Annotated in this window: 57 protein-coding genes and 1 riboswitch (2 of these 58 cut by a window edge); of the genes, 30 read left to right on the top strand and 27 right to left on the bottom strand. The window is 71.6% G+C overall.

Translation table 11 applies throughout. From position 1 onward, the window contains the following. The 6 genes from cobN to IOD14_RS32225 form a co-directional block, all read right to left on the bottom strand. Positions 1–2,991: the 5' portion of a cobaltochelatase subunit CobN gene (gene cobN / locus IOD14_RS32250; protein WP_212672191.1), read on the bottom strand. The gene continues 666 nt to the left of window position 1, outside the view; the window shows 2,991 of its 3,657 coding nt (coding positions 1–2,991); its start codon is at positions 2,989–2,991; its stop codon lies beyond the left edge, outside the window. Next, positions 2,988–4,499, bottom strand: coding sequence for a cobyric acid synthase (locus IOD14_RS32245; protein WP_123988328.1), 1,512 nt, complete (start codon positions 4,497–4,499; stop codon positions 2,988–2,990). Before IOD14_RS32245 ends, cobN begins: the two co-directional genes overlap by 4 nt. Next, positions 4,496–5,437: a cobalamin biosynthesis protein gene (locus IOD14_RS32240; protein WP_212672190.1), complete on the bottom strand. Its 942-nt coding sequence runs from the start codon at positions 5,435–5,437 to the stop codon at positions 4,496–4,498. Before IOD14_RS32240 ends, IOD14_RS32245 begins: the two co-directional genes overlap by 4 nt. 97 nt (positions 5,438–5,534) lie before the next feature. Next, positions 5,535–5,678: riboswitch (cobalamin riboswitch) on the bottom strand. Positions 5,679–5,808: 130 nt separating this feature from the next. Continuing rightward, positions 5,809–6,030 carry a hypothetical protein gene (locus tag IOD14_RS32235; protein ID WP_123988326.1) on the bottom strand — a complete coding sequence of 74 codons (222 nt, stop codon included), beginning with the start codon at positions 6,028–6,030 and terminating at the stop codon, positions 5,809–5,811. Positions 6,031–6,055: 25 nt separating this feature from the next. Continuing rightward, entirely contained in the window at positions 6,056–7,297 is a 1,242-nt protein-coding gene (locus IOD14_RS32230; protein WP_212672189.1) for an inorganic phosphate transporter, read from the bottom strand. Between the two features lie 153 nt (positions 7,298–7,450). Beyond that, complete coding sequence (locus IOD14_RS32225) at positions 7,451–8,200, bottom strand: lysozyme (RefSeq protein WP_212672188.1); 750 nt, start codon at positions 8,198–8,200, stop codon at positions 7,451–7,453. A gap of 184 nt (positions 8,201–8,384) precedes the next feature. Between IOD14_RS32225 and IOD14_RS32220 the strand changes: the two genes are divergently transcribed. The 3 genes from IOD14_RS32220 to IOD14_RS32210 all read left to right on the top strand — a co-directional run bounded on the left by IOD14_RS32220 (position 8,385) and on the right by IOD14_RS32210 (position 12,253). After that, positions 8,385–9,107, top strand: coding sequence for a class II aldolase/adducin family protein (locus IOD14_RS32220; protein ID WP_123988323.1), 723 nt, complete (start codon positions 8,385–8,387; stop codon positions 9,105–9,107). Positions 9,108–9,510: 403 nt separating this feature from the next. Then, positions 9,511–10,686 (top strand): alpha/beta hydrolase, encoded by a 1,176-nt coding sequence (locus tag IOD14_RS32215; RefSeq protein ID WP_212672187.1) that lies wholly within the window; start codon positions 9,511–9,513, stop codon positions 10,684–10,686. 157 nt (positions 10,687–10,843) lie between these two features. After that, the gene (locus IOD14_RS32210) at positions 10,844–12,253 is read left to right on the top strand and encodes a hypothetical protein (RefSeq protein WP_212672186.1); all 1,410 of its coding nucleotides are present in this window, start codon (positions 10,844–10,846) and stop codon (positions 12,251–12,253) included. A gap of 5 nt (positions 12,254–12,258) precedes the next feature. Here the strand turns inward: IOD14_RS32210 and IOD14_RS32205 are convergent, their stop codons facing one another. Together IOD14_RS32205 and IOD14_RS32200 are read right to left on the bottom strand one after the other, a co-directional pair. Beyond that, on the bottom strand, positions 12,259–12,672 hold the full coding sequence (locus tag IOD14_RS32205; protein WP_123988320.1) for a VOC family protein: 414 nt from the start codon (positions 12,670–12,672) through the stop codon (positions 12,259–12,261). 97 nt (positions 12,673–12,769) lie between these two features. After that, entirely contained in the window at positions 12,770–13,660 is an 891-nt protein-coding gene (locus tag IOD14_RS32200) for a neutral zinc metallopeptidase (RefSeq protein WP_123988319.1), read from the bottom strand. A 266-nt stretch (positions 13,661–13,926) separates the two neighbouring features. On the opposite strand from IOD14_RS32200, the gene IOD14_RS32195 reads away from it, so the two are divergent. The 3 genes from IOD14_RS32195 to IOD14_RS32185 all read left to right on the top strand — a co-directional run bounded on the left by IOD14_RS32195 (position 13,927) and on the right by IOD14_RS32185 (position 17,042). After that, a complete protein-coding gene (locus IOD14_RS32195; RefSeq protein ID WP_212672185.1) occupies positions 13,927–15,525 on the top strand; it encodes an ABC-F family ATP-binding cassette domain-containing protein in 1,599 nt (532 codons plus the stop codon). Positions 15,526–15,877: 352 nt separating this feature from the next. Further along, a complete protein-coding gene (locus IOD14_RS32190; RefSeq protein WP_004002281.1) occupies positions 15,878–16,099 on the top strand; it encodes a helix-turn-helix domain-containing protein in 222 nt (73 codons plus the stop codon). Positions 16,100–16,229: 130 nt separating this feature from the next. Beyond that, entirely contained in the window at positions 16,230–17,042 is an 813-nt protein-coding gene (locus tag IOD14_RS32185) for an enoyl-CoA hydratase/isomerase family protein (RefSeq protein WP_123988317.1), read from the top strand. A 40-nt stretch (positions 17,043–17,082) separates the two neighbouring features. Here the strand turns inward: IOD14_RS32185 and IOD14_RS32180 are convergent, their stop codons facing one another. Further along, entirely contained in the window at positions 17,083–17,853 is a 771-nt protein-coding gene (locus IOD14_RS32180) for a nucleopolyhedrovirus P10 family protein (RefSeq protein WP_212672184.1), read from the bottom strand. 86 nt (positions 17,854–17,939) lie between these two features. Here IOD14_RS32180 and IOD14_RS32175 point away from each other — a divergent pair, with 86 nt between their 5' ends. The 5 genes from IOD14_RS32175 to amaP are packed head-to-tail and all read left to right on the top strand — an operon-like array spanning position 17,940 to position 20,298. Beyond that, positions 17,940–18,404, top strand: a complete 465-nt coding sequence (locus IOD14_RS32175; RefSeq protein ID WP_123988315.1) for an Asp23/Gls24 family envelope stress response protein — start codon at positions 17,940–17,942, stop codon at positions 18,402–18,404. Positions 18,405–18,441: 37 nt separating this feature from the next. Beyond that, positions 18,442–18,636: a hypothetical protein gene (locus IOD14_RS32170; RefSeq protein ID WP_123988314.1), complete on the top strand. Its 195-nt coding sequence runs from the start codon at positions 18,442–18,444 to the stop codon at positions 18,634–18,636. After that, positions 18,633–19,031: an Asp23/Gls24 family envelope stress response protein gene (locus tag IOD14_RS32165; protein WP_174269089.1), complete on the top strand. Its 399-nt coding sequence runs from the start codon at positions 18,633–18,635 to the stop codon at positions 19,029–19,031. The genes IOD14_RS32170 and IOD14_RS32165 overlap by 4 nt, the downstream gene beginning before the upstream one ends. After that, positions 19,028–19,714, top strand: coding sequence for a DUF6286 domain-containing protein (locus IOD14_RS32160; RefSeq protein ID WP_212672183.1), 687 nt, complete (start codon positions 19,028–19,030; stop codon positions 19,712–19,714). The genes IOD14_RS32165 and IOD14_RS32160 overlap by 4 nt, the downstream gene beginning before the upstream one ends. Before the next feature lie 5 nt (positions 19,715–19,719). After that, on the top strand, positions 19,720–20,298 hold the full coding sequence (gene amaP, locus IOD14_RS32155) for an alkaline shock response membrane anchor protein AmaP (protein WP_123988311.1): 579 nt from the start codon (positions 19,720–19,722) through the stop codon (positions 20,296–20,298). A gap of 51 nt (positions 20,299–20,349) precedes the next feature. Here the strand turns inward: amaP and IOD14_RS32150 are convergent, their stop codons facing one another. The 5 genes from IOD14_RS32150 to IOD14_RS32130 are packed head-to-tail and all read right to left on the bottom strand — an operon-like array spanning position 20,350 to position 25,296. Next, positions 20,350–21,105, bottom strand: coding sequence for an SDR family oxidoreductase (locus IOD14_RS32150; RefSeq protein ID WP_123988310.1), 756 nt, complete (start codon positions 21,103–21,105; stop codon positions 20,350–20,352). Positions 21,106–21,110: 5 nt separating this feature from the next. Further along, positions 21,111–22,895 carry a glycoside hydrolase family 15 protein gene (locus IOD14_RS32145; RefSeq protein WP_212672182.1) on the bottom strand — a complete coding sequence of 595 codons (1,785 nt, stop codon included), beginning with the start codon at positions 22,893–22,895 and terminating at the stop codon, positions 21,111–21,113. 33 nt (positions 22,896–22,928) lie between these two features. Continuing rightward, positions 22,929–23,210 (bottom strand): hypothetical protein, encoded by a 282-nt coding sequence (locus tag IOD14_RS32140; protein WP_123988308.1) that lies wholly within the window; start codon positions 23,208–23,210, stop codon positions 22,929–22,931. Continuing rightward, positions 23,207–23,767 carry a sigma-70 family RNA polymerase sigma factor gene (locus IOD14_RS32135; RefSeq protein WP_123988307.1) on the bottom strand — a complete coding sequence of 187 codons (561 nt, stop codon included), beginning with the start codon at positions 23,765–23,767 and terminating at the stop codon, positions 23,207–23,209. The genes IOD14_RS32140 and IOD14_RS32135 overlap by 4 nt, the downstream gene beginning before the upstream one ends. Continuing rightward, the gene (locus IOD14_RS32130; protein WP_123988306.1) at positions 23,764–25,296 is read right to left on the bottom strand and encodes a sodium:solute symporter; all 1,533 of its coding nucleotides are present in this window, start codon (positions 25,294–25,296) and stop codon (positions 23,764–23,766) included. Before IOD14_RS32130 ends, IOD14_RS32135 begins: the two co-directional genes overlap by 4 nt. A 189-nt stretch (positions 25,297–25,485) precedes the next feature. Here IOD14_RS32130 and IOD14_RS32125 point away from each other — a divergent pair, with 189 nt between their 5' ends. From IOD14_RS32125 to IOD14_RS32110, 4 genes are all read left to right on the top strand, one after another. Beyond that, positions 25,486–25,707 carry a DUF3311 domain-containing protein gene (locus IOD14_RS32125; protein ID WP_212672181.1) on the top strand — a complete coding sequence of 74 codons (222 nt, stop codon included), beginning with the start codon at positions 25,486–25,488 and terminating at the stop codon, positions 25,705–25,707. Positions 25,708–25,749: 42 nt separating this feature from the next. Next, positions 25,750–27,900 (top strand): carbon starvation CstA family protein, encoded by a 2,151-nt coding sequence (locus tag IOD14_RS32120; RefSeq protein WP_123988304.1) that lies wholly within the window; start codon positions 25,750–25,752, stop codon positions 27,898–27,900. Between the two features lie 14 nt (positions 27,901–27,914). Then, positions 27,915–28,103, top strand: a complete 189-nt coding sequence (locus IOD14_RS32115) for a YbdD/YjiX family protein (RefSeq protein WP_123992571.1) — start codon at positions 27,915–27,917, stop codon at positions 28,101–28,103. A gap of 71 nt (positions 28,104–28,174) precedes the next feature. Next, positions 28,175–29,200 (top strand): hypothetical protein, encoded by a 1,026-nt coding sequence (locus IOD14_RS32110; protein ID WP_212672180.1) that lies wholly within the window; start codon positions 28,175–28,177, stop codon positions 29,198–29,200. 31 nt (positions 29,201–29,231) lie between these two features. Here IOD14_RS32110 and IOD14_RS32105 read toward each other — a convergent pair whose 3' ends face one another. The 3 genes from IOD14_RS32105 to IOD14_RS32095 form a co-directional block, all read right to left on the bottom strand. Continuing rightward, positions 29,232–30,029, bottom strand: a complete 798-nt coding sequence (locus tag IOD14_RS32105) for an SURF1 family protein (RefSeq protein ID WP_212672179.1) — start codon at positions 30,027–30,029, stop codon at positions 29,232–29,234. A gap of 48 nt (positions 30,030–30,077) precedes the next feature. Next, positions 30,078–30,311 carry a hypothetical protein gene (locus IOD14_RS32100; protein ID WP_123988301.1) on the bottom strand — a complete coding sequence of 78 codons (234 nt, stop codon included), beginning with the start codon at positions 30,309–30,311 and terminating at the stop codon, positions 30,078–30,080. 97 nt (positions 30,312–30,408) lie between these two features. Further along, complete coding sequence (locus IOD14_RS32095) at positions 30,409–31,392, bottom strand: DEDDh family exonuclease (RefSeq protein ID WP_123988300.1); 984 nt, start codon at positions 31,390–31,392, stop codon at positions 30,409–30,411. 88 nt (positions 31,393–31,480) lie between these two features. Between IOD14_RS32095 and IOD14_RS32090 the strand changes: the two genes are divergently transcribed. The 4 genes from IOD14_RS32090 (at position 31,481) to IOD14_RS32075 (ending at position 34,961) form a co-directional block, all read left to right on the top strand. Continuing rightward, on the top strand, positions 31,481–32,209 hold the full coding sequence (locus IOD14_RS32090) for a VIT family protein (RefSeq protein WP_212672178.1): 729 nt from the start codon (positions 31,481–31,483) through the stop codon (positions 32,207–32,209). A gap of 102 nt (positions 32,210–32,311) precedes the next feature. Beyond that, positions 32,312–33,178, top strand: a complete 867-nt coding sequence (locus tag IOD14_RS32085) for a sterol desaturase family protein (protein ID WP_123988299.1) — start codon at positions 32,312–32,314, stop codon at positions 33,176–33,178. After that, positions 33,175–33,882, top strand: a complete 708-nt coding sequence (locus IOD14_RS32080) for a lysoplasmalogenase (protein WP_249126115.1) — start codon at positions 33,175–33,177, stop codon at positions 33,880–33,882. Before IOD14_RS32085 ends, IOD14_RS32080 begins: the two co-directional genes overlap by 4 nt. A 35-nt stretch (positions 33,883–33,917) precedes the next feature. Next, positions 33,918–34,961 carry a zinc-dependent alcohol dehydrogenase family protein gene (locus tag IOD14_RS32075; RefSeq protein ID WP_123988298.1) on the top strand — a complete coding sequence of 348 codons (1,044 nt, stop codon included), beginning with the start codon at positions 33,918–33,920 and terminating at the stop codon, positions 34,959–34,961. 237 nt (positions 34,962–35,198) lie between these two features. Here IOD14_RS32075 and IOD14_RS32070 read toward each other — a convergent pair whose 3' ends face one another. The 4 genes from IOD14_RS32070 to IOD14_RS32055 all read right to left on the bottom strand — a co-directional run bounded on the left by IOD14_RS32070 (position 35,199) and on the right by IOD14_RS32055 (position 40,894). Beyond that, the gene (locus IOD14_RS32070; protein WP_212672177.1) at positions 35,199–36,203 is read right to left on the bottom strand and encodes a CopD family protein; all 1,005 of its coding nucleotides are present in this window, start codon (positions 36,201–36,203) and stop codon (positions 35,199–35,201) included. A gap of 102 nt (positions 36,204–36,305) precedes the next feature. Then, entirely contained in the window at positions 36,306–37,646 is a 1,341-nt protein-coding gene (locus IOD14_RS32065; protein ID WP_212672176.1) for a CoA transferase, read from the bottom strand. Between the two features lie 61 nt (positions 37,647–37,707). Next, complete coding sequence (locus tag IOD14_RS32060) at positions 37,708–39,273, bottom strand: S8 family serine peptidase (RefSeq protein ID WP_123988295.1); 1,566 nt, start codon at positions 39,271–39,273, stop codon at positions 37,708–37,710. Between the two features lie 82 nt (positions 39,274–39,355). Beyond that, on the bottom strand, positions 39,356–40,894 hold the full coding sequence (locus tag IOD14_RS32055) for a S8 family serine peptidase (protein ID WP_123988294.1): 1,539 nt from the start codon (positions 40,892–40,894) through the stop codon (positions 39,356–39,358). 253 nt (positions 40,895–41,147) lie between these two features. Between IOD14_RS32055 and IOD14_RS32050 the strand changes: the two genes are divergently transcribed. The 3 genes from IOD14_RS32050 (at position 41,148) to moaA (ending at position 44,265) form a co-directional block, all read left to right on the top strand. Then, on the top strand, positions 41,148–41,504 hold the full coding sequence (locus tag IOD14_RS32050) for a DUF485 domain-containing protein (RefSeq protein WP_212672175.1): 357 nt from the start codon (positions 41,148–41,150) through the stop codon (positions 41,502–41,504). After that, a complete protein-coding gene (locus tag IOD14_RS32045) occupies positions 41,501–43,120 on the top strand; it encodes a cation acetate symporter (protein ID WP_123988292.1) in 1,620 nt (539 codons plus the stop codon). The genes IOD14_RS32050 and IOD14_RS32045 overlap by 4 nt, the downstream gene beginning before the upstream one ends. Positions 43,121–43,275: 155 nt before the next feature. After that, positions 43,276–44,265, top strand: a complete 990-nt coding sequence (gene moaA, locus IOD14_RS32040) for a GTP 3',8-cyclase MoaA (protein ID WP_212672174.1) — start codon at positions 43,276–43,278, stop codon at positions 44,263–44,265. On the opposite strand, the gene IOD14_RS32035 is transcribed toward moaA, so the two are convergent. Together IOD14_RS32035 and IOD14_RS32030 are read right to left on the bottom strand one after the other, a co-directional pair. Next, the gene (locus IOD14_RS32035; protein WP_123988290.1) at positions 44,262–44,480 is read right to left on the bottom strand and encodes a hypothetical protein; all 219 of its coding nucleotides are present in this window, start codon (positions 44,478–44,480) and stop codon (positions 44,262–44,264) included. The two genes, moaA and IOD14_RS32035, sit on opposite strands and share 4 nt — an antisense overlap. 191 nt (positions 44,481–44,671) lie before the next feature. Further along, positions 44,672–45,070, bottom strand: coding sequence for a DUF3099 domain-containing protein (locus tag IOD14_RS32030; RefSeq protein ID WP_123988289.1), 399 nt, complete (start codon positions 45,068–45,070; stop codon positions 44,672–44,674). A 245-nt stretch (positions 45,071–45,315) separates the two neighbouring features. On the opposite strand from IOD14_RS32030, the gene IOD14_RS32025 reads away from it, so the two are divergent. Further along, positions 45,316–45,594, top strand: a complete 279-nt coding sequence (locus IOD14_RS32025; protein ID WP_123988288.1) for a GlsB/YeaQ/YmgE family stress response membrane protein — start codon at positions 45,316–45,318, stop codon at positions 45,592–45,594. Between the two features lie 59 nt (positions 45,595–45,653). Here the strand turns inward: IOD14_RS32025 and tyrS are convergent, their stop codons facing one another. Genes tyrS through IOD14_RS32010 form a run of 3 tightly spaced genes read right to left on the bottom strand, consistent with a single transcriptional unit; the run spans position 45,654 to position 49,894 of the window. Then, on the bottom strand, positions 45,654–46,922 hold the full coding sequence (tyrS, locus tag IOD14_RS32020; protein ID WP_123988287.1) for a tyrosine--tRNA ligase: 1,269 nt from the start codon (positions 46,920–46,922) through the stop codon (positions 45,654–45,656). Positions 46,923–46,979: 57 nt separating this feature from the next. Next, positions 46,980–48,374 carry a metallopeptidase TldD-related protein gene (locus IOD14_RS32015; protein WP_212672173.1) on the bottom strand — a complete coding sequence of 465 codons (1,395 nt, stop codon included), beginning with the start codon at positions 48,372–48,374 and terminating at the stop codon, positions 46,980–46,982. After that, positions 48,371–49,894, bottom strand: a complete 1,524-nt coding sequence (locus IOD14_RS32010) for a TldD/PmbA family protein (protein WP_123988285.1) — start codon at positions 49,892–49,894, stop codon at positions 48,371–48,373. The genes IOD14_RS32015 and IOD14_RS32010 overlap by 4 nt, the downstream gene beginning before the upstream one ends. Positions 49,895–50,162: 268 nt before the next feature. On the opposite strand from IOD14_RS32010, the gene fabG reads away from it, so the two are divergent. The 3 genes from fabG to IOD14_RS31995 all read left to right on the top strand — a co-directional run bounded on the left by fabG (position 50,163) and on the right by IOD14_RS31995 (position 52,147). After that, the gene (fabG, locus tag IOD14_RS32005; RefSeq protein ID WP_057618188.1) at positions 50,163–50,867 is read left to right on the top strand and encodes a 3-oxoacyl-[acyl-carrier-protein] reductase; all 705 of its coding nucleotides are present in this window, start codon (positions 50,163–50,165) and stop codon (positions 50,865–50,867) included. A gap of 5 nt (positions 50,868–50,872) precedes the next feature. Then, positions 50,873–51,640 (top strand): enoyl-ACP reductase FabI, encoded by a 768-nt coding sequence (fabI, locus tag IOD14_RS32000; protein WP_123988284.1) that lies wholly within the window; start codon positions 50,873–50,875, stop codon positions 51,638–51,640. A gap of 153 nt (positions 51,641–51,793) precedes the next feature. Further along, positions 51,794–52,147 (top strand): hypothetical protein, encoded by a 354-nt coding sequence (locus tag IOD14_RS31995; protein ID WP_212672172.1) that lies wholly within the window; start codon positions 51,794–51,796, stop codon positions 52,145–52,147. Here IOD14_RS31995 and IOD14_RS31990 read toward each other — a convergent pair. Beyond that, entirely contained in the window at positions 52,122–52,817 is a 696-nt protein-coding gene (locus IOD14_RS31990; RefSeq protein WP_123988282.1) for a FadR/GntR family transcriptional regulator, read from the bottom strand. The two genes, IOD14_RS31995 and IOD14_RS31990, sit on opposite strands and share 26 nt — an antisense overlap. Positions 52,818–52,887: 70 nt before the next feature. Here IOD14_RS31990 and IOD14_RS31985 point away from each other — a divergent pair, with 70 nt between their 5' ends. The 4 genes from IOD14_RS31985 to IOD14_RS31975 form a co-directional block, all read left to right on the top strand. Beyond that, the gene (locus IOD14_RS31985; RefSeq protein ID WP_123988281.1) at positions 52,888–54,234 is read left to right on the top strand and encodes a CynX/NimT family MFS transporter; all 1,347 of its coding nucleotides are present in this window, start codon (positions 52,888–52,890) and stop codon (positions 54,232–54,234) included. Between the two features lie 48 nt (positions 54,235–54,282). Further along, positions 54,283–54,399, top strand: a complete 117-nt coding sequence (locus IOD14_RS44805) for an SGM_5486 family transporter-associated protein (RefSeq protein ID WP_123988280.1) — start codon at positions 54,283–54,285, stop codon at positions 54,397–54,399. A gap of 176 nt (positions 54,400–54,575) precedes the next feature. After that, on the top strand, positions 54,576–54,782 hold the full coding sequence (locus tag IOD14_RS31980) for a hypothetical protein (RefSeq protein WP_123988279.1): 207 nt from the start codon (positions 54,576–54,578) through the stop codon (positions 54,780–54,782). A gap of 65 nt (positions 54,783–54,847) precedes the next feature. After that, positions 54,848–55,154 carry the 5' portion of a histidine phosphatase family protein gene (locus tag IOD14_RS31975; RefSeq protein WP_123988278.1) on the top strand. It continues 212 nt past the right edge of the window, so only the first 307 of its 519 coding nucleotides appear in the window; it begins with the start codon at positions 54,848–54,850; its stop codon lies off the right edge, out of view.

Raw genomic sequence — 55,154 nt, 5'->3', positions numbered from 1 at the left:
GTCGATCAGGGGCAGCAGCCCGGCACCGTACGCTCCCGGCTTGGACCCGAAGATCCGGGCCGTGGCGCGCCGCCGGTCACCGTGCTCGGCGGTGTCCTCGTCGGCGTGGGCGCGCACGTAGTTGGAGTCGGCGGGCTCGTCCAGCTCCGCCACCTTGCGGACGGCGTCGTCGATCAGCCCGACCACGTGCGGGAACGCGTCCCGGAAGAAGCCGGAGATGCGGACGGTGACGTCGATGCGGGGCCGCCCGAGCTCCTCCAGGCCGATCACCTCGAAGCCGGTGACCCGCCGCGAGGCGTCGTCCCACACCGGCCGGCAGCCCAGCAGCGCCAGGATCTCGGCGATGTCGTCGCCCTGGGTACGCATGGCGGACGTGCCCCAGACCGTCAGCCCCACGGACTTCGGGTACTCACCCGTGTCCTGGAGGTACCGCTGCACGAGCGAGTCGGCGAGCGACTGCCCGACCTCCCAACTCAGCCTGGACGGAATGGCCTTGGGGTCGACGGAGTAGAAGTTCCGGCCGGTCGGCAGGACGTTGACCAGCCCGCGGGTCGGGGATCCCGAGGGCCCCGCCGGGATGTAACCGCCGTCCAGGGCCTTGAGGATGTGATCGATCTCGTCGGTGGTCCTCGCCAGCCGCGGCACCACCTCGGCGCACGCGAACTCCAGCACGGCGACGGCGTCCGGGAGTTCGACACCGAGCACCTCACGGACGAGCGAGCGGCTCTCGGCGACCGCCCAGCCGCGCTCCTCCATCCCCTCCGCGATCCGCCGGCACAGCTGCTCCAGCAGGTCGATCGCGTCGGCGGCCGTACGGGAGGGCCCCGCCACGAGATCCGACAACTCGACCGGCACCTTCAGCGGGGCGCCCGGCTCGGCGAGCAACTCCTTCTCGACGAGCCCGAAATGAGCCGCCAGCGCGGCCCTCAGCCCCGGCAGGGCGTTGGCCTGCCCGCCCCACACCTGCGAGGCGCGCAGCACGGCGAGCACCAGGTTGACCCGGGCCTCGTCCACCGGGCCGCCACCGAGGATGTGCAGCCCGTCGCGGATCTGCACGTCCTTGATCTCGCACAGGTAGCCGTCGATGTGCATGACGAACTCGTCGAACGTCTCGTCGTCCGGCTGCTCGTCGACATGCAGGTCGTGGTGGAGCTCGGCGGCCTTGACCAGCGTCCAGATCTGCGCCCGGACGGCCGGGGCCTTGGTCGGGTCGAGGTCGGAGACGAGCGCGTACTCGTCGAGCAGCTGCTCCAGCTTGGCCAGGTCGCCGTACGTGTCGGCCCGGGCCATCGGCGGCACCAGGTGGTCGACGACGGTGGCGTGCCCGCGCCGCTTGGCCTGGGTGCCCTCACCGGGGTCGTTGACGATGAAGGGGTAGATCAGCGGCAGCTCACCGAGCACCGCGTCCGGCGCGCAACTCCCGCTGAGACCCAGCCCCTTGCCCGGCAGCCACTCCATCGTGCCGTGCTTGCCCATGTGGACGATCGCGTCGGCGCCGAAGGAGTTGTCCAGCCACCGGTACGCGGCCATGTAGTGATGCGAGGGGGGCATGTCCGGGTCGTGGTAGATCGCGATCGGGTTCTCCCCGAAACCGCGCGGCGGCTGGATCATCACCACGACGTTCCCGAACTGGAGGGAGGCGAGCACGATGTCGTCCCCGTCGACGTACAGCGAGCCGGGCGGCTCACCCCACGCCTCCAGCATCGCGTCCCGCAACGACGGGTCCAGCTTGTCGAACCACGCCCGGTAGTCGGCGAGCGGCACCCGCGCGGGAGCCGACGCCAGCTGGTCCTCGGTGAGCCACTCGACGTCGTGCCCGCCGGCCTCGATGAGCCGGTGGATCAACTCGTCGCCGCCGGAGGGGTATTTGGTGAGGGAGTAGCCCGCCTCGGAGAGCGCGTCCAGCACCCGCACCGCCGAGGCGGGGGTGTCGAGGCCCACCGCGTTGCCGACCCGCGAGTGCTTCGTCGGGTACGCGGTGAACACGAGCGCCAGCTTCTTCTCGGCGTTCGGCTTGTGCCGCAACCTCGCGTGCCGTACGGCGATCCCGGCGACCCGCGCGGCCCGCTCGGGGTCGGCCACGTACACCGGAACGTCGTCGGGCCCCTGCTCCTTGAAGGAGAACGGCACGGTGATCAGCCGTCCGTCGAACTCCGGGATCGCGACCTGCATGGCCGCGTCCATGGGGGACAGGGCCGCGTCGGACTCGTCCCAGGCCGCTCTGGACGAGGTGAGGCAGAGTCCCTGCAGCACGGGCACGTCGAGGTCGGCCAGCGCCCCGATGTCCCAGGCCTCCTCGTCGCCGCCGGCCGAGGCCTGCGAGGCGTGCGTGCCGCCGGCGGCGAGGACGGTGGCGACCAGGGCGTCGGCCCCGGCGAGGATCTCGTAGAGCCCGGGGTCGGCTCCGCGCAGCGAACCGCAGTACACGGGAAGGGCGTTGGCGCCCCGCGCCTCGATCGCGTCGCACAGGGTGTCCACGAAGGCGGTGTTGCCGCTCAGTTCGTGGGCCCGGTAGAAGAGCACACCGACGGTCGGACGGCCCTCCGCCCGGGCACGGTCGCCGTGGACGCCGTACTCCGGCATCTTCCGCGGCTCGACGAAGCCCTCACCGGTCAGGAGCACGGTGTCGGACAGGAACCGGGCGAGTTCCTCCAGGTTGGCGGGCCCGCCCTCGACGAGGTACTTGAGTGCCTCGGCCACCACACCGGCCGGCACGGACGACTCGGCCATCAACTCGGCGTCGGGCACGGCCTCTCCGCCCAGCAGCACGGTCGGGATGCCCGACGCCCTCAGCGCGGCCAGCCCGTCCTCCCAGGCCCGCTTGCCGCCCAGCAGTCGTACGACGGCGATGTCGGCGCCGTCGAGGAGAGCGGGCAGCTCGTCCGTGACGTCGACGCGCGTCGGGTTGCCGATCCGGTAGTCGGCACCGGAAGCGGCCCGGGCCGCCAGCAGGTCCGTGTCGGCGGTCGACAACAACAACACTGTGCTCATGCGGGCGCTCCCGGTGGAATGAAAGGCAGTCCTTGCGGCGCGCCGGACTCGATGAGCCGCCACAGCGCGTCCGTGTCCGCGTGCTGTTCGATCAGGTCGCCGAGCCGGTCGAGCTGCTCCTCGCGCAGCGCGGCGAACGAGGTGTCGGGGGCCGGCACGAACCGGCGGCCCGCGGCGGCCGCCACCTCCCGCAGGAAGGCCCGCCGGAAGCCGTCCGACTCCAGCGAGCCGTGCCAGTGCGTCCCCCAGGTCTGGCCGACCCGGCAGCCGTCCAGGAAGGCTTCCCCGCCGCCGACCTGAGCGACCCCGTGATGGATCTCGTACCCCTCGACCCGCTCCCCGAGGGCCTCGCCGACGGGTCGGGTGAGGGTCTTCTCCCGCGCGAAGCGCACCCGGACGGGGAGGACGCCGAGCCCCTCGACGTGCCCCTGCCGGCTCTCGACCTCGTCCTCGATGTGCTCGCCGAGGATCTGGAACCCGCCGCAGACGCCGAGGACCGGCCGCCCCTCCGCGGCCCTTCTGACCAGCGCGTCCGCGAGCCCCCGCTCGCGCAGCCACTCGAGGGCCCTGACCGTCCCCCGGGTCCCGGGAACGACGACGAGGTCGGCGTCGGCCAGCTCCTCCGGCCGGTCCACGAACCGCACCACGACACCCGGTTCGGCGGCCAGGGCGTCCACGTCGGTGAAGTTGGACATCAGCGGGACGGCGCACACGGCCACCCGCAGCACGTCCTCCCCGACCGGCGGGGCGACGGCGGACTCCCGGACGGTGCCCCGCAGGGAGACCCGCAGCCCGTCCTCCTCGTCGATCCCGAGCCCGTGCCGGAAGGGCAGCACGCCGTACGTGGACCGCCCGGTGAGCCCGTGGAGCATGTCGAGCCCGGGTTCGAGCAGCGAGACATCCCCCCGGAACTTGTTGACGAGGAACCCCGCGACGAGCGCCTGGTCCTCGGGGCCGAGCAGCGCGACGGTCCCGAAGAACGAGGCGAACACCCCGCCCCGGTCGATGTCCCCGACGACCAGCACCGGAATGCGGGCGTTGCGGGCGATGCCCATGTTGACGATGTCGGTCCGCCGCAGGTTGATCTCGGCCGGGCTCCCGGCCCCTTCACAGATCACCGCGTCATACGTGCCCCGCAGTTCGGCGAGACAGTCGAGCACGGTCCCCAGCAGCTTCTGCTGCCGCCCCCCGTGGTACCCGCGCGCACTCAGCTCACCGACGGGCTTCCCGAGCAGCACGACCTGACTGCTCTGCTCGCCACCGGGCTTGAGCAGCACGGGATTCATCAGCGCGGTCGGCTCGATGCGGCAGGCCTGCGCCTGCATGGCCTGCGCCCGCCCGATCTCGGCACCCTCGTGGGTCACGAACGAATTGAGGGACATGTTCTGCGCCTTGAACGGCGCGACCTTGACCCCCTGCCGCACCAGCCACCGGCAGATCCCGGCGGTGACGACGCTCTTGCCGGCGTCGGAGGTGGTACCGGCGACGAGAAGACCCCCGCCCCTCATGCCGTACGCCCCTTCACAAAGGCCCGCGCGGCGACACCGACGCCGAGCGCGAGCAGCCCGACGCGCCGTGACAGCCGTACGGCGCGCTCGATGTCGTACGTGGCGACGGCACGCCCTCGCGGGTTGAGCACCGGCCGGTGCTCGACGCGCCCCGCGTACGAGAGGGTCCCCCCGAGCCGCACCCCGAGCGCTCCCGCGAACGAGGCTTCCACGGGACCGGCGTTGGGACTGGGATGCTTGGGCGCATCCTCCCGCCAGGACCGCACGGCACCCCGGGGACTGTCACCGGCCAGAGCGGCGAGCACGGCGGTGAGCCGCGCCCCCGGCCAGCCGGCGAGGTCGTCGAGCCGGGCGGAGGCCCACCCGAAACGCCGGTGGCGGGGCGACTTGTGCCCCACCATGGCGTCGAGCGTGTTGACGGCCCGGAACCCGAGCAGCCCCGGCACCCCGGCGACGGCACCCCACACGAGGGCCCCGACGACGGCGTCCGAGGTGTTCTCGGCGACCGACTCCACGACGGCGCGGGCGATCCCGTCGGCGTCGAGGGCGTGCGGATCCCGTCCGCACAGATGGGGCAGCCGCTCCCGGGCCGCGTCGATGTCCCCGGCCTCCAGCGCCCGTTCGATGACCCGGGCCTCCCGCACGAGCGAGGTCCCGCCCACGACGGCCCAGGTGGCGGCCGCGGTCAGCGCTACGGAGGCGGTTCGGGAGGGACGTACGACATGCTCCGCCGCCGCCCCGAGCCCCACCGCACCGCCCACGCACACCGCGGTGTGCAGCGCGCCCCACCCACGGTGGTCCCGCCACGACACCCGTTCCAGGGCGCCCGCGGCCCGTCCGAACGCGGCGACCGGGTGCCCACGACGTGGGTCACCGAGGAGAAGGTCACCGATCAGACCGGCGGCGGCGCCGTACGCGTGGACGCGATCGGCACGCACCGGCTCAGCCGATCGCGGGGTCGTTCAAGTGCCCGGTGGCGCAGGTGGATCGGCAGGCGAGCATCGCGTCATGTCCTCACTCAGGGTGTCCACGCCCTGGTTCGACGAGTCCGGCGGCGAGAGTTCCTGGCTCCCGGGGGTGTCTACCCCGGTGACAGTGGCGGGACCGCGCCGGATTCGCACCGGCTTCCTCTCCTGCCGCCGTATATGGCTCCGGCAGTCCACCACGGCCCTTCGAGAGCCGTCAACTCGCTGTTGACCTGCGGCGGGGGAGTGTGCAGAAGCCCACACCGCGGGTCGCACAAGGACGGCCGGGCGGCCGCGGAACTGTGCGTTCCGCGGCCGCCCGGCCGTCGGGTGACGGACTGTCGTCAGGCCACGATCAGATAGATCCCGTACGCCACCGCCGCCGCGCAGGCCGCGAAGCAGGCGTAGGCGCCGGTGACCGCGAGGGCGGCCGAGCCGCCCTGGGCCGTGGCCCGCTCCTGGCGGGACAGACCCATGATGCCGAGGGTGAACAGGGCCACGAGGCCCACGGTGACGACGAGGCTGACGCCGAAGACGGAGCCGAGGGCTTGCCAGTCGATCTGCATGGTGAGGCTTCCTTGGTACGGGGGCTCAGACGGCGGCGGCCGGCGGGGCAGCCGGTTCCGTGGTGGCGGGCGGGGCCGGGATCGTGGCGGTGAGGCCCTCGGTCACGTTGCCCGCGGGCGGCGGGGTCACGGCGGCGATCGCCTGCGTCACCACACCGGCCGGCTCGTCGGTCTCGTTGACGTTGGAGGCGTCCACGACCTCACGCCGCGAGATCTTCCAGATCGCCGCGCTGGAGGCGACGAGGAAGACCGCCACGACCGCCGTGCCCCAGTTGCCGAGATCGGTGACCGACTCGGCCAGGGCGCCCACCAGGGCCGCCGCCGGGAGGGTGAGGCCCCAGGCGACGAACATCCGGGTGGCCGTGGACCAGCGGACCACGCCGCCCTTGCGGCCGAGGCCCGCGCCCATCACCGAACCGGAGACGGAGTGCGTGGTGGAGAGGGAGAAGCCGAGGTGGGAGGAGGCCAGGATGACGGTGGCCGCGCTGGTCTGGGCGGCGAAGCCCTGCTGCGGCTGGAGGTCGGTCAGGCCCTTGCCCATGGTGCGGATGATGCGCCAGCCGCCGAGGTAGGTGCCGAGCGCGATGGCGAGACCCGCGGAGAGGATGACCCAGGTGGGCGGGTCGGAGTCGGGGGCGACGGCGCCGCCGGCGACCAGGGCGAGGGTGATGATGCCCATCGTCTTCTGCGCGTCGTTGGTGCCGTGGGCCAGCGAGACCAGACCGGCCGAGGCGATCTGACCGGTGCGGTAGCCCTTCGCGGCGGCCTTGCCGTCGGCCTTCTTGCCGAGCGAGTAGGAGAGCCGAGTGGCCAGCATGGCGGCGACGCCCGCGACGATCGGTGCCGCGACCGCCGGGATCAGGACCTTGGTGACGAGCGCGTCGCCGTGGACCGCCCCGAAGCCCGCCGAGGCGATGGTGGCGCCGATCAGACCGCCCATGAGGGCGTGCGAGGAACTGGAGGGCAGTCCCACCAGCCAGGTCAGCAGGTTCCAGAGGATCGCGCCGACCAGGGCGGCGAAGATGACCTCGGGACGGATGCCGGTCTCGTCGACGAGACCCTTGGAGATCGTGTTGGCGACCTCCACGGAGAGGAAGGCGCCCACAAGGTTCAGCACGGCGGACATGGCCACCGCGACCTTGGGCTTGAGTGCACCGGTCGAGATGGTGGTGGCCATCGCGTTGGCGGTGTCGTGAAAACCGTTCGTGAAATCGAACGCGAGTGCGGTAACAACCACAATCGCGAGGATCAGCGAGAAGTTTTCCATTTACCCAGGCAATCGTTCGAGGTCATTGGCTTGTTGAACGTAAGTAACCTGGATGAACGGAAGGTGAACTGAGGCGGGCCGCACGGTGACCGTAATCTACGGCTATTGCCGTGCCGAAGCCCGCAGCCACCGCGCGTCCCGTGTGTCACACGGCTACGCCCCGCCGGCGAACCTCTTCAGCTGCCTCGCCGACCCGTTGAAGAGATTCTGGTCACCCGGCAGGCTGCCGCTGTTGTCGTACTGCCAGAGCGTCCAGTACGACCATCCGGCGGGCAGCGCTCCCGCGTCCGCGGAGTTGTAGCGGGCCACCCACAGCGCGTGATCGGCGGCGAAGGCGCCGCTGCCGCCCGTGCAGGCGTTCCACCAGTGGGCGGTCGTGTAGATCACCGGACGCCGCCCGGTCAGCCGCCGCACCTCGTCGCTGAACGACCTGATCCAGTCGACCAGCTTCGCCTTGGACATGCTGTAGCACTTGTGCTTCTTGTCGTACGGGTTGTATTCGATGTCGAGCGCGGGCGGCAGCGTCCAGCCGTCCGCGGACCAGGCGCCGCCGTTGCGCACGAAGTACGCGGCCTGCGCCTTGCCCGACGACTTGTCGGGCAGCGCGAAGTGGTACGCCCCGCGGATGATGCCCGCCTCGCGCGCCCCGTTGTACTGCTGCCCGAAGTGCGGATTGCGGTAGGCGGTCGACTCGGTCGCCTTGACGTAGACGAAGCTGGCGCCCTTGGCCCTGGCCTTCCGCCAGTCGACGTTCTTCTGGTGCGAAGAGACGTCGTGCCCCTTGGGCAGACTCGCCGCCGAGGCGGGCGCCCCGGCGAGCGCCACACCTCCCACGGTGAGCGCGGCCACGGACACGGCCAGGGCGCGGGTTCGGTGACGGGCAGGCTTGCGATCACGGGCCATGTGTCCCCCCGGAATGGCGTCGCGCAGAACAAAGCCCAGAGATTACTGGAAGATCATCGAATTGCGGGCGATCTCCGGCCAAACCGCATGAGAGGGGCGCGTATACGCAAATGCGCCCTTGCGGAACCCCCGCTCGCGCCCCTGAAGCGTCCCGCCCGGGCGCTCCGGCTGGCAGGATCGCAGCATGGCTGAGGAACCGCGGGACGTACGGGCTGCCGGGGACGGCGCACAGGACGCGTTCGAGGCGTGGGGGAGAGGTGTACGCGCCGAAGAGGCTGACGCCTGGGGCGAGTTGGTCGACACGGCCCGCCGCACGGTCACCGAACGACTGGTCGTCGGCACGTCCGGCAATGTCTCGGTGCGCGTCGGGGACACGGTCCTGGTCACCCCGTCCGGCGTCCCCTACGACCGCCTCACCCCGGACGACGTGACAGGCGTCGACCTGGACGGCCGCCAGGTCCTCGGCACGCTGCTCCCCACCAGCGAACTCCCCATGCACCTGGCGGTCTACCGCAGCACCGACGCCCTCGCCGTCGTCCACACCCACGCCGTGCACGCCACCGCCGTCTCCACGCTGGTGCCCGAACTCCCGGCGATCCACTACATGACGGCCGCACTCGGCGGCCCCGTCCGGGTCGCCCCCTACGCCACCTACGGCACCGACGAGTTGGCCGAGAACATGCTCCACGCCCTCGCCGACCGCTCCGCCTGCCTCCTCCAGAACCACGGCACGATCGCCTACGGCAACACCCTCGCCCAGGCCTACGACCGCACAGCCCAACTCGAATGGATGTGCCACCTCTGGCTGACCGCCCGATCCCTGCCCGACCTGACCCCCCACCTCCTGACCGAGGAACAGCTCGCGGCGGCGGGGGCGCAGCTGCGGGGGTATGGCCAGCGCGGCTGAGGGGTGCCGGGTCAGGTGGTCGGGCGGCTGTCGGAAGGTGGGGGCTGGTCGCGCAGTTCCCCGCGCCCCTGGGAGTTGCAGTGACCCGGCGCCACGACGGGCCGTTCGCCGGATCGTGCGGCACGACGGGCCGCAAGCCGCCGACGGCGCGAAGGGGACGGGGTGGGGGGTGTCCGCCCGCAGCGGCCGGCGTCCGTTACCGAGCCCTGCTCGATCGGCAGCAACCGCCGGACCGAGGACGGATACCCCCCACTCCGGCCCCGACCCCCAACGCACCCGCACGCGCTACACAAGCCCCCACCGAACCGAAACAGGCCGCCGCAGGCATCGCAGGACCGCGGAGAACCCACAGAAGGCCCCCGCCCACTGGCAGTCCCCCGCCTCCCCCAGGACACTGAACATCGTGCGCACTGTCACCGCGACGGCCGCTGCCGTCACCGCAGCCCTGGCGGCCGGCGCAGCCGGAATCGTCGCCGGAAGGATCGCCAGCGACGCCGGACTGAAGCCGCCCCCGGGCCGCCCGCTGCCCGGCGAACCCCGGCTCACCGTCCACTCCACCGCCGCCGGCCGCATCACCCTCACCCGCGACCTCGCCACCCTCCGCCCCGGCACCTACGGCCTCGTCGGCCACGCCTCCCACGCCGTCGTCGGCGCCGTCCTCACCGCCGAACCGCACTCCGCCGACACCGTCGTCCGCCGCCTCGAACGCGTCACCCGGGGCACCCTCGCCCAGGGCGACAAGGTCCAGCTCACCCCGGCCCTCCACGTCGGCGACCCGAAGTCCGCCCTCGGCCTCGACCACACCGACGTCGACATCCCCGGAGAACTCGGCACCCTCCCCGCGTGGTTCGTCCCCGGCACACGGGACACCTGGGTCATCGCGGTCCACGGCCTCGGCACGACCCGCGAACACGCCCTGAACCTCATGGAGTTCCTGCACCGCCACCGCTTCCCGGTCCTCGCCCCCGCCCACCGCGGCGACGCCGGCGCCCCCCGCCCGGCGGACGGCCTGAACCACTTCGGCGAGACCGAGTGGCGCGACCTGGACGCGGCGATGCGCCACGCCGTCGACCACGGCGCCCGCCAACTCGTCCTGCTCGGCTGGTCCACCGGCGCCACGATGGCCCTGCGCGCCGCCGCCCGTTCGGAACTGCGCGACCGCGTCAAGGGGCTCGTCCTGGACTCCCCGGTGCTCAGCTGGGAGCTGACCCTGCGCGCCCTCGCCGCGGCCCGCCGCACCCCCGGCGTCCTCCTCCCGCTCGCGGTGCGCGCGGCACAGGGCCGCACCGGCCTGCCCAGCGACCACTCCGGCCTGTACGCCGACCGCACCGTCCCGTACGACGACCACGAGGACCGCACCGACGACATGGGCCCCGACCGGCCCCCGCCGCCGACCCTGGTCCTCCACGGTCCGGACGACACGATCGCCCCCTGGGAGCTCTCCCGCCGTCTCGCCGCCGGCCACCCCGACCGGATCACCCTCCACACGGTCCGTCAGGCCCCCCACGCGGCGATGTGGAACGCCGACCCGAGCGCCTACGAAGAGGCACTGCGCCGTTTCCTCACCCCCCTGATGTGACCTGCGGGCGCCCCGGTCCCACAGGTTCCGTTTAAGCCCGTACTACTGGCCTGATCTCGGTGTATGCCGCCCGGCGCGGCCCCGGCGCCGACCCCCGCCGACGGCCGCGGCGGCATTCCGTTTGGGTTTTCGGACCGTCAACCGGAAGACTGCACCCGTGACGTCCCGTATCCCGCGCGACTCCAGGCTTCGACTCGTCCGCCCGCGACCCCTGGCCGCCGCACCCTCAGCCGTGAACCAACGGCGCCCGCGCCGCCCCGCGCCCCGCCCGCCGGAGGGCACACCGGCCCCCGCGGAACTGGCCAGAATGGCGCGCTCCGGTCTGGCCGACGCGGCCCGCGTCGCGCACTGGGCCGACAGCGCCCTGGGCCCCGGCAGGGACAGCGCGGGTTCCGACACGAACGGCACCCTCTCCGACGAGACAGCCGGGCGCGCGGCCGAGGATCTCGGCCTGACCGTGGCTCAGGTCCGCGGCGACTGGGACACCGCCCGTCTCGCCGGCCTCGTCGAGGTGCACGGCGACAGCGCCCGCCCGGGCTGGCGGCTGCGCGCCTGGGACCGCGACGACAGTGCCGTACTGCGCGGCTGGGTCGCCCTGTTCGACGCCTGGTCGCTCGCCGTCCCGGAGCCCGACGGCCGCGAGCCCGCCGCCGTCGCCGAGGTCGTCTCGGCCATGCCGCAGGTGCTCTCCTTCCTCCAGCTGTCGGCCGGGCCCGTCCCCGTCGAGCAGCTCCTGGACCTGTTGGAGCAGCGCGTCACCGAACTGCGCACCGAGCGCTGCGAGATCCCCTACGGCCCCCAGCCGGAGCCCGTGGAGGAACCTGCGGCGACGGATCCCCAGGACGCCCCGCTCGCCCCGCTCCTCGACTGGGCCCTGCGTGCCCTCGCCTCCGTCGGCGCCCTGACCTACGGCGACGGCCAGGCCACCCTCACCCCGCTCGGCAGCTGGGCGGTGTGGGTCAAGCTGGAGCAGATCTGCGTCGCCGCGCAGAGCCCGGCCGGCAACATCGAGGTCGCCGCCGAGGAGATGCTGCGCGGCTGCGCCCAGCTGCGCCCCAACGCGGCCCGCGCCGAGTACCGCGCCTGGCTCGCCGCCCGCCCCGTCGGCAGCGCCGTCACCGAGCTGCTCGGCGCCGCCCGCGGTGACGACGCCCTGCTGCGCGGCCTCGCCTTCGAGGCCCTGCGGGTGGTCGGCGCTCCCGCCGAACCCGATGTGCGCTCCGTGGCCGAGGAGCCCACCCTGCGGCCGTACGCCCTGCTGTGGCTGGCCGAGCACGACGGGATCGACCCGGAGGACGCCCACGAGGTCCTCACCCGACAGGAGGCCACCTGGTTGTGGGTGGACACCGCGGCCGCCGTCGCCGACCACGGCGAGGCCCCGATGCTGGTGCGGCACCTGGAGTCCGCCCTCCAGCCGACCGTCCCCCAACTCCTCGACGAGGTCCGGGCCGTGGGCCACCCCCGCACGGTGCAGGTCCTGGTCGCCCTCGCCGCCGCCCACCCCGACCCGGCCCTCGCCAAGGCCGTCCGCCGGGCCGCCTTCCAGGTCCACACCGGCGGCAGCTGACCCTCTCAGCCGGGAATCTCGGGGGCGTACGTCCCGAAGCTCCACACATGGCCCTCGGCGTCGCGGGCCATGTAGTCCCGGGAGCCGTAGTCCTGGTCCGTCGGGGGCATCAGGATCTCCGCGCCGTGCTCCACGGCGCGGCGGTGGTGTGCGTCGACGTCGTCCACGACGACGTACACCCCGGTCGGGCCCGCGTCCTTCATCACCTTGTCGTAGGCGCTGCCGGTGCCCTTCGAACCGAGCATCACCGCGCCGTTGCCCTGCACCAGCTCGGCGTGGGCCACCAGGCCGTCCTCGTTCTCGTACACCGCCAGTTCGGTGAAGCCGAAAGCCTCCGTGAGCTGCTTGACCGCCGCCTTCGCGTCGGCGTACAGCAGCGTCGGGTAGATGCTCGGACGGCCACCGCTGCGTCCCGTCATGCCGATCACTCCCTTGTGACCAAAAAGCCGGAAATCGACTCGGCAACCAGTCTTGCAGCGACCACTGACAACGGCTCCCGCACCGAGCGCCGGCCCCTCACCGGAACGTGTCGCACCGCTCCATGTCACCGCTCCGGTAGCCCTCCCGGAACCACTGCTGCCGCTGCTCGGACGACCCGTGCGTCCACGACTCCGGTGTCACCCGGCCCTGGAACCGCTCCTGGATCCGGTCGTCGCCCACGGCCGCCGCCGCGTCCAGGCCGTCGGTGATGTCCGCGTCCGTGAGACTCGTGATGAGCGGCCGCCCCGTCGACTCGTCCTTCGTCGTGGTCGCGTGCCGTGCCCACACCCCGGCGTAGCAGTCCGCCTGGAGCTCCACCCTCACCGCGTTGCTGTCCGCGCCGGTCCGCCCGTCCTGCGACCGGCCCAGCGTGCCCATCAGGTCCTGCACGTGGTGTCCGTACTCGTGCGCCACCACGTACGCCTGCGCGAACGGCCCGCCAGTGGCTCCGAACTTCGACCGCAGCTCGTCGAAGAAGCCGAGGTCGAGATAGACCTTCCGGTCGCCCGGGCAGTAGAACGGCCCGACCGCCGAGGTCGCGGAGCCGCACGCCGTGCCGACCCGCTCGCCGAAGAGGACCGTGCGGGAGGGGGTGTACGTGGCACCGCGCCGCTCGAACTCCTGGTCCCAGTAGTCCTGCACGCTGTTGATCACCGCCACCGTCCGGCAGTCGTCGCGCGTGTTGGCGTCCTGCCCGGTCCGGCAGCTGCGCTCGACCTCGGCGAGACCGGAGGCCGTGGCCGCGGGCTGGCCGCCGTCGTCGGTGAGGCCGAGCTGGTCCGGGCCGACACCCAGGAAAAGGCCGAGAAGCAGCACGACCAGTGCGCCGATGCCACCGCCGACGGTCGCCTTCCCGCCCGGGATGCGGCTGCCGCGCACGTCCTGCACCTCGGAGGTGTCCAACCTGGCGTCGTCGTCGAACTGCATGCGGACACCGCCCTCTGCGCGCTCCGGCCCCCGCAGGGCATCCTCGCCCGGCGGCCCCTTCCCTGCCCCGGACACGCACCCGAACGAGGGACGGCGACGGGACCGACCGGATACCCGGAGGGAGACCAACCGAACACCCGAACCCAGAAAAAGTGCTTGCACGCCCCCGTTAGACTTGGCCCATGGCCATTCTCCTCGCGCATTAGACGGCGGGAACGTCCTCAGCCGCCCATCCGTCAATCCCGAATCCGCCCTGGAGTCTGTCCGTGATCTCCGCCTCCGGTATCGAGCTGCGCGCCGGCGCCCGAGTCCTCATCGAGTCCGCCACCTTCCGGGTCGCCAAGGGCGACCGCATCGGCCTGGTGGGTCGCAACGGCGCGGGGAAGACCACCCTCACCAAGTGCCTGGCAGGCGAGGGCATCCCCGCCGCCGGTCAGATCAGCCGCTCCGGCGAGGTCGGCTACCTGCCCCAGGACCCCCGCACCGGCGACCTCGACGTGCTCGCCCGCGACCGCATCCTGTCCGCGCGCGGCCTCGACATCCTGCTGAAGAAGATGCGCGACAACGAACAGCGCATCGCCAACGGCCAGGGCGCCACGCGCGAGAAGGCCCTCAGGCAGTACGAGCGCCAGGAGACGGAGTTCCTCACCAAGGGCGGGTACGCCGCCGAGGCCGAGGCCGCCACCATCGCCGCCGCGCTGAACCTCCCCGACCGGGTGCTGGGCCAGCCCCTGCACACCCTCTCCGGTGGTCAGCGCCGCCGTATCGAACTGGCCCGGATCCTGTTCTCGGACGCCGACACCCTGCTCCTCGACGAGCCGACCAACCACCTCGACGCCGACTCGATCATCTGGCTGCGGGACTACCTGAAGACCTATCGCGGCGGCTTCATCGTGATCTCCCACGACGTCGACCTGGTCGAGACGGTCGTCAACAAGGTGTTCTACCTGGACGCCAACCGCGCCCAGATCGACGTCTACAACATGGGCTGGAAGCTCTACCAGCAGCAGCGCGAGGCCGACGAGAAGCGCCGCAAGCGCGAGCGGCAGAACGCCGAGAAGAAGGCCGCGGCCCTGCACTCGCAGGCCGACAAGATGCGCGCCAAGGCCACCAAGACGGTCGCCGCGCAGAACATGGCCAAGCGCGCCGACCGGCTGCTCGCCGGGCTCGACGCGGTGCGTCAGCAGGACAAGGTCGCCAAGCTGCGCTTCCCCGAGCCCGCGCCCTGCGGCAAGACCCCGCTGATGGCGGAGGGCCTGTCCAAGTCGTACGGCTCGCTGGAGATCTTCACCGACGTCGACCTGGCCATCGACAAGGGCTCCCGCGTGGTCATCCTGGGCCTCAACGGCGCGGGCAAGACGACCCTGCTGCGCCTGCTCGCCGGCGCCGAGCAGCCGGACACCGGCGCGGTCGTGCCCGGTCACGGCCTCAAGCTCGGTTACTACGCCCAGGAGCACGAAACCCTCGACCCGGAGCGCACGGTCCTGGAGAACATGCGCTCGGCCGCCCCCGACCTCGACCTCGTCGAGGTGCGCAAAACGCTCGGCTCCTTCCTGTTCTCCGGCGACGACGTCGACAAGCCGGCCGGTGTCCTGTCCGGCGGCGAGAAGACCCGTCTCGCGCTCGCCACCCTGGTCGTCTCCTCGGCGAACGTCCTGCTCCTCGACGAGCCCACCAACAACCTCGACCCGGCCAGCCGCGAGGAGATCCTCGGCGCGCTGCGCACCTACAAGGGCGCGGTCGTGCTGGTCACCCACGACGAGGGCGCCGTCGAGGCGCTCCAGCCGGAGCGGATCATCCTGCTGCCGGACGGTGTCGAGGACCTGTGGGGCGCCGACTACGCGGATCTCGTCGCCCTCGCCTGACGGTCCACGCCGCTTGATCGAATGCGTGATCAACGGCGTATGGATCATTCGGCCCACCGGTGATCCACCATCTGTGTGAGATCTCCTCGTACCGAGGTGTGTCCTACATCGATTTCACGGCCGAGCCCTTTATCGACAAGGGCTCGGCCGTCGTACGTCTCTGACCTGGCACTTCACAAAAGAACCCGTTCGGCGGTACGAACGCGCCTGGGTGGAATCACAGATTCCGTATGTGGGGACTCGCTCCTGTCGTCAAAACCATGTCTTACGGACCTTGCCGAATGGGTGGCCATGAACGCCCGGAGGGGTGATCATGAGAGGACCAGAGCGCACTTCCCATGAGGAGGCACGGGTGGCCGAGACTCTGAAGAAGGGCAGCCGGGTAACCGGCGCCGCGCGCGACAAGCTCGCGGCAGACCTGAAGAAGAAGTACGACTCCGGTGCGAGCATTCGGGCACTGGCCGAGGAAACCGGCCGCTCGTATGGCTTCGTGCACCGGATGCTCAGCGAATCGGGCGTCACGCTTCGTGGGCGTGGCGGAGCGACGCGGGGCAAGAAGGCCGCATCGTCCTGATCCGGGCGGCCCATCGGCTTCGATGGTGGCCACCCGGTCGGTCGGCTGACTGACCGGGTGGTTACTGTGCAGTCACTTAACTGTGCCGTCCTGCGGCACGGAGGATGACCGCACTCATCGGAGGCGCCCCATGGCGACGTCCGGCCAGGATGGCCAGGAACTCGTTCCCCTGCTCGACAAGGACGGCGTACGGCTCACCGTCGAGGACACCCTCGCCACGGTGACGCTGACCAACCCCGCCAAGCGCAACGCCCAGAGCCCCGCTCTGTGGCGCGCGCTCGCCGAGGCCGGCCGGCTGGTGCCGGGCTCCGTCCGGGTCGTAGTGCTGCGCGGCGAAGGCAAGTCCTTCTCCGCCGGGCTCGACCGGCAGATGTTCACGCCGGAGGGGATCGAGGGCGAGCCGTCGTTCATCGACCTCGCCCGCAGTGGTGACGCCGAACTCGACGCTGCCATCGCGGAGTTCCAGGAGGGCTTCACCTGGTGGCGGCGCAGTGACGTCGTGTCCATCGCCGCCGTGCAGGGGCATGCCATCGGGGCGGGCTTCCAGTTGGCCCTCGCCTGTGACCTGCGCGTCGTCGCCGACGACGTGCAGTTCGCCATGCGCGAGACGAGCCTGGGCCTGGTCCCCGACCTCACCGGCACCCACCCCCTGGTGGGCCTCGTCGGGTACGCCCGTGCGCTGGAGATCTGCGCCACTGGGCGCTTCGTCCTGGCCGAGGAGGCAGTGAGCACCGGCCTCGCCAACATCGCCGTACCCCTCGACCAGCTCGACGGCGCCGTCAATGACCTGGCCGCCGCACTCCTGTCCGCCCCCCGTGACGCGGTCGTCGAGACCAAGGCGCTGCTGCGCGGCGCCCAGGACCGCACCTACGACGAGCAGCGCGGCGCCGAGCGAGCGGCCCAGACCCGACGGCTCCGGGACCTCGCCGGAATCGGCGACTAGCGCCGTCCGGCGGAGCAGGCCGGTCGCGAGCCGCGGCACCTCATCGGTGCGGGCGTGCCGGCTCCCGCGACGGCCGGCCTCCGCCGGACGGGCCCTGGCTCGTCACGGCCGTCACCAGCACGGCCACCGTCGGACGATCCGGCAGCGCCGCTGTCACGGCGGCGCGGACGTCCCGGGCCACGTCGAGGGCCCGGCGGTCCGCGCCGACCGCCAGTTCGACGCGGACATGACGGCGCGGCAGTGAGCCGTCCTCGGTCTCGCGGTCCCCGATGTGCACCGGCCGCCCCAGCACACCGGTCAGTGGGCCCGCGCCGGGCACCGCCAGCGCGGCGACAGCCGCCAGGGTCTCGTCGCCCGGCCCCGCCTCCACGGGACGCGGCGGCTCGGACTGCCGTACCGGGGCAGGTGCCGCGTCCTCGTCCAGCAGGGCCGTCACCCGCAGGTCCACCTCGCCGAGTTCGAGGCCCAACGAACCGGCAGCCGCCCCGGCGAGGGCCGTGCGCAACCGCTCCGCCGTCACCGGCAGCGGCTGCCCGGGCGTGGCCTCGAACTCCGCCGCGAGCCGCAGCGGGCCGGGCGGCAGCGCACTCGGCGGCGGAGGTACGACGGGCTCGTGCGGGTCCTCCGGATGGACGAGTCCGATGCGCACCGTGCCCAGCCGTACGTCCCGCAGGTCCTGGGCGGCGGCCCGCAGCACCGCCCGGGCCGCCTCCTCCGAGATCCACGCGCCCTCGCGCGGCCCGCCAAGGGGCAGCAGTCTGCCCAGCCCCAGCTGATGCCGCACCGTCCGTGTCCACTGCTCCGCCGTCATTCCTCCAGCCTGCCGCATCTCCGGCGCGCGATCGCGTCAGCGCACTTACGGTGGTCGAAGCAGGACGACCGAAAGGGGTGACGGCGATGACCGACATGACGCAGAGCACCGAGGCGGAGCCGCAGGGGCAGCTGCGCAAGACCGTCAAACGCGGCGGCGGCGACCCGGCGACCCGTGGGCGCACCACCATCGCCGACGGTGTCGTGGAGAAGATCGCCGGACTCGCGGCACGGGACGTCCTCGGCGTCCACGCCATGGGCAGCGGCCTGAGCCGCACCTTCGGGGCCGTGCGGGACCGGGTGCCCGGCGGCTCGAAGTCTGTGACCCGCGGCGTCAAGGCCGAGGTCGGCGAGGTGCAGACCGCGCTCGACCTGGAGATCGTCGTCGACTACGGCGTCGCGATCGCCGACGTGGCCAAGGCCGTGCGGGAGAACGTGGTGGCCGCGGTGGAACGCATGACCGGCCTCGAGGTCGTCGAGGTCAACATCGCGGTGAGCGACGTGAAGCTGCCCGACGAGGAGGACGAGGAGCCGGAGCCCCGCATCCAGTAGCCACACCACCGCTTGAGGGATCTTTAGGGAGCGCACGATGAGCATGGCCGTGGTCGGCATGATCGCCGGCATGGCGCTGGGCTTCGCGGGGTATTTCGGCGGGTTCGGTGCCTTCCTGCTGGTGGCGGCGCTGGGCGCCATCGGCTTCGTCGCCGGCCGGTTCCTTGAGGGGGACCTGGAGTTCGGCGACTTCTTCCGCACTCGTGACGACCGGCGCGACAGGCGACGATGACGCCCGTGAGCAGCGAGTCCGGCGCGGCGGACGAACCGCGCGGACCCCAGACCTCGACCGCCGTACCGCCCGGTGACCGGGGCGCCACGCGGATCGCCGACCGGGTGGTCGCGAAGGTCGCCGGACAGGCGGCCCGCGAGGCGCTCGGAGCGCTCCCCGCCGAGGCCCAGCCGCCGTACGCCTCCGTCGTCGTCCACCACCAGGTGGCCCGTGTCCGCATGCACCTCGAACTCGACTACCCCACCGACATCGGCGCTCGTTGCCGAGAGGTGCGTCAGCATGTGGTCGAGCGGGTAGTCGCGTTGGTGGGCATGGAGGTGCCGGAGGTCGCCGTCCAGGTGGAACGGTTGCATCCGGCTGAGGCGCACGGCCTGGCACAGGGGAGGACGCGATGAGCGAGCCCCAGGGCTCCGAGGGCACCACACAACGGCTTCCGGTCATCGAGCGGGAGACGGAACACGAGCAGCGCGACCAGCCGGAGCCGGCTGCCGCGTACGGGCCACCACCCGTCCTGGAGGGCGGGACAGGCGGCACCGAACGCCGCTTCTGGTCGGCGCGCAGGATCCCGGCGGGCATCGTCGCGCTGCTGCTCCTGCTCGTCGCGGGCATCTTCCTGTACGACATCGCGGCCGTCCGGGCCGACCGGCCGGCCATGCACTGGCGCCGCGAGCTCTCCCGGCAGCTCGCCGAACGCCCCCTGGACGACACCTGGGTCCTGGTCGGCGCCGGTGTCGCCGCGGCCCTGGGCCTGTGGCTGATCCTCCTGGCCATCACACCGGGGCTGCGCAGCCTCCTCCCGATGCGCCGCACCCACCCCGACGTGCGCGCCGGTCTCCACCGGGACGCGGCGGCCATGGTGCTGCGCGACCGGGCCATGGAGGTGGCAGGCGTCCAGTCCGCACGCGTACGGATGAGCCGGAAGAAGGCCGACGTCCGCGCGGTCTCCCACTTCCGTGAACTGGACGACGTACGTGGCGACCTGGACGCGGCCCTTGCCGAGGCGGTCAGCGGACTGGGCCTGTCCCGTCCGCCCGCCCTGTCGGTGCACGTGACCCGCACGACCAGGAAGAAGGGCTGAGACCGATGCTCAGGACCGTCAACCGCCTGCTGCTCGGCCTGGTGGGCCTCGTCCTGCTCGTCGTGGGCGGCGCGGTGCTCGCCGTGGGCCTCGGCCTGAAGCCCCCGTCCTGGTGGATCCACGACGGCAGGCACGACGTCCTGCTCAGCGACGCCGAGCGCACCCGCTGGGACGGCGAGGGCTGGTGGTGGCCGACGGTCATCGCCGCCCTGGCACTCGTCGTGCTCCTGACCCTGTGGTGGCTGACCGCGGTACTGCGCAGGCGCCGGCTCACCGAGGTACGCGTCGACACGGGTGACGGTGAGGGCGCGCTGCTGAGGGGGCGGGCGCTGGAGGCCGTACTGGCAGGCGACGCGGGCCGGTTGGACGGCGTGCAGCGAGTCCAGGTGGGCCTGAAGGGCCGCCCGGACGCCCCCGAGACCCACGTGCGCCTCCACCTGGAACCGCACGCGGACCCGGGTACGGCCCTGAACACCCTGACGACAGAGGCGTTGGCCCACGCCCGCAGTTCAGCGGGGCTCGAGTCGCTGCCGGCCGAGGTCCGCATGACCGGCGTCAGGCACAAGGCGGAAAGGGTGAGTTGAGAAAGGCGGGGGTGCGGGGAACCGGGCGATCGACTCCCACCGGGCCGTGCCTCAGAACCCGTGCCTCATGCCTCCGTCGACCGGCAGCATGACCCCGGTCAGATAGGAAGCGGCCGGCGACAGGAAGAAGGCCGCAGCCCGCCCGAACTCCTCCGGGGTCCCGTACCGCCGCAACGGAATCCGCGACTCGTTGGCCGCCCGGGTGGCCTCCGGGTCCGCCGACATCCCGTCCAGCTCCCGCACGCGGTCCGTGTCGATACGGGACGGCAGCAACCCGACGACCCGAATGCCCCGCGGCCCGAGTTCATCCGCGAGGGACTTCGCGAACCCGGCGAGACCGGGCCGCAGCCCGTTCGAAATAGTCAGCCCCGGGAGCGGCTCGTGCACCGACGCGGAGAGCACGAACCCGATCACGCCCCCGGCCTCCAGCTCCGCCGCGGCCGCCCGGGCCAGCCGGACCGCCCCGAGGAACACGGACTCGAACGCGGCCTGCCACTGCTCGTCCGTGTTGTCGGCGACGAAACCGGGCGCCGGCCCGCCCACACTGATCAGCACCCCGTCGAAGCCGCCGAAGTTCTCCCGCGCGGCGGCGATCAACCGCTCCGGCGCCGACGGATCGGCGTTGTCGACGGCCACGCCCACGGCGTTCGGCCCCAGCTCCGCCGCCGCGGCGACCGCACGCTTCTCCTCGCGCCCGGTCACCACGACCTTCGCCCCGTCGGCGACCAGCTCACGAGCGGCAGCGTTGCCGAGCCCGCGGGTCGCTCCGGTGACGACGTACACACGGTCCTTCAGTCCAAGATCCATGGCCCCTATCCTGCCTCGTGGCCCCCGTGGAGCGTGAGGGCGGTGTTCACCAGACCGATGTGGCTGAACGCCTGCGGGAAGTTGCCGAGCTGAACACCGGCCACGGGGTCGTACTCCTCGGACAGCAGCCCCACGTCGTTGGCCAGGCCCAGCAGCCGTTCGAAGAGGTCCCGCGCCTCCTTCGTACGGCCCGTCATGTGCAGTGCGTCGGCGAGCCAGAACGAGCACACCAGGAAGGTGCCCTCGCCGCCCGGCAGCCCGTCCACCGCGGTCTCCTCGACGCTGTACCGCCGTACGAACCCGCCGTGGTCCAGCTCCGCGCGGACCGCGTCGATGGTGCCGACGACGCGGGGGTCGTCGGGGGGCAGGAAGCCGACGCGGGGGATCAGCAGCAGGGACGCGTCGAGTTCGCGCGAGCCGTAGTACTGGGTGAAGGTGTTGCGCGCGGGGTCGTAGCCCTTCTCGCAGACCTCGCGGTGGACCTCGTCGCGCAGCGCGCGCCAGCCGTCCAGGTCGCCGGTGAGATCCGGGAAGGCCTCCAGGGCCTGCACCGCGCGGTGGGCGGCGACCCACACCATGACCTTCGAGTGGACGAAGTCGCGGCGACCGCCGCGCACCTCCCACAGCCCCTCGTCGGGCTGCTGCCAGGAGGAGCGCAGAAAGTCCAGCAGGACGCTCTGCAGGGACCACATGTGCGGCTTCGCCGGCAGGCCCGCGCGCCGGGCCAGCGACAGCGAGTCCATGACCTCGCCGTACACGTCCAACTGGAGCTGTTTCACGGCCTCGTTGCCGATGCGCACCGGCGTGGAGCCGCCGAACCCGGCGAGCCACGGCAGCTCGAACTCGGGCAGTCTCCGTTCGCCCGCGACGCCGTACATGATCTGGAGGTCCGCCGGGTCGCCGGCGACCGCGCGCAGCAGCCAGTTCCGCCAGGCCTCGGCCTCCTCGAGGTAGCCGCACTGCACCAGGGCGCCCAGGGTGAGGGTGGAGTCGCGCAGCCAGCAGTAGCGGTAGTCCCAGTTGCGCACCCCGCCCATCTCCTCGGGCAGCGAGGTGGTGGCCGCGGCCACGATGCCGCCGGTGGGCCGGTAGGTGAGCGCCTTCAGGGTGATCAGGGAACGGACCACGGCGTCCCGGTGCGGGCCGTCGTAGCGGCAGCGCGCCGCCCACGCCCGCCAGTCGGCCACGCTGCTCTCCAGCGTCTCGAAGGGGTCGGTCAGCGGGGGGCGCGGCTCGTGCGAGGGATGCCAGGTGAGGACGAAGGCGACCTTCTCGCCCTCCTCGACGGTGAATTCCGAGTGCGTGCCGAAGTGCTCGCCCCAGGTGGGCACCGGGGGCACGCTGCGCAGCCACGTCGCGTCGGGTCCCGCGACGGCCACCCGCTGCCCGTCGGACCTGCGCACCCACGGCACGATCGAGCCGTAGTCGAAGCGCAGTCGGAGCGTGCTGCGCACGGTGACCCGGCCGCGGAGTCCCTCCACGACGCGTACGAGGTCGGGGGCGACGTCGCGCTGGGGCATCAGGTCGGTGACCCGCACCGCGCCCTCGTCGGTCTCCCACTCGGTGTCGAGCACGAGGGTGTCGGGCCGGTAGCCGCGCCGGGTACACCGGTCCGCGCCCTTGGGCGCGATGCGCCAGTGGCCGTTCTCCTCGTCGCCGAGCAGCCTGGCGAAACAGGCGGCCGAGTCGAAGCGCGGCAGGCACAGCCAGTCCACGGAGCCGTCCATGCCGACGAGGGCGGCTGTCTGTTCGTCGCCGATGAGGGCGTAGTCCTCGATACGGGGGTGCACGCAGTGCGGTTTCCCTGCTGGCCGCGGGGGCAATCAGGGGTGGGGCCGGGGGAGTGAAGCGGCGGTCCCCGAGAAGATCACCCCCGAGTGGGCCGGTGTCTGGTTCAGGACCCACAGACCGATCAGCGTGGCCAGCGCGAACACGACCGCGATGAGCACGGTGAGGACGAGCCGGCGCCGGCGTTCGCGGCGCAGCCACTCGCCGCGGGCCGTGCGATAGGCGTCGGGGGCCGCGTGCACTCCGCCCGCCAGCGCGGCGAGGGCCTCCTGGAGTTCCTGTGCGGTGCGCGACTCGGTCGCGTCTCGGTGCGTCATCGCCGGGCCTCCATCGCCTGGGTCAGGGCGGCCAGGCCGCGTGCCGTGTGGGTCTTGACGGAGCCGCAGGAGATCCCCATCGCGGAGGCGATCTCGCTCTCCTTCAGCCCGAGCCAGTGCCTGAGCACCAGCGCCTCGCGCTGCCGGGCGGGCAGCTGCTGGAGCGCGTCGATGAGGACGCGCTGGTCGTCGTGGAGGAGCGCGGTGCTCTCCGCGGAGGCCACCAGCTCGGTCGGCGGGGCCTCCACGTGCTTGCGGGCGACCTGGAGGTGCCGTATCCGCATCCGGGTCAGATTGCAGACGGTGGAGCGCAGATAGGCCTCCGCGGCCTCGGTGTCCCTGAGGCGCCGCCACTTCCGGTAGATCTGGTAGTAGGCCTCGGCGACCACGTTCTCCGGGTCGTCCGCGCCGAGCAGCACGGCGAGGCGGAGCATCGAGGCGTAGTGCAGCTCGAAGAGCCGGGCCACACCGGCCTCGCGCTCCAGTTCGGCCGGGTCGGCCGCCGCGGGGGCGAGCGGGACGGGCACGGGGGTGCCGTGTCTCAGATGCTGTCTCACGGGTTGTTCGCTCCCGTCTCGGGGCGCCGCCTGACGGTCAGGCGCGACGGTAGGTCGGTCAGGTCGGCGCCCCGGGGGACGCCGAGCCGTTCGAGGGCCGCGGTTCCGGCCAGCGCGACGGTCAGGTTCAGCACGAGGGCGACGAGACCGGCGTAGATCTGGAAAGGCCCGCCGCCGAGCGAGGAGAAGCCCTCGCGGACCACGAGGAAAGTGCCGGTCAGCATGCCCGCCGCCCATCCGGCGAGCAGCGCCCGCGGGTGCAGCCGCCCGGTGAACAGGCCCACGGCGACGGCCGGGAAGATCTGCAGGATCCAGACCCCGCCGAGGAGCTGGAGGTTGATCGCGTCCTGGTCGCGCAGCCCGAACACGAACGCGACCGCGCCCACCTTCGCCGTCAGCGACACCGTCTTGGCGATGCGTACCTGCCGCTTGGGCGTGGCGGTGGGGTGCACGTACTCGACGTACACGTTGCGGACGAAGCAGGTGGCCGCCGCGATCGACATCACCGCGGCCGGGACCAGCGCCCCCACGGTGATCGCGCCGAACACCAGCCCGGCCAGCGGCCCCGGCATCAGCCGGTCCACCAGCATCGGTACGGCCGTCTCGGCGCCGCCCTCCGGTGCCCGCACCCCGGCCGCGAGCGCCGCGATCCCGAGGAACCCGAAGAGCGCGAGCAGCCCCGTCCAGGCGGGCAGCGCCACCGCGACCTTGCGCAGGGTGCGGGGGCTGTCGGCGGCGAAGGCGGCGGTCAGGACGTGCGGGTACATCAGCAGGGCGAGCGCGGAGCCGAGGGCGAGGGTGGCGTAGGCGGGCTGCTGGTCGGGGGAGAGGAGCAGGGCGGGTCCGCCCAGGCGCTCGGCGGCCCCGTCGAAGACCGCGCCCGGTCCGCCGAGCCGTTCCAGGACCAGCCAGGTGACGGCGGTGAGCGAGACGAAGACGGCGACCGCCTTGAGCGCGGAGATCACGGTGGGCGCCCGCAGCCCGTGCCGGTAGGTGGCCACCGCGAGCCCCGCGAACAGCGCCACCATGACCAGGTCCCCGCTCGCGCCGCGCGGGTAGACGCCCCCGGCGGTCAGCACGGCCCGTATCCCGAGCAGTTGGAGTGCCAGATACGGCATCGTCGCGAGGATCCCGGTGAGCGCGACCACCAGGGCCAGCGGCGCCGAGCCGTAGCGGCCGCGCACGAAGTCGGCGGCGGTGATGTAGCCGTGCCGGCGGGCCACCTCGCCGAGGCGGCTGAGCAGCACGAAGGCGATCGGGCAGACGATCACCGTGTACGGCACCGCGAAGAACGCGGCCCCGCCGTTGCCGTACGCCAGTCCCGGGACGGCGGTGAAGGTGTACGCGGTGAAGATCGTGCCGCCCAGCAGCAGCCAGCTCCACACCGGGCCCAGGCTGCGGTCGGCCAGCGCCCAGCCCTCCAGGGACGGCAGCCGGTCGTTCGGGCGCAGCCGGCGCGCGGTCACGGCGAGCAGCGACGCTCCGCCGATCACGGCGAGAAACGTCGCGGTCATGGCGCTGTCGGCCATGGTCACCGTCCTTGGTGTGCCCCGGGCGCGTTCGCGGGGATGGCTGTGCCCTCGCGCATTAGTTGCGCGGACCGCCGGTTCGGATGACGGACATCGGCGGGAAATCTCCCCGGAATTCGCTGTCAACCGTCCGTGGGAGGTGGGCAACTCTTGCACAGACCGACAGCGATGGGGAGAGGAGCGCAGGTCATGGCACGGACCGGTCATCACCGGCTACGGCGCGTCGCGATCGCCGTACTGCTTCTCGCCCCCGCCGCCGGACTGCTGTGGGTCCCGATGTACGCCGGTGCGGAGCCGCGCCTGGCGGGCACGCCGTTCTTCTACTGGTACCAGCTCGTCTGGGTGCCGGGGTGCGGTCTGTGCCTGCTCGCCGCGTACGCGCTGACGGACCGACGCCGACATCGCCGCTGAGCCCGTCTCTTCCTGTTCCACCGTTTCCGGTGAGGAGCCGCCATGCCCGAAACCTCCCTTCAGCCTGCCCTCGAGGCGCCTGAAAAGTCACGAATGTCAGCTCGATCGATCCTCGTATGGGCCGCCGTCGCACTGCTCGGCGCGGTCGCCTGGGGCGTGCTCGCGCTGGCCAGGGGCGAGAAGATCTCCGCGGTCTGGCTGGTCGTCGCCGCGCTCGGCTCGTATGCGATCGCCTACCGCTTCTACTCCCGCTTCGTCGTCCGGCGCGTCCTGAAACCGGACGACCGCCGCGCCACCCCGGCCGAACGCCTCGAAGACGGTGTCGACTTCCACCCCACCGACAAGCGGGTCCTCCTCGGGCACCACTTCGCCGCGATCGCCGGCGCCGGACCGCTGGTCGGCCCGGTCCTCGCGGCCCAGATGGGCTACCTGCCCGGCACCCTGTGGATCGTCGCCGGAGTGATCTTCGCGGGGGCCGTGCAGGACATGGTCGTGCTGTTCCTGTCCATGCGCCGGGACGGCAAGTCGCTCGGGCAGATGGCCCGTGACGAGATCGGCCGGGCGGGTGGGGCGGCCGCGCTGATCGCGGTCTTCGCCATCATGATCATCCTGCTTGGCGTGCTCGCCCTGGTCGTGGTCAACGCCCTCGCGCACTCCCCGTGGGGCACCTTCTCCGTCGCCATGACCATCCCCATCGCCCTGTTCATGGGCTTCTGGCTGCACCGCATCCGTCCCGGCCGGGTCGTGGAGACCAGCTTCATCGGCGTCGCGCTGCTGCTCCTCGCGATCGTCGGCGGCAGCTGGGTCCAGAACTCCTCGCTGGCCTCCGCCTTCACACTCAGCCCGACGACCCTGGTCTTCTGCCTCGTCGGCTACGGCTTCGTCGCGTCCGTCCTCCCGGTCTGGATGCTCCTGGCCCCCCGCGACTACCTCTCCACCTTCATGAAGATCGGCACGATCGCGCTGCTCGCCGTCGGGGTCGTGGTCGCCGCCCCGGTGCTGCGGGCGGACGCGGTGAGCGACTTCGCGACCTCGGGCGCCGGGCCGGTGTTCGCCGGGTCCCTGTTCCCCTTCCTGTTCATCACCATCGCCTGCGGCGCGCTGTCCGGCTTCCACGCGCTGGTCTCCTCCGGCACGACACCGAAGCTGATCCAGAAGGAGTCGCAGGTCCGCATGATCGGCTACGGCGCCATGCTGATGGAGTCGTTCGTCGCGATCATGGCGCTGATCGCCGCCGCGACCCTTGAGCCCGGCCTGTACTACGCGATGAACGCCCCCGCCGGACTGCTGGGCACGACGGCCGAGTCGGCCTCGCACGCGGTCGCCGGCCTCGGCTTCACCATCACCCCCGACCAGCTGACGCATGCGGCCAGGGCGGTCGAGGAACAGTCGCTGATCGCCCGTTCCGGAGGCGCCCCGACCCTCGCGGTCGGCATGTCGGAGATCTTCTCCGGGGTGTTCGGCGGGACCGCCATGAAGGCCTTCTGGTACCACTTCGCGATCATGTTCGAGGCGCTGTTCATCCTGACCACGGTGGACGCGGGCACCCGGGTCGGCCGCTTCATGCTCCAGGACATGCTCGGCAACGTGTGGAAGCCGGTCGGCCGGGTCAACTGGAAGCCGGGCATCTGGCTGTGCAGCGCCCTGGTGGTCGCGGCCTGGGGCTACTTCCTCCACACCGGCGCCACCGACCCGCTCGGCGGGATCAACCAGCTCTTCCCGCTCTTCGGCATCGCGAACCAGCTGCTCGCCGCGATCGCCCTGGCCGTGTGCACCACCGTCCTCGTCAAGTCCGGGAAGCTGCGCTGGGCGTGGGTCACCGGGGTCCCGCTGGCCTGGGTGGTCGCGATCACCTTCACCGCGGGCTGGCAGAAGATCTTCTCCGACGATCCGCGGGTCGGGTTCTTCGCCCAGCGGGCCAAGTACGCCGACGGCATCGACACCGGCCAGGTGCTCGCCCCCGCCAAGACCCTCGACGACATGCACACCGTGGTCACCAACTCCACGGTCGACGGCGTGCTCATCGCCCTGTTCCTGCTGCTGGTCGCGGTGGTCATCGTCAACGCGGGGGTGGTGTGCGTGCGGGCGGTCCGGGCGCCGGGGGCGTCGCCGACCACCGAGGCGCCGTACGTCGAGTCGCGGATCGACGCGCCCGAGCAGGCCGGCGAGGAGCTCGTGGGAGTGCGCTCGTGACGGTGACGGTGACGGTGACCGCGCGGCGCTGGGCGCGGGCCGTCCACTGGTACCTGCGCGAGCTGACCGGGGAGGCGGAGTACGACCGCTACCGCGAGCGGCTCCGGCACCACCGCCCGCTCGCACCGGTACCGACCAGGCGGGAGTACGAGGTGCTGCGCGCGCGGCACCGGGAGGCTCATCCGCAGGGGCGGTGCTGTTGACGCCGTCGTCCTGGACCACGGGGCGGGCACACCGCCCGCCCCGTACGCCCCACTCACCCTTCGGGACCGAGATGTTCAGACGCCGCACCGCCCTGCTGGTCCACCCCGCCCTCGACGACGACGCGCTGCACGCGACACTGACCGAACTCCGGCCCGCCCCTCAGCTGCACGGCCTCGGCGCGGGTTCCAGCCGTCCGCTCTGGGCGCCGGTCGGCGACCTGCTGCGGGACACGGGGAGGGACTGGGACCGTCGGTGGCACCGGATGTCCGTACTGGCGGACCGGTTGCCGGTCTCGGTGTCCGAGCGGTGGATCACCGAACGGCCCGGGGACGGGGACGCGCTGGTGCTGTGGGCCTGTGTCCGGTGCGCACGGCAGAGCCCGGCCGGGGGACGGGCGGCGGGGGAACGGGCCGCCGGTGGACGGGCCGCCGATGGACGGGCCGCCGGTGGACGGATCGCGGAGGCATGGGACGCAGGGGGGTGGGCCGCCGTGCGGGACGCCGAGCGGGCGTGTCTGCGTGCCGCCGAGGCCTGCCCCGAGGACCCGACACCCTGGCTGGCCCTCCTGGGGTTGATGCACTCCCACGCGGTGCCGCCCCGGGACGCCGTGCCCGTCTGGACCGAGGCCGTCACCCGTGCGCCGTGGCACCGGGGCGCCTACCACCGGCTGCTGAGCTATCTGTCCCCGCGCGGGCACGGCTCGGTCGCCGACATGATGGACTTCGCCGGACACGGCGCCGCCCGCGCCCCGCAGGGCTCACCCCTGGCTCTGCTCCCCGTCGCGGCCCGCGTCGAACTCGTCGCGCACCGGCAGCGGCAGCTGTCCTTCGGGGCCGACCGCCACTGGAACGAACCCCGGGCCGGCACCGAGATCGAGTCGGCCCTGACCGAGTGGTTCCACACCGGCGCCGCACCGCACGCCGAGGCGGTCGCCGACCTCAACATCCTGGCCTTCGCGCTCGTCCGCACCCACCGCCCGACCGACGCGGCGCCCGTGTTCGGACGGATCGGCCGCCGCATGACCCCGTATCCCTGGGAGCTGCTGCCCGAGCCGGAGCGCACGTTCCGCTACTGGCGGGACCGCCCGGGACGGTGAGCGTCACGTCGGGGCGTGCCGCGCGGGCAGGTCACACCGCGGCCGGTTCCGCCTCCGCGGCGCTGTCCTGCTCCGCCTTCTCCCGGCGGTCACGCACCTCGCGCCGCACCAGGACCACCCATCCGATCGGCACGCCCACGGAGAACAGCCACCACTGGATCGCGTAGGCGTAGTTCAGCGCGGCGTCCTCCTCGCCGGGGTTGCCGCCGATCAGTTCCGGGCTGTCGCCCTTCGGCTCGGGTGCCGTCTGGGCGATGTAGCCGCCGAGCACCGTGGCACCCAGCCGCTTCGCCTCCTGCTCGCTGTTGATCAGCATGATCTGCCGGTCCGGCAGTCCCTTGAGGTTCTTGATGCCGCTCGCCGCGGTCGTCTCGTCCGGCATCAGCCGCCCGGTGACGGTGATCTCGCCCTTCGGGGGAGCGGGGATCCTCGGGAACGCGGTCTGGCTGGGACCGTCCGAGGGGATCCACCCCCGGTTGACCAGCAGCACCTTGCCGTCGTCGAGGACGAAGGGGGTCAGGACGTGATAGCCGACCTCGTCGTCCGAGTTGGTACGGCGCCGCACGACGACCTCGTCGTCGGTGTCGAAGTGCCCCTTCGCGGTCACCCTGCGGTACCGGTCGTGGGTCGTGACCGTGTGCCCGGGCGAGGTCATCTCCTCCACCGGCACCGGCGTCGCGTGCATGGCCTCGGAGACCAGCCGGTTGCGGGCGGTGCGCTCCTCGTAGCGGTGCATCTGCCAGATGCCCAGCCTGATCATCGTGGGGATGAGGAGCAGGGCGACCAGCGTGAGGATCACCCACTGCCGGGACAACAGGAAGCGGTACACCCCACGACCGTACAACTCGGGCCGCGGGGTGTTCGCACAGGGGTGTGGTCAGACCCGGTCGACGATGCCCACCTTCCCCTCCGCCCGGGCGCAGTGCGCACCGCAGAACCAGTGGCCCTCGACCTCCACGCCCTGCCCGATGATCTGCACACGACAGTGCTCGCAGATCGGTGCCATCCGGTGGATCGCACAGGAGAAGCAGTCGAAGACATGCACCGCGCCCTGGGCGTGCACCTCGAAGGACATGCCGTAGTTATTGCCGCAAACTTCGCAAGTCGCCATGGGCCACAGGGTGAGCCGTCGTCACCGCGCGGACGCGACGGCGCCAGGCGAGTCGTACGGCAAATCACCCGTCCGTACGGTCCCCTCTTCCGTACGGTCATCCCTCCGACGCCGGTTCCACATCCCGCAGAAGCTGCCCGAAGGCCGCCTCGTCGACGACCGGTGTGCCGAACTGCCGGGCCTTGACCACTTTGGACGTGCCCGAGTCCGGGTCGTTGGTGACGAGCAGGCTGGTCAGCCGGGAGATGCTGGTGGCGACATGCAGCCCGGCCTCGGTCGCCCGGTCCTCCAGGAGGTCGCGCTCGGTCGAGGTGTCCCCGGAGAACGCGATCCGCATCCCCTGCTTGAGCGGCCTGCCGTCCTCGTACCGCCCCGGGTTGGGGTAGGGGCACGCGGGCCGCTTGCGCGCGGGCCGCCAACTGGTCTGCCGGTAACCGGAGTAGTTCGCCGACTGCCGGGGCACCGCCCGGTCCGTCCACTCGGTCAGCGGCCGGCACTCGTGCAGCGGCAGCCGCACGCTCCGCTCGGCGGCGGCCCGCAGACTCGGCCGGAACGCCTCCGCGAGCACACGCGCGTCGTCGAGGGCATGGTGCGCCCGCCGCTGCACGACGCCGAAGTGGGCCGCCAGCGACTCCAGTTTGTGGTTGGGCAGCGGCAGGCCCAGCTCCTTCGACAGGACGATGGTGCACAGCCGCTGGCTCACCGGCGCCACGCGGCCGGCGCGCGCGTACTCGCGGGCGATCATCTGCCAGTCGAAGACTGCGTTGTGCGCGACGAGCACACGGCCGTCGAGGCGGGCCGAGAACTCCTCGGCGATGTCCTGGAAGAGAGGGGCGCCCTCGAGTGCCTCGCTCGTCAGCCCGTGGATCCACACCGGGCCCGGATCGCGCTCCGGATTGACCAGCGTGTACCAGTGGTCCTCGACCTCGCCGCGGGCGTCCAACCGGTAGACGGCCGCGGAGATTATCCGGTCGTCGCGGGCCAGGCCGGTGGTCTCCACGTCGACGACCGCGTATCCCTGCGGATACGCGGCCGGCCACGTCGTGGGGGAGGACGCTGCGGTCGTCTGGTCTTCGAGCATGGTCCATGAGGATACGGGCCGGGACTGACAGTCCCTCACGGCGGCGTCGGTACCGGGCTCTCGGGGACCTGGGTGCGATCCTCCGGGGATGACGGATGAGGGTGTGAGCGGACCGGCGCACGACGAGGCCCACGGCGGCGGGCTGGGCACCCGCCTCAACTGGCTGCGCGCGGCCGTCCTCGGGGCGAACGACGGCATCGTCTCCACGGCGGGCCTCGTCGTCGGCGTGGCCGGCGCGACGAGCAACCGCGCGGCGTTGCTGACGGCGGGTCTGGCGGGTCTGCTGGCCGGCTCGATGTCCATGGCGGCCGGGGAGTACGTGTCCGTGTCGACCCAGCGCGACTCCGAGATGGCCGCGCTGGCGGTGGAGAGACGTGAACTCCGCGAACAGCCGGACGCGGAACTGGAGGAGTTGACGCAGCTTCTGGAGGAACGGGGCCTGTCCCGTGAGGTGGCCGGCGAGGCGGCGGAACAACTGACGGAGCGTGACGCACTACGGGCTCACGCGCGCGTGGAGCTCGGCATCGACCCGGACGAACTGACGAACCCCTGGCACGCGGCCTGGGCGAGCTTCCTGGCGTTCACGGCGGGAGCGCTGCTGCCCCTGCTCGCCATCGTGCTGCCGCCGTCGGGGTGGCGGGTGCCGGTGACCGTGGTGTCGGTGGTGGCCGCGCTGGTGGCGACCGGATGGAGCAGTGCGCGGCTGGGGGCGGCGGCCCCCGGGCGCGCGGTGGTGCGCAACGTGGCGGGCGGGCTGCTGGCCATGGGCGTCACGTACGGGGTGGGGGTGCTGCTGGGCGCGGCCGGAGTCGTTTGACGTCCCTTGGCGGAGATCGCCAAGAAGCAAGCGCGTACCACCGTGAATACTTGTCAGTAACAACGTCTAGCCGTGCCCGAGCGGCGGTTCTACGGTGCACGCATGCCCAACCTCCCCGACGTCGTGGTCTGGTCCATACCCGCCTTCGTGCTGCTCACCGTCATCGAGATGATCAGCGTCCGCATCCACCCCGACGAGGACGCGGCGGGCTACGAGACCAAGGACGCCGCCACCAGCCTCGGCATGGGACTCGGCAGCCTCTTCTTCGACTTCCTCTGGAAGATCCCGATCGTCGCCGTGTACACGGCCCTGTACGAGCTCACCCCCCTGCGCGTCCCCGTCCTGTGGTGGACGATCCCCCTGATGCTCCTCGGGCAGGACTTCTTCTACTACTGGTCCCACCGCGGCCACCACGTCATCCGCATCCTGTGGGCCTGCCACGTCGTCCACCACTCCAGCCGGAAGTTCAACCTCACCACCGCGCTGCGCCAGCCCTGGACCACCCTGACCGTCTGGCCGTTCTACGTCCCCCTCGTCGCCGCCGGCGTCCACCCGGCCGCGCTCGCCTTCTGCTCCTCCGCGAACCTCGTCTACCAGTTCTGGATCCACACGGAACGCATCGACAAGATGCCCCGCTGGTTCGAGTTCGTCCTCAACACGCCGTCCCACCACCGCGTCCACCACGCCTCCCAGGGCGGCTACCTGGACCGCAACTTCGGCGGAATCCTCATCGTCTGGGACCGGCTCTTCGGCTCGTTCGTCGCCGAGACCGAACGGCCCGTCTACGGGTTGACCAAGAACATCAACACGTTCAACCCGATCAAGGTGGCCACCCACGAGTACGTGGCGATCATCAAGGACGTCAAGAAGGCACGGAGCTGGCGCGAGCGGGCGGGCCGGGTCTTCAGGGGCCCGGGCTGGGCACCGGCACCCGTACCGGAGACGACCGAGGAGACCGTGCCCGCGTGACCACCCCGAGCAGCCACGGCACCGGCCCCCACCGCACCCGCCGCGCGCTCCTCGCGGTGTTCGCCCTCGCCGCCGTCGTCGACCTCGCCTCCCTGGCCACCGGCTTCGCCCCCGGCCACACCGTCGCCAAGCCCCTTCTGATGCCCCTCCTGGCCGCGTACTCCCTCGCGTCCGGGGCGCCCCGGCTCCTGGTCGGCGCCCTGGTGTGCGGCTGGGGCGGCGACGTCCTGCTGCTGTCCGACGCCGACCCCGCCTTCCTCGCCGGCATGGCCTCCTTCGCGGCGGGCCACGTCTGCTACCTCGCGCTCTTCCGGGCGTACGGCAGCCCACGCGCGCGCGTGGGCCTCCTCGCGCCCGCCTACGCCACCGCCCTCGTCGTCACCGTCGTGGCCCTGTGGCCGGACCTGCCCGCCGGACTGCGCGTGCCCGTCGCCGTCTACAGCGTGCTGCTCACGACGATGGCGTGCGCCTCGGCCGTACGCTTCGGGGCGCTCACCGGAGTCGGCGGCGCGCTCTTCCTCCTCTCCGACACCCTCATCGCCACCGGCGTCGCCGACTGGCCCCAGCTCCCGCGGCCCGAGTTCTGGATCATGCTCACGTACATCGCCGCGCAGTTCCTGCTGGCCGACGGCACCCTGCGAGCCCTCGAAGCGCGCCCCGGGCCCATGGCGACGTACGGTGAGGTGCGCTCGACCACCCCCTGAGCGCCGTCACGACCCCGCACGAGAAGGACCCTCGCATGCGCGCCACCACCATCCACGCCCCCTACGACATGCGCGTGGAGGACGTGCCCGAACCCGTGGTGCAACTGCCCACCGACGCCGTGCTCCGGGTGCTGCGCGCCTGCATCTGCGGCAGCGACCTGTGGGCCTACCGCGGTGAGGCGGCCCGGCAGCCGGGGCAGCGGATCGGCCACGAGTTCCTCGGCGTCGTGGAGGAGACCGGCTCCGAGGTCGCCACCCTCAGGCGGGGCGACCTCGTCGTCGCACCCTTCATGTGGTCCGACGGCGTCTGCGACTACTGCCGCGAGGGCCTGACCACCTCCTGCGAGCACGGCGGCTTCTGGGGCTCCGTCGGGTACGACGGCGGCCAGGGCGAGGCCGTCCGCGTCCCGTTCGCCGACGGCACCCTCGTACGACTGCCCAAGGAGGCGGCCTCCGACGACCACCTGCTGTCCTCCCTGCTGACCCTCTCCGACGTCCTGGGCACCGGCCATCACGCGGCCCTCGGCGCCGGTGCCCGCCCGGGCGCCACGGTCGCCGTCGTCGGCGACGGTGCCGTCGGCCTGTGCGCGGTGCTCGCCGCCAAGCGGCTCGGCGCCGAAAGGATCATCGCCCTGGGCCGGCACCAGGTCCGCACCGACATCGCGCGCCGCTTCGGTGCCACCGACGTCGTCGCCGAGCGCGGGGACGCGGCCGTCGAGGCCGTCCGTGAACTCACCCGCGGCCAGGGCGCGCACGCCGTCGTCGAGGCCGTCGGCACCGAACAGTCCATGCGTACCGCCGTCGGCATCGCCCGTGACGGCGGCGCCATCGGCTTCGTCGGCGTGCCGCACGGCAGCGGCACCGGCGTCGACCTCGGCGTCCTGTTCGACCGGAACATCGCCCTGCGCGGCGGCGTCGCACCGGTCCGCGCCTACATCCCCGAACTGCTTCCCGACGTCCTGGACGGCACCGTCGACGCCTCACCCGTCTTCGACATGACCGTCGGCCTCGAGGGCGTCCCCGACGGCTACAAGGCGATGGACGAGCGCACCGCGCTCAAGGTCCTCGTCACCAACTGACGGGCATGGGGGGCCGCTTCACGGGCCTGCCGGTCACAGGGGGCTTCACGGGCTGACGGTCAAGGTGCTGCTTCACGGGCCTGACGATCACGCGCAGGCCTCACGGGCCTGACGGTCGCGGTGCGGCTTCACCGGTCTGCCGGTCGCGGTGCGGCTTCACCGGTCTGCCGGTCGCGGTGCCGCTTCTCCGGTCTGTCGGTCATGGTGCGGCTCACCGGTCCGACGCACGGTGGGGTGTCACCAGCGAATCGGCAGCGGCAGTGCCGTCAGCAACCCCGACACCGCGACCACCAGGCCCAGCGCGACGACCTCCACGCGCGCAGGGACGCAGGCGGCCAGCGGGTCGGGGGCGCGGCGCAGTCGGATCCTGGCCCACAGGGCGAGCGCGGCGACGACCGCCACGAGCAGCAGCTTGGCGAGCAGAGTGCGCCCGTAGGCCGTGTCCGTCAGTTGCTCCAGGACCGTGCCGGCCGGCATCCGCCGCAGCGAACTCCACACACCGGTCGCGGTGATGGCGGCGAGCAGGACGGCCGCCACGCGCGCGTAGAGCCCGAGCAGCGCCGTGCCCGGCTCTCCGGGGCCCCAGCGGCGCAGCGTCCGCAGTACGAGGAGCAGCCCGCCCGCCCACAGTGCCGCGCACGTGAGGTGAACCAGCGTCAGCCCGGAGCCGACCAGTGGGGTGTGCTCGGTCGAGGGGTGCGCGCGCAGGGCTTCCGCCACCACCACGGCGGCCAGGGGCCACACCTGGAGGGCTGGGCGGCCGGAACGGGCGCACAGCCCGGCCACCAGGAACGCGTTGGCCTCCAGCAGGGCCAACTTGCCGTCCCGCGAGGCGTACAGGCCGCCGACATCGATCTCGGAGAGGCTGTGCGGCACCAGATTGCCGGTCGCCACGACCGACGCCAGGCCCAGCGCGGCGACGAAACCGGCGGTGGCCGCCCAGGGGGCCCAGGAGCGCGCGACGTCCGGCGGAGCACCGGGCACCGCGCGGGCCAGCCGGCCCACGAACAGCTCTCCCAGCGGCACGCACAGCGCCGCGAACAGCACGGTCCGCAGCAGGGCCACCGCCCCGGCCCCGGGCGCGGCGGCCTCCCCGGTGCCGCGCAGCGCCGCGGACGGACCGAACAGGGGTATCGCCGCGCCCAGGGTCACCAGGGCGAGGACGGCGACCGCCCGCCCGGTGCCGGGACGCCGCGAGGGAAGGCTCGCGTCGGCCACCTCGGAGGGTCTTGTCAAGGTCACCCCCCCGATCTTGACCACAACGGACAGAACCGGGCAACTGCAGGGAAACAAGTGGTGGTAGGGCATTCCACCCATGGATACGTCTCCCGTGCCCCTGCCGGTTCAGAACTGCTGGGCCCAGCGTGCCGCATCCGTGCCCCACGGCACCGGTGGTCGGCCCCAGTCCGCGGGGCCGCCCTCGAACGAGACCGGCGACAGCGCGTACCGCAGCCGCCCGAGCGCGCTGTCCGTCTGCGACAACCAGGGCCCGGGACCGTCGTACGAGCCTCTCCGCCCATCCGCCGCGGCCATGCCGTCCGGGCCGTCGAGGCCGTCCGTCAGCCACAGGGCCGTCCGTGCGAGTGCCAACCTGACGAACCGGCTCCCGCCCTCGTACGACTGCTCCCTCAACGCCCGCAGTACGGCCGCCGCCAGCAGATAGCCCGTGCCGTGGTCGAGGGCCTGCGCGGGCAGCGCGCCCGGCCGCGCCGCCGAACCCTCCAGCACCGCGATCCCGGTGGCCGCCTGCACGAGGCTGTCGAAGCCCCGCCGTTCCCGCCACGGGCCGTACGCACCCCACGCCGACAACTGCGCGACGACCAGGCCCGGCCGCCGCTCGGCCAGCGCCTCGGGAGACAGCCCGAACCGGTCGAGCGCGCCGGGCCGGTACCCGGTGACGACCACGTCCGCCGCCGCGAGCAACTCCTCGAAGTGCTGCCGGTCGACGGCCAGGTCGAGCGTCGCCGACCGCTTCCCGAAGCCGGTGTCGGCGTGCTGGTCCGGCAGTTCGGGCAGCCGGGGCGCGTCCAGGCGCAGGACGTCCGCGCCGAGCAGGGCGAGCGTCCGGGTGGCGACCGGGCCCGCGAGGACCCGTGTCAGGTCCAGCACGCGCAGGCCGGCGGCCGGCAGCAGGGGAGAGGCGCCGACCGGGGCGAAGGTGCGCGCGGGTGCCGTGTCCGGCCGCTCCCGTTCGACCAGGGGCCGTTTCGCCACCTCGGCCGCCTGCGGGTGCGCGGCCCACTCCTCGGGAGAGCGCAGGGCCACGGCGAGACCCCCGGCCGCGTGCACGGCTTCCTCGACGTCCAGGGCGGACCGCTCGGCGAGCGCCGCTTCCACGGCTGCCGGGTCCTCCGGCACCCCCAGGGCGTCGAGCAGCCGTGCCCGGTGGTGCGGGTAGTTCGCGTGCGTCCGCACCCATCCGTCCGCCGTCCGCCAGAACCGGGACAGCGGTGCGAAGGTGACCGGCGCGCGACCGCCGATCAACAGATGACGCTCGCTCAGGAACGCGGTGGCGACCGCCCCGTCGTCCACCTGTACCGCCGGCACCCGGGCGAGCCCCGCTCGCCGTGCGCCCAGTTCGGCGGCGGCCAGGGCGCACTCGCCCACACAGGTCCGCGCCAGCTCCTGCACGGGAAGGCGCCCCTGAAGGGCGCCTTCCCTCACCACGAACTTGATTGCAGTCATGACTGCACTATGCAGTATTGACTCAATCAATATACAGATCGACCTTGATCGACCCTTGCCGCTACTTCGTCACGGCGTCCAGCGCGTCCACCGTGCCCCAGCCGTAGAAGCCGTTGCGGTTCTTGGATCCCTCGCACACCGCGTCGACCTTGCCGTCGCCGTTGATGTCGTACGGGTCCGTGCACGGCGTGGCGTCGGCCTCGGCGTACAGCAGCGCCTTCACCAGGGCCGGCGGGGCGTACGGGTGCGTCGACTTGATCAGGGCGGCCACGGCCGCGGCGTGCGGCGAGGCCATCGACGTACCCGCCATGTACCCCCACTTGCCGCCGGGCAGCGTGCCCAGGATCAGACCGCTGGTCGCGGGCGGCGCGGGCGTCTGGTAGGCCGTCGAGTCGCCGCCGGGCGCGGCCACGTCGATGGTGCCCAGACCGTAGTTGGAGAAGGACGACTTGATGCCCTTCGCCCCGGTCGCGGCGACCGTCACGACGCCCGGCAGCTGCGTCGGTATGTCGAAGCACTCGGACGGGTCGATCACCCGGTCCGAGGGCGTGCCGTCGTTCGGCGAGACCGGGTCGGTGATCTCGTCGGCCGCCAGGTCGTAGTTCTCGTTGCCGGCCGCGGCGACGTTGACCACACCCCGCTTCTCCGCGTACCGCGAGGCCCGGGTGATCGCGTCCACAAGGGCCTTCTGGTCCGGGTCGTCGGTGCAGTTGAAGTACCACGGGTCCGTGTAATAGCTGTTGTTGGTGACGTCGACGCCGTGCGTGGCCGCCCACATGAAGCCGCAGACCACGGCCTCCGTGTAGAAGTAGCCGGCGGTGGTCGACACCTTGATGCCCGCCACCTTCACACCGGGCGCGACACCGGTCATGCCGACGCCGTTCTTGGCGGCCGCGATCTCACCGGCCACGTGCGTGCCGTGCGGGCTCTCCGCGGCGCTCGGCCGCCAGGCCCCGTCGGTGGTGTCCGGCTTGCCCGTCACACAGTTGACGGACGCGGCCCGGTCGAAGTTCGGCGCGAGGTCCGGGTGGGTGTCGTCCACGCCGGTGTCGATCACGGCGACGGTCACCTTCTTGCTGCCGAGCGACTTCTCGTGCGCCTTGTCCGCCTTGATGGCGGGCAGGTCCCACTGCAACGACTCCAGCGGGTCCTGGCCGGCGTCGGCGGCGGCCTGCGCCGCGGCCATCTGCGCCGAACTGAGCGCCTTCGGCGTCCCCTCGTCGGTCGTCGACTGCGCGGGCAGCGGCGCGTTGCGCGTGTTGCCCGCCGACTCGACCCCGCGGACCTTGCGGATCGTCTTGGCGAAGTCGGGGTTCGACGAGTGGACGACGATCACGCCGATCTGGTCGTACGACGTCACGATCGTGCCGCCGGCCGCGGCGATGGCCTTCTTCACCTTCGCAGAGGGACCGTGTCCGGGGCGGACGTTGACGACGTAGCTGAGCGCCGTGCCGTCCGCCGCGGCGGAGGCTAGCACGTCGCTGACGGCACCGGTGGCACCGGCCGCGGTGGCCGGGTGCCCGGCCGCGGACGCCGTGGCGCCCGGCAGGAACGCCATGGCCGTCGCGATGGCCATACCGAGCGGGATCGCGAGCGTGCGCCGGTAGCGCGCGTGGGGCCCTGTCATGATGAGAGTCTCTCCAGTTCGTTCTCGGTACAAGCGGTCCGTGCGGGTGGTGCGGGTCGGACGAAGTGGCGGGACGGGCACGTCACTTGACCGCGCGCAGCGCGTTGACGATGCCGAAGCCGTAGAACCCGTTGACCCGGGTGCCGCCCACGCACACCGCGTCCTGTGTGCCGTCGCCGTCCTGGTCGTACGAGGCGGGGCAGCTCGTGGCGTTCGCCTGCGCCTTGAGGAGCGCCTGCAGCTGGGCCGGGCTCGCCTTGGGGTGCGTCGACTTCAGGAGCGCTGCGACGCCCGCGGCGTGCGGCGAGGCCATCGAGGTGCCCTGCAGGAAGCCGTACGCGCCGTTCGGCATGGTGGACAGGATGCGGCCGTTCTGCGACGGCGTGTCCGGGATCTGGTAGAGCCGGTCGCCACCGGGCGCGGCGACGTCGATGACGCCCTTGCCGTACGAGGAGTAGTACGACTTGAGGTTCTTGACGCCCGTCGCGCTGACCGTGACGACACCGGGCAGCTGCGTCGGTACGTCGAAGCACTCGTGCGGGTCGACGGTGCGCTCCACCGGAGTGGAGTCGTCGGGGCTGGAGTCGTCGACGAGCGCGTCGGAGTCCAGGTCGTCGTTGGAGTTGCCTGCCGACGCCAGGCTGAGCGTGCCCTTCTTCTGCGCGTACCGCTGCGCCCTGTTGACCGAATCAACAATGGCCCGCTGATCGGGGTCGTCCATGCAGTTGTACAGCCATGGATCAACGTAGTAGCTGTTGTTCGTGATCTCGACGCCGTGGTCCGCGGCGAACACGAACGCGCACACGACGCTCTCCGGGTAGAAGAGGCCGTTGCTCCGGTCGGTCACGTTGATGGCCGAGACCTTCACGCCGGGGGCGACCCCCGCCACACCGATGCCGTTGCGGGCCGCGGCGATCTCACCGGCCACGTGGGTGCCGTGGTAGTCGTCGGCGGTGTACGGCCGCCAGGCGCCCTCGCTGGTGTTCGGGACACCGCCGTCGCAGTTGGCCGACTGGGAGGCGGAGAAGTTGGGCGCGATGTCGGGGTGGGTGTCGTCGACGCCGGTGTCGATCACGGCGACGGTCACCTTGCGGCTGCCCGGGTTGATCCTGGCCGCCTTGTCGGCGCCTATCGCGCGCAGATCCCACTGGTCGGCCTCGAGGGGCTCGGCGTCCGGCGTCGCGGCCGAGGCCTTGGCGACCTTCGCGGCCTGTGCGGCCGACAGGACCTGGACAGCGCCCTCGTCCGTCGTGCCCGCCGGGGTCAGCGCCGAGGTGCGGGTCGCACCGGCCGACTGCACCCCGCGCACCTTGCGGATCTTCTGCGCGAAGTCCGGCGCGGAGGAGTGGACGACGATCACACCGATCTTCTCGTACGCGATCACGACGGTGCCGCCGGCCGCCGGTATCGCCTTCTTCACCGACGCGATCGTGCGGTGGTCCACCTTGGTGTTGACGACGTACGACAGATTCGTCGCGTCCGCGGCCTGTGCCGCGGTCTCTCCCGCCGGAGCGGCCGAGGCCACCGAGGGCAGGAGGCCGAGCGAGGCCGTGAGGGACAGCACGACGGGCACGGCCAGCGCGAGGCTGCGTCGCGAACGTCTGGAACGCGGCTGGGACATGGGGTCTCCACATCATCCGGAAACGAAACCGGCCCGAGACGCAGGTGTCGCTCGGGCAGGTACATGACGGGTGGTGCAGGCCGAAGCTATCTCCCGAAGTCGCTGGCCAGCAATGACTTCCCCAAGGTGAGTTCGGAAAGAAGCAAAGCGAGTTGAACCGGGCCCAGCGCGGCGCCGTGACCTTGAACAGGGAACGCGAGGACACTCGCCCCCGATCCCCGTCACAACCGCACCCGCAACGCGAGGAGACTCCGTGGCCACCGACGCACCGCCACCCTCGAAAGAGACCCATAAGCTCCCCACCGCGGCGGAGTTCACCGAGGTTCAGGAGAGCGCGGAGTTCGGTGAACTGCGCCGCTCCTACCGCTCCTTCGCCTTTCCGCTCACCGTCGGTTTCATCGCCTGGTACCTGCTGTACGTCCTGCTGTCCAACTACGCGGGCGACTTCATGGGCACCAAGCTCTTCGGCAACATCAACGTCGCCCTGGTCCTCGGTCTCGCCCAGTTCCTGACCACGTTCCTCATCGCCTGGTGGTACTCGCGCGTCGCCGCCGCCAAGTTCGACCCCAAGGCCGAGGCCATCAAGTCCCGGATGGAGGGCGGAGAATGAGTCCCGCGATCACCCTTGCCGCAGGCGAGGCCAGCGAGCACCGGCCGCTGATCATCAGCCTGTTCGCGGTCTTCGTCGTCGCGACCCTCGTCATCACGGTCTGGGCCGGACGCCAGACCAAGGACGCCTCCGACTTCTACGCGGGCGGCCGCCAGTTCACCGGTTTCCAGAACGGACTCGCCGTCTCCGGCGACTACATGTCGGCCGCGTCCTTCCTCGGCATCGCGGGCGCCATCGCCCTCTTCGGCTACGACGGCTTCCTGTACTCCATCGGCTTCCTGGTCGCCTGGCTCGTCGCCCTGCTCCTGGTCGCCGAACCGCTGCGCAACTCCGGCCGCTACACGATGGGTGACGTGCTGGCGTACCGGATGCGTCAGCGACCCGTCCGCACCGCGGCCGGCACCTCCACCATCGTGGTCTCGATCTTCTACCTGCTGGCCCAGATGGCGGGCGCGGGCGTCCTGGTCTCCCTGCTGCTCGGCATCACCAGCGACGGCGGCAAGATCGGCATCGTCGCCCTGGTCGGCGTCCTGATGATCGTGTACGTCACCATCGGCGGCATGAAGGGCACCACCTGGGTCCAGATGGTCAAGGCCGTCCTGCTGATCGCGGGCGCCCTGCTGCTGACCTTCCTGGTGCTGCTGAAGTTCGACTTCAACGTCTCCGACCTGCTGGGCTCCGCCGCCGACAACAGCGGCAAGGGCGCGGCCTTCCTGGAGCCGGGCCTGAAGTACGGCGCCACGGGCACGACCAAGCTGGACTTCATCTCGCTCGGCATCGCCCTGGTCCTCGGCACCGCAGGACTGCCGCACATCCTGATCCGCTTCTACACGGTGCCCACCGCCAAGGCCGCCCGTAAGTCGGTCATCTGGGCCATCGGCCTGATCGGCGCCTTCTACCTGATGACCCTCGCCCTCGGCTTCGGGGCCGCGGCCCTCATCAAGCCGGACGAGATCATCGCCTCCAACAAGGCGGGCAACACGGCGGCGCCACTGCTGGCACTGCATCTGGGCGGCGTCGACTCCAACTGGGGCGCGATCCTGCTGGCGACCATCTCGGCGGTCGCCTTCGCCACCATCCTCGCGGTCGTCGCCGGACTCACCCTGGCCTCGTCCTCGTCCTTCGCCCACGACATCTACGCGAACGTCATCAAGCGGGGCCAGGCCACCGAGAAGCAGGAGATGAGCGCGGCCCGCTGGGCCACCGTCGGCATCGGCGCGGTCTCCATCCTGCTGGGCGCCCTCGCCCGCGACCTCAACGTCGCGGGACTCGTCGCGCTCGCCTTCGCGGTCGCCGCCTCGGCAAACCTGCCGACGATCATCTACAGCCTCTTCTGGAAGCGGTTCACCACCTCGGGCGCCCTGTGGTCGATCTACGGCGGCCTCGTCACGGCGGTCGGCCTGGTGCTGTTCTCGCCGGTCGTCTCCGGCAAGCCCACCTCGATGTTCCCGGACGTCGACTTCCACTGGTTCCCGCTGGAGAACCCGGGCCTCATCTCGATCCCGGTCGGTTTCCTGCTCGGCATCCTCGGCACCTACCTCTCCAAGGAGGAGCCGGACAAGGACAAGTACGCGGAGCTGGAGGTCCGGTCCCTGACCGGCACCGGCGCCCACTGACCCGCCCCCTGAGCGGCCGTGTCGTAGGTCTCTACGACACGGCCGCTTCGTACGTCGTGGGATCGGGCACTGTCGTTGTCAGTGACGTCACGTAGGCTCGCACGTAACCGAAAAGATGAGTCCCGCACAGATCCGCGACGAGGGAGGGGGCCCACGTGCTCATCGACACCTACGGCCGGCAGGCCACCGACCTGCGGGTCTCGCTGACCGACCGCTGCAATCTGCGGTGCACGTACTGCATGCCGGAAGAGGGCCTGCAGTGGCTGGCCAAGCCGGACCTGCTCACCGACGACGAGATCGTCCGCCTGATCGACATCGCCGTCACCTCCCTCGGCATCGAAGAGGTCCGCTTCACCGGCGGCGAGCCCCTGCTGCGCCCCGGCCTGGTCGGCATCGTGGAGCGTGTGGCGGCCCTGGAGCCCCGCCCCCAGATGTCCCTGACGACGAACGGCATCGGTCTCAAGCGCACCGCGGCCGCGCTCAAGGCGGCGGGCCTGGACCGGGTCAACGTCTCCTTGGACACCCTGCGCCCGGACGTCTTCAAGACCCTCACCCGCCGGGACCGCCACCACGACGTCCTGGAGGGCATGCGGGCCGCCCGCGAGGCAGGCCTGACCCCGGTCAAGGTCAACAGCGTGCTGATGCCGGGTCTCAACGACGACGAGGCCCCGGACCTGCTGGCCTGGGCGATCGAGCACGACTACGAACTGCGCTTCATCGAGCAGATGCCGCTGGACGCCCAGCACGGCTGGAAGCGCGACGGCATGATCACCGCCGGGGACATCCTGACCTCCCTGCGCACCCGCTTCGACCTCACCGAGGAGGGCGAGGAGAAGCGCGGCTCGGCCCCCGCGGAGCGCTGGATCGTCGACGGCGGCCCCCATGTGGTCGGCGTCATCGCCTCCGTCACCCGCCCGTTCTGCGCGGCCTGCGACCGCACCCGTCTCACCGCCGACGGCCAGATACGCACCTGCCTGTTCGCCCAGGAGGAGACCGACCTGCGCGCGGCCCTGCGCTCCGACGCCGGCGACGAGGAGATCGCCCGTATCTGGCGCGAGGCGATGTGGGGCAAGAAGGCCGGCGCGGGTCTGGACGACCCGACCTTCGTCCAGCCGGACCGGCCCATGTCGGCGATCGGCGGCTAGGCCCCTTCGGGCGCCTGCCACTCCTCGAACTTCACGACGTCCTTGAGGAAACCCCGCACCCCGAGGAACTGCGAGAGATGCTCCCGGTGCTCCTCACAGGCCAGCCACGTCTTCCGCCGCTCCGGAGTGTGGATCTTCGGGTTGTTCCACGCGAGCACCCACACGGCGTCGGCGCGACAGCCCTTGGCAGAGCAGATCGGGGTCTCGTCACTCACGGATTTCGTCTCACAAGCGGGGTGGAAAAGGCGACGCCGAGCAGCCACGGGGGGAGCTGCCCGGCGTCGGTCCGTCGCTCCGACGGGGGATGCGGAGCGCGTACGAAGTATGTCACGGGTAACCCTTGGCCCGGCACCGGAACAACATGATTGATCTGAGCTTTTCTTGAGCTTGGTGTCGAGCAGACCTGTCACGTCCGCTCGCGCGGTTCGCCGCGTGCGCCCGGCGCCGCCCCCCTCGCACCGTCTTCCGGCGCGGGTTCCGCGAAGCCGTCCTCGTCCCGCGGCCCCATGATCATCGGACGGGTCGGGGCGGTGACGAAGGTCGACGGCAGCGAGGGCGCGTTCTCCCGCCCCGCGTTGGCGATGACGACGGCGATATAGGGCAGAACCGCCCCCAGCACCAGCGCCACGATGGCGACGTGCCGTTCGACGTTCCAGAGCGTGGCCGCGAGCACCACGGACAACGTACGGACCGTCATCGAGATGACGTACCGGCGCTGACGTCCGCGCACGTCCTCCTGGAGGCTCGTCCGTGCTCCGGTGATCCGGAACACCTGGGCGCTGCCGCTGCCATGCTGCTTCCGCATCACATTCCACCATCCGCCGGCATCGGACTCTCCCCGCTCCCCATCCGCTCCGTACCCGGTGGAGGTACCGGGCCCGGACCACTCCCACGTTACGCCGCGCCTGCGCCGCCTACGAGACCGGGGCACCTCCCGCCTGGGCGAACGCGCTCACGCCCGGCGCGTACGGCCGTACCCGACATGCGGCGTAGCGCGAACGGACCGACACTGGCCGTAATGCTCACGTAGAGCCGTACGAGGAGGCAGCCATGGGCTGGTTGTGGGCGATCATCGTGGGATTCGTGCTGGGCCTGATCGCGAAGGCGATCATCCCCGGCAAGCAGCACAGTCCCCTCTGGCTGACCACCATCTTCGGCATGCTCGGCGCCATCGCCGGCAACGCCATCGCTCGCGCAGCCGGCGTGGAGGCGACCTCCGGAATCGACTGGACCCGCCACGCCTTCCAGCTCATCGCCGCGATCATCATCGTCGCCCTCGGCGACATGCTCTACATGGCGACGCTGGGCAAGCGGAAACACCGGACCTGAGAGCGGTACGACGATGGGGCGCCCTCCGCGCGGAGGGCGCCCCATCGTCGTATCAAGATCTACGCGGACGTGACCTCGACCGCCGCCAGGTTCTTCTTGCCCCGGCGCAGCACCAGCCAGCGACCGTGCAGCAGGTCCTCCTTGGCGGGAACGGCGTCCTCGGCCGCGACCTTGACGTTGTTCACGTAGGCCCCGCCCTCCTTCACCGTCCGCCGCGCGGCCGACTTGCTGGCCACGAGGCCGACCTCGGCGAACAGGTCCACCACGGCACCGAGCTCCGCGACCCGGATGTGCGGCACCTCGGAGAGCGCCGCGGTCAGCGTCTTCTCGTCCAGCTCCGCCAGCTCGCCCTGACCGAACAGCGCCCTCGAAGCGGCGATCACCGCGGCCGTCTGGTCGGCGCCGTGCACCAGCGTCGTCAGCTCCTCCGCCAGCGCCCGCTGGGCGGCCCGGGCCTGCGGCCGCTCCTCGGTCTGCTTCTCCAGCTCCTCCAGCTCCTCGCGGGACCTGAAGGACAGGATGCGCATGTAGGTCGAGATGTCCCGGTCGTCCACGTTCAGCCAGAACTGGTAGAACGCGTACGGCGTCGTCATCTCCGGGTCGAGCCAGACGGCGCCGCCCTCAGTCTTGCCGAACTTGGTGCCGTCCGCCTTGACCATCAGCGGCGTGGCCAGACAGTGCACCGAGGCGTCCGGCTCCAGCCGGTGGATCAGGTCAAGGCCCGCCGTGAGGTTGCCCCACTGGTCGCTGCCGCCCTGCTGGAGGGTGCAGCCGTAGCGCCGGTACAGCTCCAGGAAGTCCATGCCCTGGAGCAGCTGGTAGCTGAACTCCGTGTAGCTGATGCCCTCCTGGGACTCCAGCCGGCGCGCGACCGAGTCCTTGGTGAGCATCTTGTTGACGCGGAAGTGCTTGCCGATGTCCCGCAGGAACTCGATGGCCGACATCCCGGCCGTCCAGTCCAGGTTGTTCACCATGACCGCGGCGTTCTCGCCCTCGAAGGACAGGAACGGCTCGATCTGCGCGCGCAGCCGGGTCACCCAGTTCGCGACCGTCTCCGGGTCGTTCAGCGTGCGCTCGGCCGTGGGGCGCGGGTCGCCGATCTGGCCGGTCGCCCCGCCCACCAGCGCCAGCGGGCGCAGGCCCGCCTGCTGGAGCCGGCGCATGGTGAGGACCTGCACCAGGTGACCGACGTGGAGAGAGGCCGCGGTCGGGTCGAAACCGCAATAGAACGTGACGGGACCGTCCGCGAGCGCCTTGCGCAAAGCGTCCTCGTCAGTGGACAGGGCCCACAGCCCACGCCACTTCAGCTCGTCGACGATGTCCGTCACGGTTCTCGTATCTCCTAGAAAGGTCCTCGGGCAGTCGAGTGACTACCGGCTACGAGGTTATACGCCCTGACTGACAGAACTCATATTGAAATCCGGCACCCGCAGCGCCGGCATCGCGGCCCTGGTGAAGTAGTCGCTCCACTCCCTCGGCAGCGTCTTCTCGGTCCGTCCCGCCTCCGTCGCCCGCCCCAGCAGGCCGACCGGCGACTCGTTGAACCGGAAGTTGTTGACCTCGCCGGTCACCTCGCCGTTCTCGACGAGGTACACCCCGTCCCGGGTCAGACCGGTCAGCAGCAGCGTGGCCGGGTCGACCTCGCGGATGTACCAGAGGCAGGTCAGCAGCAGCCCGCGCGCGGTGTTCGCGACCATCTCCTCCAGGGAGAGGTCCGAGCCGCCGTCGAGGACGAGGTTGCCGGCCGCCGGGGCGACGGGCAGCCCGGTCAGACCCGCGCTGTGCCGGGTCGTCATCAGATGCGCCAGCTCGCCCTCGCGGATCCAGTCGGTGGCCGCGACCGGCAGACCGTTGTCGAACACCGACTGGTCGCCCCCGGAGGAGTGCGCGACCACGAAGGGCGCGGACTCCAGGCCCGGCTCGTTCGGGTCGCTGCGCAGGGTCAGGGGCAGCTCGGTCAGCCGCTCGCCGACCCGGGTGCCGCCGCCCGGCTTGGAGAACACCGTCCTTCCCTCGGCCGCGTCCCGCCCCGACGCCGACCACAGCTGGTAGATCAGCAGGTCGGCGACCGCGGTGGGCGGCAGCAGCGTCTCGTACCGCCCGGCGGGCAGCGGGACGCGCCGCTCGGCCCATCCGAGCCGTACGGCGAGCTCGGCGTCCAGCGCCGCCGGGTCGACGTCCTTGAAGTCCCGCGTGGAGCGTCCGGCCCAGGCCGAGCGGGTGCGGTCGGGGGACTTGGCGTTCAGCTCCAGGGTGCCGTTGGGCTGGTCGTGGCGCAGCCGCAGCCCCGTGGACGTGCCCACATAGGTCGACACGAGTTCGTGGTTGGCGAAGCCGTACAGCTCGCGGCTGCCCGCACGCGCGCGTGCGAAGGCCTCACCGAGGGCCGGCGCGAAGTCGGCGAAGACGGCCGAGGAGGTCTCGGCGGGCGCGTCGGTGAAGTCCGGGGACTCCGGTACCCCCGTGACCAGCGGCTGGGCGTCCTCGGCGGGCCCGGCACCGCGTGCGGCCGCCTCGGCGGCCCGCACCAGCGGCTCCAGTTCGTCCGCGGTCACCGCGGACCGGGAGACCACCCCGGTGGCGGTGCCCTCCTTGCCGTCGACCGTCGCGACGACCGTGAGGGTGCGCCCGCGCGTGACACCGTTCGTGGTGAGCGCGTTGCCCGCCCAGCGCAGGTTGGCGGTCGACTGCTCGTCGGCGATCACGACACAGCCGTCGGCGGTGGACAGCTCCAGCGCCCGCTCGACGATCTCGTGCGGCTTGTTGCTGCGGGCGCTCATCGACCGGCCTCCTGCGTGGTGTTCAGAATGTTGACGCCCTTGAACAGGGCCGACGGGCAGCCGTGCGAGACGGCCGCGACCTGGCCGGGCTGGGCCTTGCCGCAGTTGAAGGCGCCGCCGAGGACATAGGTCTGCGGTCCGCCCACCGCGGCCATCGAGCCCCAGAAGTCGGTGGTCGTCGCCTGGTAGGCGACGTCCCGCAGCTGTCCGGTGATCCGCCCGTTCTCGATCCTGAAGAACCGCTGGCCGGTGAACTGGAAGTTGTAGCGCTGCATGTCGATCGACCAGGACCGGTCCCCGACGACGTAGATCCCGCGGTCCACGCTGCCGATCAGGTCCTCCGTCGACAGCCCGGCCGGGTCGGGCCGGAGCGACACGTTGGCCATGCGCTGCACCGGGACGTGCCCGGGGGAGTCGGCGTAGGCGCACCCGTTGGAGCGCTCGAACCCGGTCAGCCTCGCGATCCGCCGGTCCAGCTGGTAGCCGACGAGGGTGCCGTCCTTCACCAGGTCCCAGGACTGGCCCGCGACGCCCTCGTCGTCGTAGCCGATGGTCGCGAGGCCGTGTTCGGCGGTGCGGTCACCGGTGACGTTCATCAGCTCGGAGCCGTAGCGCAGCTTGCCGAGCTGGTCGAAGGTGGCGAAGGAGGTCCCGGCGTAGGCCGCCTCGTAGCCGAGCGCGCGGTCCAGCTCGGTGGCGTGGCCGATGGACTCGTGGATGGTCAGCCACAGGTTCGACGGGTCGACCACGAGGTCGTACAGGCCCGCCTCGACGCTGGGCGCCCGCATCTTCTCGGCGAGCAGCTCCGGGATCTGCTCCAGCTCGCTCTCCCAGTCCCAGCCGGTGCCCGTGAGGTACTCCCAGCCGCGTCCGACCGGCGGCGCGATGGTGCGCATGGAGTCGAACTCGCCGCTGGACTCGTCGACCGACACGGCCGTCAGCGACGGATGCAGGCGGACCCGCTGCTGTGTGGTGACCGTGCCCGCGGTGTCCGCGTAGAACTTGTTCTCGTGCACGGTGAGCAGGGAGGCGTCGACGTGGTTGACCCCGTCCGCCGCCAGCAGGCGCGCGCTCCAGTCCGCGAGCAGCGCCGCCTTCTCCTCGTCCGGCACGGAGAACGGATCGATCTCGTACGAGGAGATCCAGGTGCGATCGGCGTGCACGGGCTCGTCGGCGAGCTCGACGCGCTCGTCGGAACCGGCCGCGCGGATCACCTGGGCGGAGAGCTTCGCCATCGCCACGGCCTGCGAGGCGACCTTGGCGGCGGCGTCCAGCGTCAGGTCCACGCCCGAGGCGAAGCCCCAGGTGCCGCCGTGCACGACCCGCACCGCGTACCCGAGGTCGGTGGTGTCCGAGGATCCGGACGGCTTGGCGTCCCTGAGCCGCCAGGACGCGCTGCGCACCCGCTCGAACCGGAAGTCCGCGTGCTCGGCCCCGAGCGCACGCGCGCGTGCCAGCGCGGCGTCGGCGAGAGCACGTAGGGGAAGCGCTGTGAAGGCTTCGTCGATCGTATGAGGCACCTGGGTCTCTTCCTGTCCTGTTGTGGTGGGCGTCCGGCGTGAGGGCGGGCGACGGCTGCTCCGATCATGTCGCGGCGACGGGTGCGCGGACCACACGTTTGTGACCGCCGTCGGCAACTTTCTGTAGGGACCCGACAGCGAGTCCCGTAAGCCACTGTCGGTGCCCGAATGTCCTCCGACGGGAGCGGCCCGATAGGTTTTCAGAGAAGCCGCCTGTCATCCAGGTGTTCGGGCGGGTGTGTCAGACCCCTATGGAAAGGGTGATCCGTTGAGCCGCTCGGTTCTCGTCACCGGAGGCAACCGGGGCATCGGCCTCGCCATCGCCCGTGCTTTCGCCGACGCCGGCGACAAGGTCGCCATCACCTACCGCTCGGGTGAGCCGCCGGCCGGCTTCCTCGCGGTCAAGTGCGACATCACCGACTCCGAGCAGGTGGAGCAGGCCTACAAGGAGATCGAGGCCGAGCACGGCCCGGTCGAGGTCCTGATCGCCAACGCCGGCATCACCAAGGACCAGCTCCTGATGCGCATGTCCGAGGAGGACTTCACCTCGGTCGTCGACACCAACCTCACCGGCACCTTCCGCGTCGTCAAGCGCGCCAACCGCGGCATGCTGCGCGCGAAGAAGGGCCGCGTCGTCCTGATCTCCTCGGTCGTCGGCCTCTACGGCGGCCCCGGCCAGGCCAACTACGCCGCCTCCAAGGCCGCCCTGGTCGGCTTCGCGCGCTCCCTCGCCCGTGAGCTGGGCTCGCGCAACATCACCTTCAACGTCGTCGCGCCCGGCTTCGTCGACACCGACATGACCAAGGTGCTCACCGACGAGCAGCGTGAGGGCATCGTGAAGCAGGTGCCGCTCGGTCGTTACGCGCAGCCCGAGGAGGTCGCCGCGACGGTGCGGTTCCTGGCCTCGGACGACGCCTCGTACATCACTGGAGCCGTCATCCCCGTTGACGGCGGACTGGGAATGGGTCACTGAACACCATGAGCGGAATTCTCGAGGGCAAGCGCGTCCTGATCACCGGTGTGCTGATGGAGTCCTCCATCGCGTTCCACGCCGCGAAGCTGGCCCAGGAGCAGGGCGCGGAGATCATCCTGACCGCGTTCCCGCGGCCGACGCTGACCGAGCGCATCGCCAAGAAGCTCCCCAAGCCCACCAAGGTCATCGAGCTCGACGTCACCAACGACGAGCACATGGGCCGCCTGGCCGACGTGGTCGGCGAGGAGCTCGGCGGCCTCGACGGCGTCGTGCACTCCATCGGCTTCGCGCCGCAGGACGCGCTCGGCGGCAACTTCCTGAACACCCCGTTCGAGTCCGTGGCCACCGCCATGCACGTCTCGGCGTACTCCCTGAAGTCGCTGACCATGGCCTGCCTGCCGCTGATGCAGAACGGCGGCTCGGTCGTCGGCCTCACCTTCGACGCGCAGTTCGCCTGGCCGCAGTACGACTGGATGGGCCCGGCCAAGGCCGCCCTGGAGGCCACCAGCCGCTACGTCGCCCGCGACCTGGGCAAGCAGAACATCCGCTGCAACCTCATCTCCGCGGGCCCGCTCGCCTCCATGGCCGCCAAGTCCATCCCGGGCTTCGCGGACCTGGCCTCCGTGTGGGACAACCGCTCCCCGCTGGAGTGGGACCTCAAGGACCCGGAGCCGGCCGGCAAGGGCATCGTCGCCCTGCTGAGCGACTGGTTCCCGAAGACCACGGGCGAGATCATCCACGTGGACGGCGGCCTGCACGCCATCGGCGCCTGATCTCCCGCACGTCGTCGACGCCCCGTTCCCCCTGGGAGCGGGGCGTCCCCCGTTCGGCCTACCAGGCCGGGCGCGCACGGCCGGCAACTGGGCACTCTGGATTACGCGTTCACCTCGCGCTTCCCTCCCCAGTACGGCCGAGGAGGTCCCCTTGTGCGCCTGTCCCGCAGTCTGGCCTCAGTGACCGCAGCCGTCTGTCTCGTGATGTCCCTGTCGTACGAAGCGATGTCGCACGCACGCGTGGAGGAGCCCGGAGCTCCCGCTGCGGAGCTGTTCGGTGCCTCCTGCCGCAGCAGGGTCGCCGGCTCCCGAGTGACCACCTACTGCCACAACCCCTATCCGCGCACCGACGGTGTCCGCCTGCACATCGAGTGCGACCGCTGGTGGGACCTCGACAGCGACAGCGCCGAGGTCGCGGCCGGGCCCGCGCAGACCGTGCGGCTGACCGGCCGGTGCTGGAAGGAGGTCCGCTCGGTGTGGGTCAGCCACCGGAAGCTGGCGCGCTGAACCGTCCCGGACGGCACAGGAAGGGGTAGCCGGCGGCCTCCTCGGCGGCCGCCGGCGCGTCGCCCGCGCGGATCGCGTCGACGAGCCGCGTGTGGTCCATGTACGTCTCCGGCGTCAGCTCCTCGCCGACGTCCTCGCGCAGCCAGTCCCGCAGCACCTCGCCGAGGTCCGCGTACATCTCGGTCATCACGTCGTTGTGCGAGGCGGCCACCACGGCCAGGTGGAAGGTGGCGTCCGCCGTGACGAAGGCCTCCGCGTCCCCCGACTCCCAGGCCTCCTCGCGCCGCACCAGGAGCGCGTCGAGCTGCTTGAGGTCCTTCTCGGTGCGCCGCTCGGCGGCCAGCCGGGCCGCGGACGACTCCAGCGTGGAACGCAGCTCGGCGATGTGCCGGGGCTCCGCGTCGGCGAACCTGCGGTGCATCACGCCGGCCAGCTCGCTGGTCGCCACGACGTACGTCCCCGAGCCCTGGCGGATGTCCAGCAGACCGTTGTGCGCGAGCGCGCGGACGGCCTCGCGGACGGTGTTGCGGGCGACCCCGAGCTGCTCGACCAGCTCGGGCTCGGTCGGGATCCGGGAGCCGACCGGCCACTCGCCCGAGGTGATCTGGTTGCGCAGCGCGGCGATGACCTGCTCGGACAGTGCCGAGCGGCGGGGATGGCTCAGGGGCATGGCACACCTTCGCATGGACGGGACGGATTCCGGCGCCCCGGGGATGGACAACCAATCATCCTATGATTCTATGATGGGTGTCATGGCGCGCGAGGAAACCCGGACAGTGAAGCCCACGACCGCACGCGGTTCCACGACCCCGCCCGAAGGGGGACCCCTGGTGTCCGCGCCGCGCGCGTGGGCGGTACGCCTGGTCGTCGTCGGCATCGTGCTGTCCGCCCTCAACCTCCGCCCCGCCATCACCAGCCTCGGCGCCCTGCTCGAAGAGGTCCGCGACGGGCTCGGCATGAGCGGCAGCATGGCCGGCCTGCTCACCTCGGTGCCCCCGCTGTGCTTCGCCGTGTTCGGGGTCATGGCCCCGCGCCTGGCCCGTCGCTTCGGCGCGGGCGCGGTGGTGTGCGCGGGCATGGTCGCCATCACGACGGGCCTGCTCGTACGGCCGTACACGGGCTCCACGGCGGGCTTCCTGGCCGCCAGTGCCCTCACCCTCATGGGCATCGCCGTCAGCAACGTCCTGATGCCGGTCATCGTCAAGCGCTGGTTCCCGGACCGGGTCGGCTCCATGACCGGCCTGTACTCGATGGCCCTGGCGCTCGGCACCGCGGCGGCGGCCGCCGTGACCGTTCCGGTGACCGAGGCGCTGGGCGGCAGCTGGCAGTCGGGGCTCGCGGTGTGGGCGGGCCTGGCCGCCGCGGCCGTACTGCCGTGGATCCCGCTCGTGCGGGACCGGGGACCGGCGGCCACGGAACCGCGGGCGGCGCAGAGCGTGCACACGCGTGTGCAGGGCGCCGGCCCCGTCCGGCAGGTGCACGCGCGCGTGGAGCCGCCCGCGCTGCGGATCACGCGGAGCCGGACCGCCTGGGCGCTCGCCGTCTTCTTCGGGCTCCAGGCCACCGCCGCCTACATCACCATGGGCTGGATGGCGCAGATCTTCCGGGACGCGGGCGTGCCCGCGGGCACCGCAGGGCTGCTGCTGGCGGTCACGATGGTCATGGGCGTCCCCCTGGCCTTCGTCATCCCGCGCGTGGCCACCAGGCTGCCGCACCAGGGCCCGATCGTGATCGCGCTCGGCGTCTGCGGTCTGGCCGGGTACGCGGGCCTGTACCTCGCCCCGGCGGGCGGGGCCTGGGCCTGGGCCGTCCTGCTCGGTGTGTCCAACTGCGCCTTCCCGCTGGCGCTCACCATGGTCGGCATGCGGGCCAGGACCGGCGCCGGTGTCGCCCAGCTGTCCGCGTTCGCGCAGAGCACCGGCTATCTGATCTCCATCCCGGGACCGCTCCTGGTCGGTGTGCTCTACCAGCACAGCGGCGGCTGGGGCCTGCCGATCGCCCTCATGATCGGCCTGATGGTCCCGCAGATGGCGGTCGGAGTGCTCGCGGGCCGCGACCGCACGGTGGAGGACGAGGCGGCCCGTTGAGGTCACCCCGGCAGGCTTGGTAAGAGACCGGGGTGCAACACTGGCCGTATGCCAGTGCTCGACCCGAATCCCCAGAACGGCCAGAAGAAGATGCTGCTGGTCTTCGGCTCGTTCCTCGCCATCTTCGTCGTCATCGCGGTCATCGCGACGATCGCCTCGCCCTGACCCGCTCACCCGTTTCCCGGAGCGGCGGTGGGGTTAACCCCCCTGTCCCCTAGGGGGTGAGTGTCAGGGTCAACTGGGTGGATCACCGGATGGGTTGAGGGCGCCCGCTTCCGTACCTTCGAGTTGTGGCCGCGAGCGGCGGACCACGCAGGACTCGAAGACCAGCGGAGGCACTCATGTCGGCCCCTACGCACACCCCGCCCCACCCGGCGTCCCGGGGCGGCGTGGACATCCGACTGCCCTGGTGGGCCCTGGCACTGCCGACGCTCGCCTTCGTGGTGCTCCTGGCCCTCATCCTCAATCCGTCCGACGCGCAGGCGGCCTCCGGCGACCCCGTCGTCACCCACTTCCTGGAGCGCCTGCAGCAGCTGCTGACGCGCTGAGCACCCGCGAAGCCGCCCGTCAACTCCCTGCGCCCCATGGCCTGTTTCATGCGAAGCTGGATCCCATGAGCGTCGCAGATCCCCGCAGGATTGTCCTTTTCCGGCATGCGAAAGCCGACTGGCCACAGGTCACCGACCACGAGCGGCCGCTCGCCGACCGGGGCCGGAAAGATGCAGCGGAAGCCGGGCGACGGCTGGTCGACTCCGGTATCCCCTTCGACCTGGCCCTCTGCTCCACCGCGACCCGGACCCGTGAGACCTGGAAGCTCGCCGTGCAGGAGTTCCCGCACCGGCCGAAAACCGTCTACGAGGAGCGGATCTACGAGGCCTCTCCCGGCGAGCTGATCGCCGTTCTCAACGAAACCCCGGACG

The sequence above is a fragment of the Streptomyces sp. A2-16 genome (genome assembly GCF_018128905.1).
Taxonomy (GTDB): Bacteria; Actinomycetota; Actinomycetes; order Streptomycetales; family Streptomycetaceae; genus Streptomyces.
Note: the sequence above shows the minus strand (reverse complement) of the source record. Positions and strands in the feature narration are given on the sequence as shown.

Bases quoted from the DNA above. Each gene is read 5' to 3' on its own strand.
- IOD14_RS32245 (WP_123988328.1), bottom strand. From the start codon at position 4,499: ATGAGGGGCGGGGGTCTTCTCGTCGCCGGTACCACCTCCGACGCCGGC.
- IOD14_RS32235 (WP_123988326.1), bottom strand. From the start codon at position 6,030: ATGCAGATCGACTGGCAAGCCCTCGGCTCCGTCTTCGGCGTCAGCCTC.
- IOD14_RS32230 (WP_212672189.1), bottom strand. From the start codon at position 7,297: ATGGAAAACTTCTCGCTGATCCTCGCGATTGTGGTTGTTACCGCACTC.
- IOD14_RS32225 (WP_212672188.1), bottom strand. From the start codon at position 8,200: ATGGCCCGTGATCGCAAGCCTGCCCGTCACCGAACCCGCGCCCTGGCC.
- IOD14_RS32220 (WP_123988323.1), top strand. From the start codon at position 8,385: ATGGCTGAGGAACCGCGGGACGTACGGGCTGCCGGGGACGGCGCACAG.
- IOD14_RS32205 (WP_123988320.1), bottom strand. From the start codon at position 12,672: ATGACGGGACGCAGCGGTGGCCGTCCGAGCATCTACCCGACGCTGCTG.
- IOD14_RS32200 (WP_123988319.1), bottom strand. From the start codon at position 13,660: ATGCAGTTCGACGACGACGCCAGGTTGGACACCTCCGAGGTGCAGGAC.
- IOD14_RS32185 (WP_123988317.1), top strand. From the start codon at position 16,230: ATGGCGACGTCCGGCCAGGATGGCCAGGAACTCGTTCCCCTGCTCGAC.
- IOD14_RS32180 (WP_212672184.1), bottom strand. From the start codon at position 17,853: ATGACGGCGGAGCAGTGGACACGGACGGTGCGGCATCAGCTGGGGCTG.
- IOD14_RS32175 (WP_123988315.1), top strand. From the start codon at position 17,940: ATGACCGACATGACGCAGAGCACCGAGGCGGAGCCGCAGGGGCAGCTG.
- IOD14_RS32170 (WP_123988314.1), top strand. From the start codon at position 18,442: ATGAGCATGGCCGTGGTCGGCATGATCGCCGGCATGGCGCTGGGCTTC.
- IOD14_RS32165 (WP_174269089.1), top strand. From the start codon at position 18,633: ATGACGCCCGTGAGCAGCGAGTCCGGCGCGGCGGACGAACCGCGCGGA.
- IOD14_RS32160 (WP_212672183.1), top strand. From the start codon at position 19,028: ATGAGCGAGCCCCAGGGCTCCGAGGGCACCACACAACGGCTTCCGGTC.
- amaP (WP_123988311.1), top strand. From the start codon at position 19,720: ATGCTCAGGACCGTCAACCGCCTGCTGCTCGGCCTGGTGGGCCTCGTC.
- IOD14_RS32150 (WP_123988310.1), bottom strand. From the start codon at position 21,105: ATGGATCTTGGACTGAAGGACCGTGTGTACGTCGTCACCGGAGCGACC.
- IOD14_RS32140 (WP_123988308.1), bottom strand. From the start codon at position 23,210: ATGACGCACCGAGACGCGACCGAGTCGCGCACCGCACAGGAACTCCAG.
- IOD14_RS32130 (WP_123988306.1), bottom strand. From the start codon at position 25,296: ATGGCCGACAGCGCCATGACCGCGACGTTTCTCGCCGTGATCGGCGGA.
- IOD14_RS32125 (WP_212672181.1), top strand. From the start codon at position 25,486: ATGGCACGGACCGGTCATCACCGGCTACGGCGCGTCGCGATCGCCGTA.
- IOD14_RS32120 (WP_123988304.1), top strand. From the start codon at position 25,750: ATGCCCGAAACCTCCCTTCAGCCTGCCCTCGAGGCGCCTGAAAAGTCA.
- IOD14_RS32110 (WP_212672180.1), top strand. From the start codon at position 28,175: ATGTTCAGACGCCGCACCGCCCTGCTGGTCCACCCCGCCCTCGACGAC.
- IOD14_RS32100 (WP_123988301.1), bottom strand. From the start codon at position 30,311: ATGGCGACTTGCGAAGTTTGCGGCAATAACTACGGCATGTCCTTCGAG.
- IOD14_RS32095 (WP_123988300.1), bottom strand. From the start codon at position 31,392: ATGCTCGAAGACCAGACGACCGCAGCGTCCTCCCCCACGACGTGGCCG.
- IOD14_RS32090 (WP_212672178.1), top strand. From the start codon at position 31,481: ATGACGGATGAGGGTGTGAGCGGACCGGCGCACGACGAGGCCCACGGC.
- IOD14_RS32085 (WP_123988299.1), top strand. From the start codon at position 32,312: ATGCCCAACCTCCCCGACGTCGTGGTCTGGTCCATACCCGCCTTCGTG.
- IOD14_RS32075 (WP_123988298.1), top strand. From the start codon at position 33,918: ATGCGCGCCACCACCATCCACGCCCCCTACGACATGCGCGTGGAGGAC.
- IOD14_RS32065 (WP_212672176.1), bottom strand. From the start codon at position 37,646: ATGACTGCAATCAAGTTCGTGGTGAGGGAAGGCGCCCTTCAGGGGCGC.
- IOD14_RS32060 (WP_123988295.1), bottom strand. From the start codon at position 39,273: ATGACAGGGCCCCACGCGCGCTACCGGCGCACGCTCGCGATCCCGCTC.
- IOD14_RS32055 (WP_123988294.1), bottom strand. From the start codon at position 40,894: ATGTCCCAGCCGCGTTCCAGACGTTCGCGACGCAGCCTCGCGCTGGCC.
- IOD14_RS32045 (WP_123988292.1), top strand. From the start codon at position 41,501: ATGAGTCCCGCGATCACCCTTGCCGCAGGCGAGGCCAGCGAGCACCGG.
- IOD14_RS32030 (WP_123988289.1), bottom strand. From the start codon at position 45,070: ATGCGGAAGCAGCATGGCAGCGGCAGCGCCCAGGTGTTCCGGATCACC.
- IOD14_RS32025 (WP_123988288.1), top strand. From the start codon at position 45,316: ATGGGCTGGTTGTGGGCGATCATCGTGGGATTCGTGCTGGGCCTGATC.
- IOD14_RS32015 (WP_212672173.1), bottom strand. From the start codon at position 48,374: ATGAGCGCCCGCAGCAACAAGCCGCACGAGATCGTCGAGCGGGCGCTG.
- fabI (WP_123988284.1), top strand. From the start codon at position 50,873: ATGAGCGGAATTCTCGAGGGCAAGCGCGTCCTGATCACCGGTGTGCTG.
- IOD14_RS31990 (WP_123988282.1), bottom strand. From the start codon at position 52,817: ATGCCCCTGAGCCATCCCCGCCGCTCGGCACTGTCCGAGCAGGTCATC.
- IOD14_RS31985 (WP_123988281.1), top strand. From the start codon at position 52,888: ATGATGGGTGTCATGGCGCGCGAGGAAACCCGGACAGTGAAGCCCACG.
- IOD14_RS44805 (WP_123988280.1), top strand. From the start codon at position 54,283: ATGCCAGTGCTCGACCCGAATCCCCAGAACGGCCAGAAGAAGATGCTG.
- IOD14_RS31980 (WP_123988279.1), top strand. From the start codon at position 54,576: ATGTCGGCCCCTACGCACACCCCGCCCCACCCGGCGTCCCGGGGCGGC.